The organism is Streptomyces sp. NPDC111520 (assembly GCF_055635295.1).
In genome coordinates this window covers 331,718-387,918 of sequence record NZ_JBVKBW010000009.1, presented here as the reverse complement: position 1 = coordinate 387,918, position 56,201 = coordinate 331,718, and the positions used below count along the sequence as shown (strand labels likewise).

Below are 56,201 nucleotides of genomic sequence, written 5' to 3'. Positions count from 1 at the left end.
GGCAGTGCGTCGGCGAACTCCGTGACGTGGGCCGCCCGGGCCGCCCGGCGGATCTCGCCCTCGGTGGCGTCCGGCCGGGCGAAGGCGATGTTGTCCCGCAGCGAGCGGTGGAACATCGCGGGGTCCTGCGGCACGTAGGAGATCAGGCTGCGCAGGTCGGCCTGGCGCAGCCGGCTGATGTCCTGCCCGCCGACGAGGATCCGGCCGCCGTCGATGTCGTTCATCCGCAGCAGCAGCCGGGTGAGCGTGGTCTTGCCGCCGCCGGACCGGCCGACCAGCCCGACCCGGGCACCGCTGGGCACGGCCAGGTCGAGCCCGTCGAAGAGCGGCTTCCCACCCCCGTGGGCGAACGTCACGCGCTCGAAGCTGACGCCGGCGCCCCGGGACCGCAGCGGCTCCGGCGCGGGTGGGTCCAGCACGGTGGGCGGCTCCAGCAGCAGCTCGGTGAACTGCGCGGCCTCCGTCATCGAGCTCTCCAGGCGGCGGTAGATCTGGTTGAACTCGAACATGATCCGCGTCGCGTTGGAGTAGTAGGTGAAGGCCACGACCACCGCCTCCACGCCGTGCGTGCCCGCGCCGAGCGTGACCGCGAGCAGCAGGCCGAGCGCGTTGGTCAGCACGGACAGCGGTGCGACCAGGGTGTCGATGCGCAGGTTGCCGTAGTCCCACGACTTGAGCGTGAGCCTGCGCGACTCGGCGACGCGGGAGCGGTGCTCGGCGGCCTCGCGTTCCTCGGCGGCGAACGCCCGGACGGTGTCCATGTTCATGAGGCTGTCGGCGACGTGCCCGGACACCCGGGCGATGGCCTCCTCGCGCCGGCGGACCAGCGCCTGGCGCCGCCGGATGAGGGGCGCCACGCACAACCCGGTCACCGCGATCATCACCAACAGGCCCACCACCAGCAGCGGTTCGTAGGCCCAGAGCACCACCGACCCGAACAGCAGCGGCACGAAGCTGCCGAGGACGTTGAAGGTCAGCGTGTCGACGAACTCCTCGAAGCGCGAGGCGAAGCTCAGCACCCGCTTGGTGAGGGACCCGGCGAAGTTGTCGTGGAAGAACGACGCGTCCTTGGCGAACAGCTCGTCCATGCCCACCACGTACAGGTGCTCGATGCCGAGCGCGTCGAGGCGGTTGAGGCAGTGCAGGCCGATCCGCCAGAGCGTCTCCGCGAGCAGCAGCACGCCTGCGAAGACCAGGACGTAGGGCAGGGTGCTGCCGAGGCCGGGGGCGGTGCCGTCGACGAACCCGCCGACGAGCTTCGCGACGACCAGCGGCGCGACGTAGTTGATGCCGATGTTGCCGAGGGCCGGCGACAGCATCGCCGGCAGCGTCAGCCGCCGTAGCCGGGCCAGTTCCCTTCCGTAGTGACGAAGTGCCAGGAGCACCGGGCCCCTGGACTTCCGGAACCTGTGCGATTCAGGCGTTCCCATCTCCACCCTGCGGTGTCGTGCGGCGCGCTGCCGCGTCCTTGTCCGGGAGGTGCCGCTGCCACCGTCGCGGCGCGGCGCTCGACCGGGGCCGGCGGTCCGCGCGGCTCGCGACGAGGCCGGCGTGCGATCGGTGGGCGGTCCGGACGTGGCAGTGTCCCGCGAGGGCCGGGGCGGAGTCCAAGCGTTTTCCGGCCCCGCGGCACGGCGCACGGAGGCTTCCCGGCGCACGGGCGGGGCCCCGGGCGGCGCGGCCCCGACGGGGGGCGGCCGGGCGGCGTGCCCTCGCCCCTTCCGCGCCTGCTGTGCCGCAAACGCAACCAGCGGGTTTGTCATGAATGACAAACCCGCTGGTCAGCACCGTCGGGACGACAGGATTTGAACCTGCGACCCCTTGACCCCCAGTCAAGTGCGCTACCAAGCTGCGCCACGTCCCGGTGCCGGATCGCGCCGGGCTTCCACCCGGCCGACCGCGCACGAGAACAATACCGCACGTCGTCGGGTGCTCGCTCGCACCATTCCCGCCCCCCGCGCGGTCCCGCCGCGGCGGCGTACCCGGCCCGGGATGAGTAGCCGTACTCATGTGGCGCGGGCCACGACGGCCGATGCTTCGGGTATGGCGAATCCGATCCAGCAGCAGAACACGGCGGCCTACTCGGCCCAAGCCGCGATCTCGTTCGCCGTCGCCCTCGGGGCGATGGTCGTGGGCATCGCCTACCTGCCGGTCGGCCCGTGGGTGCGGGCCTTCCTGGCGGTGGGGCTGCTCTACGTGGTGACCTCGGCGTTCACCCTCGCCAAGGTCGTGCGCGACCGGCAGGAGGCCGGCCAGGTGACGAGCCGGGTGGACCAGGCCCGGCTGGACAAGCTGCTGTCCGAGCACGACCCGTTCAAGGTCGACGGGGTGTAGCCGGCACGTCGCCCAGCAGGTAGCGCGCGCCGGGGCCCTTGGCGGCCGCGGTGTCGTCCGGGTTGTACAGCGTGCACTTGCGCAGGGAGAGGCAGCCGCAGCCGATGCAGCCGGTCAGGTTGTCCTTGAGCCGGTGCAGCTCCGCGATCTGCTCGTCGATCCGGCGGGTCCAGGTACGGGCCACGGCGTTCCACTCGGCGGCGCTGGGGGCGCGGTCCTCGGGGAGCCGGGCCAGGGCCGCGCCCGCCTCCTCCAGCGACAGGCCGACGCGCTGGGCGGCCCGGATGAAGGCGACGCGGCGCAGCGTGGTGCGCGCGTAGCGCCGCTGCCCGCCGGCGGTGCGCTCGGAGCGGATCAGGCCCAGGTCCTCGTAGTAGCGCAGGGCCGAGGTGGCCAGGCCGCTGCGGGCGGCGAGCTCGCCGATGGCCAGGCGGTCGCGGCGGGGTGCGGGGTCGCTCATGCGGCCGAGGGTACCGCTTGACCTCAAGCCGACTTGAAGTTGCACCCTCGACTCATGACTCCGACCAGTGCGGACACCGCGTACGACTACGACGACCTCCAGCGGCTGATGTCGCTCATGACCGGCGACGAGAAGCACGGACCTGCCGCCACCTCCACCCTCGACGTGCTGTGGGTGCTCTACGACCGGGTGCTGCGGGTGACCCCGGGGACGGCGGAGGACGCCGGCCGGGACCGCTTCCTGCTCTCCAAGGGCCACGGGCCGATGGCGTACTACGCGGTGCTGGCCGCCAAGGGCTTCCTCCCGGTGGAGTGGCTGCCGGACTTCGGCTCCTTCGGCTCGCCGCTCGGCCACCACCCGGACCGTGTGCTCGTGCCGGGCGCCGAGATCGGCTCCGGCTCGCTCGGCCACGGGCTGCCGATCGCGGTGGGCAGCGCCCTGGGGCTGCGGGCGCAGGGCCTGACCGACGCCGCGGTGTGGGTGCTCGTCGGCGACGCCGAACTGGACGAGGGGAGCAACCACGAGGCCGTGGCCTACGCCGGCGCCGTCGGCCTGGAGGGCCTGCACGTCGTCGCCGTCGACAACACCTCCGCGACCTACCGGCGCCCGGGAGGACCCGCCTCGCTCTTCGCGGGCGAGGGCTGGTCCGTCACCGAGGCCGACGGCCGCGACCACGAGGCGCTGTACGACGCGTTCACCGCACCGCACCCCGGACGGCCGCACGCCGTCGTCGCCCGTGTCGAACCCAAGCGGTGACCACCGCACCGAACCGAGGAGACCTTCCCATGGACACCATGCGTGACCGCTTCGGCGCCGTCGCCACCCGCCTGCTGGACGAGGACCCCCGGCTGGCCGTCGTGCTGGCGGTCATCTCCGGGGAGCGCTTCACGGACGCCGCCCGCGACCACCCCGACCGGGTCATCGACGTCGGCATCCGCGAGCAGCTGCTGGTCAGTGTCGCCGGCGGGCTGGCGCTGACCGGGCTGCGGCCGATCGTCCACAGCTTCGGCAGCTTCCTCGTGGAACGGCCCTTCGAGCAGGTCAAGCTGGACCTGGGGCACCAGGACGCCGGCGCGGTGCTGGTCAGCTCGGGCGCCTCCTACGACATCGCCTCGGGCGGCCGCACCCACCAGGCCCCCGGTGACGTCGCGCTGCTGGACACCCTCGACGGCTGGACCGTGCACGTGCCCGGCCACCCCGACGAGGCCGAGGCCCTGGTCCGGCACGCGGCGGCCGACGGCGACAAGCGGGTCTACGTACGGCTCAGCGAGCAGTCCAACCGCACCGCGCGGCCGGTCGAGCCGGGCCGGTTCCGGGTGCTGCGCGAGGGCAGGGCGGGCGTGGTCGTCGCCGTCGGACCCCTCCTGGACGCAGCGCTGGCGGCGGTCGCGGACCTGGACGTCACGGTGCTGTACGCCGCCACGGTGCGCCCCTTCGACGCGGCCGGGCTGCGGGCGGCCGTGGCGGGCACGGACGCGGCGGACGTGGTGCTGGTCGAGCCGTACCTGGCGGGCACATCGGCGCCCCACGCCGCCGAGGCACTGCTCGACCTGCCGCACCGCGTGCTCGCGCTGGGCACCGCCCGCGAGGAACTGCGCCGCTACGGCACCTGGCAGGAGCACGTGGCCGCGCACGGCCTGGACGCCGCCGGGCTGCGCGCGCGGATCGGGGGCTTCCTGGCGCTCTCACCGCGCCCGGTGGGCGCGGTGGGGTCGGGCGCCCGCTAGCGGCGGATGCCCCCGCCGGGCGGGGCGCCGGCAAGGGCGGGGGTGCCGGCAAGGGCGGGGGCGCCGGCCCCGGGGAACCTGGTCCGGCGCGGGCCGGTGGCGGTCCCGCACCGCCTCAGTGGTCCGGCGCCCTCCCCGTGCCGGATGCGCGCTAGCTCCAGGGGAGCTCCGAGCGGTGCCGCCAGTACGCGGGGGCCGGTTCGGCCAGGGCCGTGAGGCGGGCCAGCTGTCCGGCGTCCAGTCCGACGGTGGCGGCCCGGGCGTTGGCGGCGACCTGACCGGGCGTCGCGGCGCCGGAGAGCACGATGCCGGCCCAGGGGCGGCGCAGGACCGCGGCGAGGGCCACCGCGTCGGGCGTGGCGCCGGTCAGGCCGGCCACCTCGGCGAGGGGGGAGTCCGGATCGGCCGTCGCCAGGCGGCCGTTGGCCATGGCCTCCTTGACGATCACGGTCACTCCTGCGTCGTGCGCCTCGGCCAGGGCGGGCCCCGCGGACGGCTCCAGCAGGTTGTAGGTGGCCTGCACGAAGGTGAACAGGTGCTGCCCGTCCACCGTCACCTTCAGCGCCGCGCGGATCGCCTCGGCCTGCAGCGGACCGCTGGTGGACAGGCCCACGGCCACCCCTTCGGACGCCAGCCGGGCGAGGCGCGCGTGGAGTTCGCGGTCGGCGAGGGCGGGGCTGTCCGGGGTGACGGAGTGGATCTGGTAGAGGTCGAGGCGGTCGCCGAGCAGCGCGCGGGTCTCGGCGATCTGCCGGTCGTACGTGGCGGTGCCGTGGTCCTTGACCTCGTGCACCTCGGCGTCGACCCGCCAGTCGGCCGTGTAGGTGTAGCCCCACTTGCTGCCGACCACCACGTCGGTGGCCTCGGGGTGGGCGTCCAGCCAGCCCGCGAGGAACTCCTCGGCGCGACCGTAGGAGCGGGCGGCGTCGAAGTACCTGATGCCGGTCGCGTAGGCGGCGTCGAGGACCGCGTGGGCACGGTCCCGCATCGCCTCGACGGTGCGGTCGGCGGGCAGGTCGGCGGCGCGGCCGAGGTCGATGTACGCCGGACGGCCGACGGCGGCGAGGCCGAGACCCAGCCGCGGCAGGGGGGCGGTGACGAGTCGTTCGAAGGGCACGTCCGCCACCGTACTCCCGGTGGAGTACGCCGATCCGGTGCCTGAGGCGGACGTCGCGGGTGATCACCGGAATGCATAGTGGGAACGTCACACTCGTCGTCCCCGTCCGAGGATCACGCATGCGATTCGCCCTGCCCAGGACCTGGCGCACGCGGCGGCGGCTGGCGGCCGGTGCCGCCGCCCTCGCCCTGCTCGCCGGAGGCGGCGTCGTCACCCTTGCGACAGCCGACTCCCCCGCACCCGTGCGCCGCCAGGACCGGGTCTTCTCGATGCCCGAGGCCCCGGGCGGCTCCGCCGAGGTGCGGATCGACACCTCCTACTTCACCTCCGGCGGGTCGGCGCCGCGCCCGGCGGTGCTGCTCGCGCACGGGTTCGGCGGCAGCAAGGACGACATGCGGGCCCAGGCCGAGTCCCTCGCCCGCAGCGGCTACGCGGTGCTGACCTGGTCCGCGCGAGGCTTCGGCGCCTCCGGCGGGCGGATCGGGCTCAACTCCCCGGACGCGGAGGTCGCCGACGTCTCACGGCTCGTCGACTGGCTGGGCCGGCGGCCCGAGGTGCTGCGCGACGGCCGGGACGACCCGCGGGTCGGTGTCGCGGGGGCTTCATACGGCGGGGCCATCTCGCTGCTGGCCGCCGGGTACGACCGGCGGGTGGACGCCATCGTGCCCGTGATCACCTGGTGGGACCTGGGTGAGGCGCTCTTCCCGCAGGGCGTGTTCAAGAAGCTGTGGGCGGGGGTCTTCTTCTCCACCGGCGCGCGCGGCGCCGCGTGCGGCTTCACCGCCGAACTGTGCGCGATGTACGACCGTTCGGCGGTCGCGGGCCGTCCGGACGCCGCGACGCTGCGGCTGCTGACGCGCTCCAGCCCCTCCTCGGTGGCCGGGCGCATCAAGGTGCCGACCCTGGTGGTGCAGGGCCAGAACGACTCGCTCTTCCCGCTCGACCAGGGCGACGCCATCGCGCGTGCCGTCGCCGCCAACGGCGCCCCCGTGGCCGTCGACTGGTTCTCCGGCGGGCACGACGGCGGCGACCAGGAGACCGCCCGGATCGAGGCGCGCACCACCGCCTGGTTCGACCGCTGGCTGAAGAAGGACGAGGGCGCCGACACCGGGCCCGCGTTCCGCGTCACCCGCACCGGAGGCGTCGACACCACCGACGGCAGGGCGGTGCGGCGCGGCGCGGACGCCGACGCGTACCCGGGGCTCGAGGGCACGCGGACCCGTACGGTCCCGCTCGAGGGACGTACCCGGACGGTGGCCAACCCCGCGGGCGGCAGCCCGCCGGCGATCTCGGCGGTGCCCGGGGTGGGCGCGCTCTCCCAGCTCTCCGACCTCGGCCAGGGGCTCTCGCTGTCCCTGGACTTCCCCGGTCAGCGCGCCGCCTTCGACTCCGCGCCGCTGACCTCCGCGCTGCGTCTGACGGGCGCGGCGACCACACGGGTCACCGTCGACACGGACGCACCCGCCGGCGCGGTGCTCTTCGCGAAGCTGTACGACGTGGCCCCGGGCGGCAACGAGACGCTGCCGCACCAACTGGTCGCACCGCTGCGCGTGGCGGGCGGCGGCACGGTGCGGGTGCGGCTGCCCGCCGTGGACCACGAGTTCGCCGCCGGCCACCGGCTGCGGCTGGTGCTGTCCACCACCGACCTCGGCTACTCCTCCCCCCTCGCGGCCGCCACCTACCGGGTGTCGCTGCCCGAGGGAGCCGCGCTGGCCCTGCCGACGGACCCGGAACTGACCACCGCCCAGGGCACGCTGCCCGCGTGGGTGTGGCTGCTGCCGGTCGCCGCGCTCGCGCTGGCCGCGGCGCTGCTGCTGACCGGCCGCCGCCGGGCGGGCGCCGTACGGCAGGCACCCGACCCGGACCTGGCGGACGTCCCGCTGGAGATCTCCGGGCTGTCCAAGCGCTATCGCGGGGCCGCGGACCGCTACGCGGTGCGGGAGGTGTCGTTCCGGGTGGAGCGGGGCCAGGTGCTGGGGCTGCTCGGCCCCAACGGCGCCGGCAAGACGACGACGATGCGCATGATGATGGGCCTCATCCGCCCCGACGCGGGCACCATCAGGGTGTTCGGGCACGCGATCCGGCCGGGTGCGCCCGTGCTGTCCCGGGTGGGGGCCTTCGTGGAGGGCGCGGGCTTCCTGCCGCACCTGACGGGGCGTGCCAACCTGGAGCTGTACTGGCGGGCCACGGGCCGGCCGGCGGCCGACGCCCACGTCGAGGAGGCCCTGGAGATCGCGGGCCTGGGCGAGGCGCTGGAGCGCGCGGTGCGCACGTACTCGCAGGGCATGCGCCAGCGGCTCGCCATCGCGCAGGCCATGCTGGGCCTGCCCGACCTGCTCATCCTCGACGAGCCGACCAACGGGCTCGACCCGCCGCAGATCCGCGAGATGCGCGACGTGGTGCGCCGCTACGCGGCCGCCGGCCGTACCGTCCTCGTCTCCAGCCACCTGCTGTCGGAGGTCGAGCAGAGCTGCACGCACCTGGTCGTCATGGACAAGGGGCGGCTCATCGTGGCCGGTCCGGTCGGCGACATCGCCGGCAGCGGGCAGACGCTGTTCGTCGGCGCGCCGGGCATGGCGGACGAGGCGCGGGAGGCGGTCGCGGCGAAGCTGTCGGCACTGCCCGGCGTCGAGGCGGCGGAGTCCGCGGACGGCGGGCTGCTCGTCCGGCCGGGCACGATGGCCGTGCCGGAGCTGCTGTCCGAACTGCTGCGGCTCGACGTGCCGGTGGAGCGCGTCGGCCCGCACCGCCGCCTGGAGGACGCGTTCCTGACCCTGATCGGAGCTCCCGCGTGACCGAGACCCTGGAACTGGCCGAGGGGTACCGTCCGGGCCGCACCCTCCCGCTGCGGGTCGAGGCGGTACGGCAGTTGCTGCGGCGCCGTACGCTCGTCGCGTTCGGCGTCGTGCTCGGCCTGCCGGTGATCGTGTGGGCGGCCTTCGCCATCGGCGGCACCCCGCGGGGCCGGAACTCCGGCCCGACGATGATGGACGTGGCCACCGCCTCCGGCGTCAACTTCTCGCTGGCGGTGCTCTTCGTCTCCTCCGGCTTCCTGCTGACGATCCCGGTCGCCCTCTTCTTCGGCGACACGATCGCCTCGGAGGCCAACTGGTCCTCCCTGCGCTACCTGCTGGCCGCCCCGGTGCCCCGGGCCCGGCTGCTGGCGTCCAAGGCGCTGGTGTCGCTGGTCTTCAGCGCCGCCGCCGTGCTGGCGCTGCCCGCGGTGGCGCTCGGCGTCGGCGCGCTCGCCTACGGCTGGGGCGACTTGGAGCTCACCACGGCCGGCTCGCTGCCCCCGGGCACCGCGACGGGCCGGCTCGCGATCGCCGCGCTCTACGTCTTCGTGGGCCAGTTGGCCGTCGCGGGCTTCGCCTTCTGGCTCTCCACGCTCACCGACGCGCCGCTGGGCGCGGTCGGCGGGGCCGTGGGCGTCGCGATCCTCTCCAACATCCTGGACGCGATCACGGCGCTGGGCTCGCTGCGGGACGTCCTGCCGACGCACTGGCAGTACGCCTGGATCGACGCGCTCCAGCCTCGCCTGGAATGGACGGGCATGCTCAAGGGCACCTCGGTGTCGCTCTCCTTCGCGGTGGTTTTCTTCGCGCTGGCCTTCCGCGGCTTCCGCGGGAAGGACATCGTCTCCTGAGGGGAGGTGGCGGGTGGAGGAGCCGGCGTACGGCGTGCTGCTGACGGGGGCCGGGGACGCCGACCGGAAGCTGGAGGTCGTCCGGGCGCTGCGGTCCGTGACGGGCCTGAGCGCGTGGCGGAGCAGGCAACTGCTCGACGCCGTGCCGCTCGTGGTCGTGGAGGGCACCTCGCTGGAGGCCGCCGAGGACGCCGCGCGGCGGCTCGAGGCAGCCGGTGCCGTGGCCCGGGTGCGCTGCACATGGAGCGGGTGCGTCTTCGCCGCGGGATCCGGTCCGGGTGACGGGCAGCCGTGCACGCCCCCCGCCTGGTCGGCGGAGGGCTGCCCGCCGGCACGCCGCGCCCACCGGTGGTCGGTCCCCTACGGCTGACCGCCCGACGCCCCGACGGGCGAGGCCGGCGCGCGGGAGGAAGGGTCGGCGGCGGAGGGGTCGTCGGACGGGTCGGCGCCCCACGCCGCCGCGCACAGGGCGCGGGACAGCGCGTCGGAGTAGACGGCGGCCGCGAGCCAGGCCAGGGCGAAGCGTTCGGTGTCGGCGGGCAGGAGGCGGCCGAAGGGGTCGCGGCCGCGGTCGGCCGCGGTGCGGTGGAGGTCGTCGACCAGGTCCGCGGCGGTCGGGAGGGCGGCACGGCGCAGGCGCCGGGTGTCGGGGGCGGGGTTCGCGGGGAGGGCGAGGACCCGGCGGCCGCCGGAGGCGGCCTGGTGCACGCGCCGGAGCAGCAGGTGGACCGGGGCCTCGTCGGGCGCGGGAAGCGGCGGCAGGGAGGCCGCGGGCGCGGCGACGGGGAGGTCGGCGCGCTGGAGGCGGTCGAGGCCGGTGTCGACACGGGCCCCGGGGTCGGCCGGATGACTGCTGGCCAGCAGCAGTGCGCGGGGGTGCGGCGCCGGATCGAGCCGGGCGACCACGCGCAACCGGGTGCCCGGCGCCTCGGCGAGCAGCCGCAGGTTGTCGCGGTCGGGAAGCGCGGGGTGGTCGTGCGCGGCGGTGAGCCGCAGCGTCAGGTCGTCGCACTGGGCGAGCAGGCAGTCGCCGCCGGCCTCACGGACGGTGCCGATGAGAGTGACGTCGAGGAAGAGCAGGCCGTCGCCGGTGCCGAGGGCGCGTACGGCCTGTTCGGCGACGGGCACCCGCCAGAGGCGGTCCAGGGGTTCGGCCGTCCAGTCGGCGCCGGTGGCCCGTACGGCGCGGACAGCGGCGCCCGCGCCGAGCCGCCCGGTGGGCGAGACCGTGGCGCCGGACACGGCCAGGCCCGCGCGGGAGAGTTCGCGGTGGGTGAGGGCGGTGTCGCCGATGCGCACCGCCCGGTCGGCGGCGCCCGTCGCGCGGCCGGGGCCGCCGGGGGCGACGTCGGAGACGGTGTAGAGACGGCCTTCGGCGTCAACGGTCCAGGTGACGGCGCCCGCGTAGCCGCTCGCGGTGAGGACGGGCTCGGAGAACAGCCCGTACAGCCGCAGCGAACCGTCCGGGGTGTACGGCTGGCGGGCGGTGCCGCGAACGGCGGCGAGTTCGGGGCCGGTCGCGTACGGGACGCGGTGCGCGGTGCCGAGGAGTTCGCGGAGCGCCGCGACCAGGTCGGCGAGGCGGTGCCCGGGGTCGGCGGCGCGGGCGGCGCGCAGCCGGGTGACGACGGAGACCGCCGCGGCGGCGGCCCGGGGCAGTCCGGCGAGCCGGGCGGAGTGCGCGGCCCTGAGCAGTTCGGCCTGGACGACGGCGCCGGAGCCGTCGATGCCCGCGTCGAGGGCGGCGGCCCCCGCGGCGCGCAGGGCCTCGGCGGCGGCCCGCTGCTGGGGGGTGGCGGCCTCGGGCCCGGCCGCGGTGGCCGCTTCCCCCGCGGGCCCCGGCCGGCCTTCCTCGGCGGCCGGCGCTTCGGCTTCGGCGACGGGCGCGGCAGACGCGGCGGCGGCGCGGTGCAGGCAGTCCGGGGCGAGCAGGCAGCCGCAGCGGACGTCCTCGGCCCGGGTCACCGTGCCGCCGGGGGCGAGCAGTTCGAGGTCGGTGTCGTCGTCGACGGCGATCCGCACGGTGTCGCCGTCCACCACGACCGGGCGGGCGGAGAGCTTGGCCACCCCCGCGTCCAGGCGCTTGCGCAGCCGCGGCGAAAGGGCCCCGACCAGTTCCGCGGTCACAGCCGGGACGACCGGGGGGAGTTGCTGGTTCATGTGGTCTTCTCCCCTGTCCGGCGGGCGAGTTCGAGAGGGCGGAGTGTGCCGGCTGTGGTGACGCCTGCGGCGGGAACGTCCTCGGCGACGTCGTTCACGACGGCCGGAGACGCGGCCGGGGCCACCGGGGGAAGCCGCCCGCTCACGCGACCGCCTCGCCTGCCCAATGGACGGATCCGACCGGCCGGGACGCGGCGACCGCAGCGGACGCCCTCGGCAACGGCATCCACGACGACCCGCAGGCGGCGGGCCGTCCACGACGGCCTGGCCACCGGGAGGAGTTGCCCACTCATGCGACCTCCCTTTCCGCCCAATGGCGGATCCGACAGACCGGAAGGCCGCGACCGCAGCGGACGCCCTCGGCAGCGTCGTCCACGACGGCCGGGGCCGACGCCAGAGGTTGGTGCCTCATGCGATCTTCTCCCCCACCCAGCGGGCGAGTTCCAGGGGGCTGAGGGCGGCGACGGGCATGCCCGCGGCGACGAGCTGCCCGGCGACGCCGGTGGAGTAGCGGGGGCGGCCCGCGTCGTCGAGGCTGGCGCAGCCCAGGACGTGGCAGCCGGAGCCGACCAGGGCGCGGACCTCGGCCAGGAGGCCGCCCAGCGGATATCCCTCCTCGAAGTCGCTGACGACCACCACGAGGGTGCGCGAGGGCACCGTCACCAGTTCGCGGGCGTGCCGCAGCCCGGCGGCGATGTGGGTGCCGCCGCCGACGCTCACCTCCAGGAGCAGCGAGAGCGGGTCCCCCACGTGGTCGGTGAGGTCGATGACCTCGGTGGAGAACGCCAGGAAGTGCGTGGACAGGGTGGGCACCCCGGCCAGGACGGAGGCGGTGAGCGCGGCCCAGATCGTGGAGGCCTCCATGGATCCCGACACGTCGGTGACCAGGATCAGCCGCCAGTCGGCGGCCCGCTGGGCCCGGGCGCGGAACACCGGCCGCTCCGGGATCACCCGGACGGTGCCGTCGGGACCGCGGCGGGCGGTGGCCAGGTTGGCGCGCAGCGTACGCGCCAGGTCGAGGCCGCCCCCGGGGCGCCGGCTGGGCCGCGGCAGGGCGGTGCCGTGCAGTGCGGGGCGCAGTCGTGTGGCGAGTCGGCGGGTGAGTTCCTCGACCAGGCGCCGTACGAGCGGGCGGAGCGCGGCGAGCCGGGCCTCCGGCAGCCCGCCCGCGTGCCGCAGCACGGTACGCAGCAGGTCGACGGAAGGGCGCACGCTGTCGGGGTCGAGTTCGGCGATCACGTCCTTGCGGCCGGACGCGGCGGCCGCCGCCAGCACCTCCTCGCGGACGCCGGGCCCGAACAGCGCCGCCAGTTCCTCGGACCACTCCCGTACGCCGGGGTAGGGCGCCTGGCGGCCGCCGCCGGCCGTGCCGCGGCCGCCGAGGTCGCCGCGGCTGCCCTCGCCGTGGCCGTTGCCGTACAGCTCGTCAAGGGCTGTGGCCAGGGCGGCGGCGGAGGGCGGCAGCCGGTCGCCGCGGCGGCCCAGCACGAGGCGCCACCGGTCGGCAGGCGGGAGGGTGCGGGCTTCCGCGGCGTGGGCGGGGCCCGCATCGTCGTCGGCCGCCCCGCCCGCCAATCCACCCTCGCGGGCTGCCGCATGGACAGGCGGTACGGACGGGGCACCTGACGCGCCGTCGGCGGAGGCGGCCGGCGCCGCGGTCGGGCCATCGCCGCGGACCGCTGCGTCGGGAGTGGTGGCACCTTGCGGTTCACCCGGCGACGCCGTGGCGGCGGGCTCGCCCGGGTACGCCGTCGCCGCCGGGCCGGTGGGGCCGACCTCCCGGCCGGCCGCATCGGCGGCCTGGTCATGCGAGGGTGGCGTCTCGCGGGGCGGGAGCAGGCCCCAGCGGGTCAGCGCCGCGCGGGCGGCGAGGTCGGCGCGGGTCCAGGTGGCGAGCGCGACGGGGTCGACGCCCGCGGTGTCGGCGACGCCTTCGGTGTCCAGGCGTTCCTCGACGGCGGCCAGGAGCCGGTCCCGGGCGGCCGGGCTGAGGGTGTCGAAGCCGCCGCGCAGGGCCGGGAGCCGCGACAGGAAGGCCTGGTCGGGCAGGTCGCGGACGCGGTCGAGCAGGGGTTCCAGCGCGGGGGCGGCCGTCTCCAGCAGCGGGCCGGCCGCGGTCAGCAGCCCGGTCAGCCGGGCGGTGAGGGCGGCGCGGGAGTCGGGGTCGCCGGCCGCGTCGACCCAGGAGGCGACCCGGGCGCCGAGGGTCTGGGGCGCCTCGTGGCCGAGGAGGACCCGGACGGCGCCCGCCGCGCCGCGCATCAGCGGGGAGCCGTCCGCGGTGAGTCGCGCGAGGGCGTCGGTGAGCCGGACGCCGCCCAGGAGGTCGGCGCGGTGGGCGAGTTCGAGCAGCGCGTGCGCGTCGGCGGGGTCCTCGGAGCCCGTGAGGCCGTCGACCTGGCGGACCGCGGCCGCGGTCAGCAGCTCGGCGACGGCGGCGGCGCGGGCGGTGCGGGGTTCGTCGGCGTCCAGCCCGGCGATGTGCCCGGCCCGGACGCGGTCCAGCAGGGCGAGTCCCGCGAGGAGTTCGGGAAGGGTGCCGGACGCGGGGAGCACGTCAGCGGTTTCGGCGAGGCGTTCCGCGGCGAGCGCGGGCAGCCCGCACTCCGCGGCCCGGGCCAGTCCGGCGAGCGTCTGCGCGGCCGTCGGACCGCCCTCGTCCGTCTCTTGGCGGCGGTGTTCGCGCAGCACGCCCTCGGCGGCCTGGGCGGCGGTGACACCGCGGATGCCGGCGGCGGTGAGCATGGCCGCGGTGGCGGGTGTCCAGCGGACCTCCCAGCGGGTGGTGAGGCCCTCGGTGCGGGCTGCCCCCGTGACGTCCTTCGGCTCGGCGTAGGGCACGCCGCACACGGTCAGTCTTCGCAGCAGGAGTTCGCGGCGGCGGTCGAGGTCGGAGCGGAGCGGATCCAGGCGCAGGTCCCGGACGTCGGCCGGGGCGGCGCCGTCCGGGCCGGGGCCGGGCAGGCCCAGTGCGGTCAGTTCCCGCTCGACGGCGGGGGCGAGGCCGCTGCGCGGCGCCCCGGGCGCGGGGCGGCCGCCGCGGGTGCCGACCAGCACGCTTTCCATGGCGCGCGCCACGGCCCGTCCGCGTCCGTACGGCTCCCCCTGGGCCAGCACGGTCTGCACGGCCTCGACGAGTTCGCCGCGGCCGGCCGCGGGCAGGCCGCGGAGCCGGGCGAGGTCGCCGGCGAGCCGGCTGATCTCGCGGGCGTCGGCGGGGCCCGACGGGTGGCCCTGGGCGCGCAGTTCGGCGCAGACACGGACGGCGGCCCGGGTGAGCGCCTCGTCGAGGGCGCCGGGGTCGCCGGCCGCCTCCAGCACCATGTGCTGCCATTCGGGGTCGCGGATGCCCGCCGGATAGCCGGAGCGTTCGTCCAGCAGCGGGTAGGCGTAGGGGATCAGGGAGGTCGTCCAGGCCGCGCCGTCCTCGGGTGCGGGTGCCGCGTCCGGGCCTTCCGCGGGGGCGGTGCCCCGCGGCCACAGGGCGGCCGGGACCAGGGCCGGCGCGTGGAAGGCGCCGACGACGACGGCGGTGCGGCGGCCGTCCGCGGCGGCCTCGGCGATCCGGGCCCGCATCCACTGCTCGCGGCGCAGGTCGAGAGCGGGGACCCCGGCGCCCTCGGCGGCGTCCCTGCGCAGCGCCCAGCCCGTCAGGAGGGCGGCGCGGCGCAGGGCTTCGGGCGGTGAACCGGGGGCGGTGGCCTCGACGAGGCGGTCCCAGAGGTCGTCGCCGGGGCGGCCGCTGAGCCGGGCGCGCAGGGCGGCGTGCAGCCCAGGGCCGGGGTCGCCCGGCGCGGCCGTGGTGCGGCCGGCCTGCCACGCGCGGTCGGCGAGCGGCAGGTCGCAGGCGACGACGGGGACGCCGGTGCGTGCGGCCCAGCGGACGGCGGCGAGTTCGGGCGAGAAATCGGCGAAGGGGTAGAAGGCGGGGCCGCCGCCCCCGTCGCCGGGGGTGGCGGCGAGGGCGACGGGGGCCCGGGTGTCCTCGTGGGCGAGCCAGGGCAGCCACTGCTGCATCTCGGCGGGGAGTTCGACGAGCAGCACGTCGGGCTTCGCCGCGTCGAGCAGGGCGGGCAGCGCGGCCGCCAGCGACGGGGCGTGGTGCCGTACGCCGACGAGGTAGGGCGCCGCCGGGTCGGTGAGGACGGCGGCGGCCTCGTCCGGGGTGAGGGACACGGGCTCAGCCCTCCAGGACGGCGCGCAGCTCCCACAGGGTGCGCCAGGTCGGTGAGCCCTGCTCGGCGCGGCGCCGTACGGGGCCGTCCCAGTAGCCGAGGAGGCGGGCGGCGTCGGCCGGGTCGTCCTTGCGCACGACGCCGAGGAGGTGGCCGGGCAGCAGCCCCAGCACGTCCCGGTCGCCGGGGAAGTAGGCGGCGGCCAGGGCGAGCGCGCCGGCGACCGCGACGGCCTCCGCGGTGCTCATCACCGTGGAGGGCCGTTCGACCTCCCAGCCCTCGGCGGAGCGGCCCTCGCGCAGGTCACGGAAGGCGGTGACGAGGGCCTCCAGGACGGCGTCGTCGACCTGGTAGGGGGCGCCGGCCCGTTCGACGGCGGCGCGGGACTGGCTGCGCACGAGTGCCGTCTCGGCGTCGAGGTCGCCGATGGGGCCGACAGTCTCGAAGTTGAAGCGCCGCTTGAGGGCGGCGGACATCTCGGAGACGCCCTTGTCGCGGAGGTTGGCGGTGGCGATCAGGGTGAAGCCGGGCGCCGCGTGCGCCAGGGCGTCGTCGCCGCCGGCGAGTTCGGGGACGGCGATGCGCCGTTCGGAGAGCAGGGAGACCAGGGAGTCCTGCACCTCGGGCAGGCAGCGGGTCACCTCCTCGACGCGGGCGACGGCGCCGCGGGTCATCGCGGTGAGCACGGGCGAGGGGACGAGCGCCTGCCGGCTGGGGCCCTGGGCGAGCAGCAGGGCGTAGTTCCAGCCGTACTTGAGCTGGTCCTCGGTGGTGCCCGCGGTGCCCTGGACGACGAGCCCGCTGGTGCCGCAGACCGCGGCCGACAGCAGTTCGGAGAGCATCGACTTGGCGGTGCCGGGCTCGCCGACGAGGAGCAGGCCGCGTTCCCCGGCGAGGGTGACGACGCACCGCTCCACCAGGGCGCGGTCGCCGACGAACTTGGCCTCGACGACGAGGCGCCGCGGCACGCCCTCGGGGACCTCGGCGTCGTCGGGCAGGCGCAGCGCCTGCCCACCGCTGCCCATCACGAAGGTGACGACGGCGCGCGGGGTGAGCCGCCAGGCGGGCGGGCGGGGTCCGCCGTCGTGGGCGGCGAGGAAGGCGAGTTCGGTGGCGTACCGGTCCTCGGGCGGGGTGATCTGCCGCGCGGCGGGTGCGGGGGCGGTGGTGGTCATCGGCGGCGGCCCTTCCGGGTGGCACGGGTGGTGAGTTCTTCGAAGCCGGGGGCGTCGCCGGAGCGGACGCGTTCCCATGCGCGGGCGAACAGCTCGGGCACGGGCAGCAGGGGCACGACGCGGGCGTGGTCGCGGACGGGGTAGAGGCCTTCCTTCCAGGTCTCCACGGGGACGGCGGGGGCCTTGAGGTCGCGCCAGCCGCAGGGCAGGAAGAGGGTGCGGCCGGCGCGGGGGCGCTTGGCCTCGACGACGAGGCCGGTCGCGGCCAGTTCGGCGCGGGCCTTCTTCATGCGGGTGGGCTTCCAGCCCGTCCAGCGGGCGCAGTTGCGGTCCGTGGGGTCGGGCAGGGCGAGCAGCTGGAGGTAGAGCGCCGCGGCGTCCTCGCCCAGGCCGTCGGCGCCGGCGACCTCGGTGACGAGGGCGGGGACGGAGACCGTGGGGTCCTGGGCGTGTCCCGCCGGTTCCCCGGCTCCGCCGCCCGCCGCGACGGCGCGGGCGAGTTCGCCGTCGAGCACCGCGCGCAGCGCCTGCACGCCGCTGTCGCTCTGGACGCCGACGAGTCCCTCGACGAGGCCGAGGACGGGGTCGTCGGCCCCGGTGAGCCCGGCCGGGCGGAGGAGGACCGTCTCGGTGTCGCTGTACCAGGGGCGGAGCACGAGCGCCTCGCCCACGTCGGTCATGCCGTGGGTGCCGGCGCCGCCGGCGGCGGGCAGGCCGTACGCCTTGCGGATCTGGGCCGCGGTGGGGCCGCCCTTCTCCGTCCAGGCGATGTCGATGTCGAGCAGCAGGCCGGGGTCGGCGATCCGCCGGCGCAGAGCGGCCAGGCCCTCGGGGAGGGCGGCGCGCAGCGGATGGCCGTACGGCAGCCCGTAGGCGAGCCCGGCGAGGGCGGCGACGGAGCGGGTGATGTCGTACCTGCCGGGCAGCGCCGCGGGGTCGGCGGGGACGAGCTCGCCGTCCCTGTCGGGGCGCTGCACGGTGGTGCGGCTCAGCCACGGCGTCAGCGCCGGGTTGAGCACGGCCTCGGCGGACGCGGCGGTGACTCCGGCGAGGTCGGCCGCGATGTCCTCGGGCAGGCGGACGACGTCGCCGAGGCGTTCGCGCCAGACGCGGCCCGCGGCGTCCGCGTCGGGACCGTGGGTCCACAGGTCGGCGGGGTCGTCGGGGAGGAGGGCGCCCATGAGGGCGGCGCAGTCGTGCCGCGGCACCGAGCTCAGCAGGCCTTCACCGAAGTCCTTCTGACGTGCCCTCAGCTCCACGAGGGTCAGCGCCTCGGCGCCCGGCTCCTCCGGTCGCCCGGCGAGGAGCAGGGTCGCCTGGACGGGGCCGAGGCCGCCGCGGGTGGCCGCCACGAGCGCATCGGGGGCGCAGCGGTGCCAGGGTGCGGGGCCCTTGTCGCGGATGAGGCGGGTGACGGCGGCGAGCCGCTCGGCGGGGAAGGCCGGCGCGCGGTCCGTCTCGTGCTCCAGGGTGAAGTGCGCGACGGCGCCGAACGCCCCGGTGGGGTCGTGGTCGAGGGCGAGCCAGTGGACGCGGTCGCGGTCGCCGTCGATCCGCCGGCAGCCGAGGATCACGACGGTGCGTCCGTCCTTGCGCAGGACCTGTCCCGCGCGCTGCTGCTTCCCGTGCCTCTCGCTGAGGACGACCTCGCGCAGGCCGCTGCCGGGCACCGCGAGCGGCCCCTCGGTGATCGCGTCGAAGAGGAGGAGCAGTCCCTCGCGGATCGCCTGGCTCGTGACCGGCGACGCGGCACGGTAGGCCAGGGGGCGCAGCACGGCCAGCGCGGGCGGCCACTCGGTGCCCATGGCGGGGACGGTGTGCTCCTCGCTGCGCCAGCCGTCGCCGACGGCACCGAGCTCGGCCCGGTTCGGCAGCGGTTTGCCGTCGGCCTCCTTGCCGGACAGGACGTGGTTGACCGCCCGGATCTGGCGGAGCACGCTCCACTCCGTGCCGCCGCCCCACCAGGAGTGGCCCGGCTGGTCGGCGATGCCGAGCGTGGCGGCGCGCAGCGTGGTGTCGTCGCCGTGCAGCGGCTTGTGGTCGGCGAACATCTCCTCCGTGCGCCGCGTCTGCCGCGGCTTGTCGGCGGGCGGGGCGACGAAGGAGGCGACGGACTCGGCGTGCCGGAGTGTGCCCCTGACGAGGGCGGTGACTCCGATGAGGAGCCGTTCGTCGGTGAGGGCCGGGAGGGCGGCGGCGACCGCGGCGCGCACGACGGCCTCCGCGGACGGGCCGGTGTACTTCTTGGTGCGGTCCACCTCGGCCTGACGCTCCGCCAGGGCGTGGGCGCCGGCGCGCAGCAGCTCGGCCGCCTGCTCGTCGGTGAGGGCGCGCAGCACCGCGGAGGCGCCTTCGTCGCGGGGGCGCAGGGCGTGCCAGTAGGCGAGCGGCGGTACGTAGCGGGTGCCGGCGGCGAAGTCGCCGCCCTGCTGCGTGAGCGTCACACTGCCGAGTTCGTCGTCGCAGGTGACGTCGCCCGCGGCGTACAGCGACACGTTCTGGCCGACGAGGGCGGCCACGGGCCCGGCCCCGCCGGGGAGCCGCAGCGCGCCCAGCGGGACGCACGGGGACCACCGCCGCTGCCGGGTGGGCAGGGCGACCGTGCGGCCGTCGGGTGTGCCGGCGACGGTACGGGAGCCGCCGCCCTCGCCCTCGACGCGCACCCATCGGCCGAGGACGGTGCCGTCGGTGCCGAAGGGGCTGTGTTCGAGGCCGGGTTGCAGCGGCAGGAGCTCGCAGTCCTCCTGGCGGAGCCGCGCTCCGTCGCGGATGCCGGAGCCGAGGAAGGCGGGCAGTGAGGCGCGGCCGTGGGTGCCGGTGACCGGGTCGTACTCCAACCACACATCGTGGCCGCCCTGCTTGCCCTGGCGCCAGAGCGTGGTGCCGTCGCCGAGGACGGGGCGGCTGGGCGGCAGCACGGTGTCACCGGCGTGCAGGGTGCGGCCGCCGGTGGCGCGGCCGCCGCCGGGCAGCGGGATCGACGGGGCGGCGACGTGGCCGTGCCACCAGTGCGGGAGTTCCTCACCGCCGACGGTGAACACGTCGGCGGGCCGGGCGGACCAGTAGCCGAGCTGCTTGCCGTCCTGCCACCACATGACGAGGAGTTCGCCGTCGGCCCAGCGGAAGTGGGGACGGCTCCAGCGGTCGAGTTCGACGGGGATGCGCAGGTCGTGCTCGAGCAGCACCTTGTCGGGCCCGACGACGACGGCCTTGTCCCCGCGGCTGAGGATCAGCGCGGGCCAGGCCTCGGCGACGGCGAGTTCGTGGTTCTTCTTCTTGCCGACCGCGGCGTCGAGCAGCCGCAGGCCCTCTTCGAGGGCGGGCCAGCCCAGTTCGTCGAGGATGCCCTCGCGGAGGGTGCGGCCGAGCGTCGGCGCGATGTCGTGCGCGGCGACGCGCGCCACGGCCTGCGGGTTGACCCGGGCCGCGACGGTGCGGAAGGGGCGCAGCCGGCTGACGGCGGCGCGGGCGGCGGGCAGGCCCGCGGCGCGGGTGAACTGCCCGGCGGCCTCGTCCAGCCAGGTGTGCAGGACGTCGCCGAGCACCGGGTGACCGGCCAGGGCCTGCAGCACGCCGGGCAGCCCCCGGTCCTCGCCGAGGCTGCCGACGGCCTCGTGCAGCAGGCGGCGCAGGCGCGGGTCGGCGCCGGTGGCGACGAGGTCGCGGCGGGCCGGGTCGGCGGTCTCCAGCCAGCGGCGCAGCGGCAGGTGCACGGTGACGTCCGCACCGGGGACGGTCAGCGGCACGCGCTCGGCGGCGCACAGGTCGAGCAGGTCGATCTCGGCGCCCTGGTGCCAGCGGCCGGTGAAGAGGTCGACGGGCCGGCCGTCGGCCCGCAGCCGGGGCGCCATGCGGGTGACGAGGTCGAGGGTGGCCGCGGAGCGTTCGGAGGCGCCGGAGCCGTGCTTGCGGTGGCTCGCCCAGCGGGTCAGCCAGTCGGCGGCGTCGACGGCCCGCGCGGCCTCCCCCGCCTCGCCGGTGAGCAGGGTGTCGGCGCCGGTCTCGACGAGCAGGGCGAGCCAGGACTCGTCGCCCTCGGCGTCACGGCCGAGCCCGGCCGGCATGATCTCCAGCAGCCGTGCCCGCACGGCCGGTTCGCTCCCGGCGAGGACGACGAGGGTGGCACGGTAGGCGGTCCAGAAGGAGCCCGGCGCGCGGACGACCGCGGGCGAGGCGACGAGGTCGGCGACGAGGGCGCACTCCTCGGTGACCCGGTCGAGCCCGGCGGCCTTGATCAGGCTCCTGGCGTCCTGCGGGAGGGAGGCGTACGGGGGCATCCCGGCGGCGCAGCGTTCCACGATCAGCTGCCGGAACTGCCGCCAGGCCTCCGCCGGGTCCAGCCGCCGCGCCAGGTCCTTGACGTGCTCCTTGAGGGCCTTGACGGTGAGGGCGCCCGCGAAGGCGAACTCCAGGAACACCGCGCGCTGCCGGTCCTCGTCGACGGCGAGGCCGTGGACGCGTTCGGCGGCGCGGGCCTTGCCGAAGAAGGCGGCGGCATACGTGGTGTTCTCGTGCTGGAGGAAGACGCGGGCGGCCTGCTCGTGGAAGGTGGGCAGGAAGTGCGGCACGGCCCGGCCCAGGCGCTCGGCGAGCGCGTCGAAGCCGTCCTTGGCGGCGCCGGCGCGGGACTTGGCCATCCGGGCGAGCCGTTCGACGTCCTTGACCAGGGCGAGCGCGTGGTGGCCGTTGGCCGGGTCGTTGACCAGCGCCCAGGCCGGGAAACCGAGGGTCTCCCGGCGGACCTGGCCGACCTCGGGGGCCTCGTCATCGCGGGTGAGGCCGAGGAAGTCCAGGGCGAGGTCCTCGGCCTCGCCGAGGGTGCCGGGCACGAGCCGGACGACCCGCCGGTCGTCGAGCACGGGGTGGGTGTAGGTGCGGACGGTGAGCGTGTCGGCGTCCTCACGCGTGGTGGTGCCGGGGGGCAGCACCGCGCCGGCGTCGAGCAGCGCGGCCGTGGTGGTGGGGTCGTACGTGGTCATGCCGCCTGCTCCTCGTCCTCGATGTCGCGTCCCGCGTAGAGCGCGGCCGCCATGCGCATGCCCTCCGACCAGGCGACGGGACCGACCTGGCCGAGCGTCAGGGTCTTGCCTGCGGTGTCGGTCCAGGTCAGAGGCCCGGTCTCGGTCTCGCTCCAGCCGTCGTAGTCGCCGATCCAGATGCGGGCCTCGACGGCACGCCTCTCCTCCAGCACGGGGCAGACGGAGTGCCCGCCGCGCACCCGGTAGCCGAGGGAGGTGGCGCGGCCGTGCAGGAAGCGCAGCTCCTTGAAGCTGCCGCCCGCGTACTCCTCGACGAGGGTGCCCTCGGGGTCGAGCCCCTCGGGCCGCCGCCACACCTCGCGGAAGAGCTGCCCGGCCTTCTGGTCCACGCCCAGCTCGACGGCGAACTCCCGCAGCTCCTCCAGGTCGTCGAGGAGGACGGGGTGCGGGATCCGGACCAGCTCCGGGGCGATCCGCACGGTGTCGCCGTCGAGGTCGACCAGGCCGAGGCCGCGATCGGCGTCGGCGTCGCGCAGGAAGCCGGCGACCTCTCCGTCCTCCCCGGTGACGACGAGGTCGCGCAGGGCCGCCCGCCAGGCCGGGTCGGGCCACACGCCGCCGATCACGGCGAGCGGCACGGGCAGCGACCGCACCATCCAGCGCTCGACGTCGGCGAGGCACTGGCGTTCGTGCCGTTCCAGCCACTCGGTGAGCTGCCGCAACCCCGTGACCACCGGGTCGTCCGCCAGCTTGGACGGCACCGACTTCAGCCGCCGGCCGGCCGCGTTGCGGCACACGACCTTCCCCTCGTCGAGGGCGACTTCGTAGTCGCCCACCGTGACCCACCCCATGCGTGCCTCCCTGCAACGCCGTGATCAAGTGACCGGAACACTAGGCGAGGCCACTGACAACGCCCCCGCCACCCTGTTGACGACGCGTCCGGCCACAACCGGAAGGGCGCGGGACCGGCGCCGGGAGGCTCCGCGCGGGGCCCGGCCGGGCCGACGGACCCGCTGGGCGTCCTGCCCGCCTGACGGGCCGGTCCGCTCCGCGGCGCCGACCCCTTCGGCACCGTCCGTCCTCCGCGCCCCATAACCCCCTCCTTGACCGGGAGTCGACGATTCGCCACCCCAGTACGGGCTTGGCGATCTCCCCGGATGGGGATCGTCATAAGAGCACATAAAGGGGATGTGACGGGGGGATGTGCCATGGGGACGGTCTTCGCCGCGCCCGCGGCCGCCGGGGACGGCGGCCCGTGGCCGGAGGGGTTCTGGGAGCAGTCCGGGGGCACCGCCGTGTGGGTGCTCGGCATCTTCGCGGTGGCCGTGTTCATCGGCCTGCTGCGGCTGGGCTCCGGGCTGCTGCGGCGGCATCGCAGCAGCCGGCTGCTGCCCGTGGTGGTGTGCGAGGACCGCGGTCTGCTCGGCGGCCACGGCAACGGGCACCGCGGCAACGGCGGCACCCCCGGCACCCCCGATCACGGCCACGGCCACGAGTCCGCGGTCACCGCCGAACTCGCCGCGTACATCACGGAGCACATGGCCGCCGACGCGCTCGGCCCGAACGTCCTCACCCCGGGCAGCGGCACGACCATCGGGCCCGACCCGGCACCGGAGACCGCCTCCTCCCCGCACGGCTGGGTGGACGTGATGAAGCGGCTCGCGTTCTTCCGCCCCCGGGCGTACCACGTGATGCTGCACTGCCTGTCGACGGGCGACCAGCCCACCCGCTTCTCGGTGCGGATCCTGTACATGCCGAAGAACACGGTGGTGGCCGCGACCATCCTGGAGGGCCGCACCCCCGCGCCGGGCGCCACCGACCGGGACAGGCGCGACGGCGACCGGGAGCTGTACGAACGCGTGGCCTGCTACTGCACCGTCAAGATCCTCGCCGATCCCCGCTCGCAGGACCGCATCCCCCGCTGGGAGAGCTGGGGCGACGACCCCGACGCCTACCGCCACTACCGCATGGGCACCAGGGCGCAGGAGGACGCGCTCGCCGCGAACAAGCGCCGGGACGTGGGCGGCGAGCGCGCCGCCCACGAGCGGGCACTGGAGCACTTCGAGGAGGCCGCCGCCCTGGTGCCGGGGAACCTCACCGTCCGCCAGCACCAGGCGGGCGTCCTGGAGCTGATGGGCCAGTTCCCCGGAGTCGCCGACCCCGGCGACCACATCCGGCAGGCCGTCGAGATCTACACGTACTGCGTCCAGCTGTGGCCCGAGCACATCGAGACGGCCTACCGGCTCTCCATCGCCCGCGCCGAGGAGAGCCGCCACCCGGCGCGGCACGCGGAGCGCAGCAGGCGCCGCGAACCCGGTTCGCGGGAGCACCTGGAACGGCTGCTCAAGCGCCTGTCGCGGCGGGCCATCCTGCGTCGGTACGCCCGCACCCTGCTGCCCGGCCGCCGCAACCTGGGCGAACGCCGCTACTGGCGGCAGTGGTGGGCCATGGAGCGGCCCCGCCCCTCCCTGCGCACCCGGCGCCGCTCCTTCCGCGGCGCGGTGCGCATCGCCGGAGCGGCCGAGGTGCTGCGCCAGAACGGCTCGCCCGAACCCGACGACGTCCGCACGGCGTTCCGCGACGTGGCGCGGGAGGTCACCGGGGGCTGGGCGCGCTGGGGCCGGCTGTGGGGCGGCCGCGACTGGGGGCTGCGCCGGCTGCTGTACGCCGACCACCACACCGGTGCCGACCACGTGGGCGGGGACGCCCACAGCCGGGCGGGCATCGCCGGTTCCGCGCCACGGCACCGCGGCTCCAACAGGGCCGCCGCCGGATACCTCGTCAACTACAACGCGGCGTGCTTCCTCAGCCTGGCGCTGGCCGCGCGGCCCCCGGTCGGCTCCGCCGCCTGGACGGACGACGAATGGCGCGAGGACTGCGCCCGGGCGGCCGTCGTCCAGCTCAACACCAGCCTGCGGGTGACCCGCAGCCAGTTCTCCGCGGCCTGGGCGGAACGCGACACCGACCTGCGGCCGCTGTTCACCGGCCGCCTGGACGGCGGGCCGGTGGCGGCCTGGGGCGAGATCGGGCGCAACTGGGCCCGGTTCACGGGCATCGACGTCACCGAGGAGGCGACCGCGACGCACCCGTGAGGCACCGGATGCCGCGCGCAGCGCCGGGGCGGCGCCCTCCTGCGCGGGCCGTGCCGTGGTTAAGGTCGCGGCATGTTAGCTGTGTTGGTCAACGGTCTCCCCGGCGCCGGGAAGACGACCCTCGCCCGGATGCTCGCCCGCGAACTGGAGCTCCCGCTGTTCAGCAAGGACTCGGTGAAGGAGACCCTGGCCGACGCGCTGGCCGCGCTGCGCCCGGCGGGCAGCGGGGCGCGGGAGTGGAGCCGCTGCCTGGGTGCCGCGGCGGGCGAGACGTTGTGGACGCTGCTCGCGGACGTACCCGTCGGCGCGGTGCTGGAGAGCCCGTGGCTGGCGCACATGCGGCCCGTGGTGGCGGCGGGCCTGGCACGGGCGGGCGCGTCCGAGGTGCACGAGGTGTGGTGCGCGGTGCCGCCGGACACCGCGCGCCGCAGGTTCCGGGAGCGGGCGGCGGCGCGGCACCCGGTGCACACGGAGGGCGCGCGCTTCCCCGAGGAGGAGTGGCGGTTCTGGACGGAGATGGCAGAACCGCTCGGCCTGGGCAGCGTGCACCGGGTGGACACCACCCGCCCCGTGGACGTCGTACAGCTGGCGCTGCGGATCGCGGGCGGCCCTTTCCCGGCGCTGTGACGCACGGCGGGCTGTGCGCGAAGTGCTGGTCCGGCTCCCGCCCGCCGCCTGGCGTGCGTCGGCGCCGGCGGCGGCACGGGAGGGGGACCCGGGCGCTCGCGCCGGGGCGCACCGGCCCGGGTACGCCCGGGCGAGGGCGGCGGGCCGCCCGCCGCGGCGCACCGCGGCACCTCCACGACCGCCCACGTCCGCCGAAAGCGGTGGCCGCCACGGCCCCGCGCGTACGGGCGGCACCCGGCGGGAAACGGCGGACGGGGTGGTCGCGGCCCAGGGCGACCTCGAGGTGCCGCCGCTCGCCGCGGGCGGCACGACGGAACGGAAGCTGCCGGAGCCGGCCGCGGCGGACGGGCAGGCGGCGTTCTGGCAGGTGCGGGCGGTCCTGGCGCGGGACACCGCATGGGCGGCGGCAGGGCACGAGGTGGCCTGGGGCCAGTGGCCCGCCCCGCCCTCAGCGCAGGCGCCGCCGGGCGCCGCCACGGCGCCGCACCGTCCCCGGCTCGCGGAGGGCGGCGTGGTGCTGCTGGGCCCGGGCACCGCGGCCACCGGGGAACCGCGGCTGCTCGACGGCGTCGCGCTCGCCGGCCCCCGGCTGGACGTGTGGCGGGCGCCGGCGGACGGCTTCACCTCCACCACCCTCGGGGAGGCCCGCTGACCGGCCGCCCCGCGCCAGGGGCGGGCGCGGCTGCGCCCGCCCCCGGAGGCTCAGGCCGGGGCGCTGTCCGGCTGGGGGGCGGCCGGCCGCGCGTCGTCGGTGAGGGCGGTCCAGGTACGGGTGGCGGCCCCGTGCGCGATCGCCCGCCACCAGGGGTCGAGCGGCAGCCCGGCCACCGGCTCGAAGGGCTCTCCCGGGCGCGGCACGGCGACCCGGGCCCCCACGGCGAGCGCCGCGGTGACGGTGCCCTCGGCGGGCTCCTCCCACGGGTGCGGGGCCAGGTTGAACGTGCCCCAGTGGATGGGGAGCATGACCTCGCCGCGCAGGTCCTGGTGGGCGCGGACGCCCTCCTCGGGGGTCATGTGGATGTCGGGCCAGAAGTCGCTGTACGCACCGATCTGCACCATGGTGGCGTCGAACGGCCCGTACGCCTCGCCGATCTCCGCGAAACCGGGGAAGTAGCCGGTGTCGCCGCTGTGGTAGACGCGGTGCTCGGGCCCCGCGACGACCCAGGACGCCCACAGCGTGTGCTGGGTGTTGCGGATCGCGCGGCCGCAGAAGTGCCGCGCCGGGGTCGCGGTGAGGGTGAGACCGGCGACCTGCGTCGACTCGTGCCAGTCCAGCTCGGTCATGCGGTCCGCGGGGACGCCCCAGCGCTCCAGGTGGGCGCCGACGCCCAGCGGCACCACGAAACGGGTGCCGGACCCGGCCAGCGCCTTGATCGTCGGCATGTCGAGGTGGTCGTAGTGGTCGTGGGAGATGACGATCGCGTCGGCCTCCCCCAGCTCCTTCAGCGCCACCGGCGGCTCGTGGAGCCGCTTGGGGCCGACGAAGGAGAACGGGGAGCACCGCTCGCCCCAGACCGGGTCGAACAGGACGCGGCGCCCGTCGATCTCGGCCAGGACGGTGGAGTGGCCCATCCAGGTGAGCCGCAGGCCCGAGGCGGGCGGGGCGGCCAGGTCGGCGAGGGTCGTGGTGTGCAGCGGGATGTCACCCGCCGGGGCCCTGCGGATCCGCTCCCCCTTGCGGAAGTACGTCCGGGCGAACCGCAGCATCGATCCGGAGGGCGCCGTACGAGCGCCGACGGGGTTGGTGAACACCCCGTCGGCGAAGTTCGGCGACCGCCGGATGCGCTCCATCCGCTCCCCGTACGGGTTGTCGCCGAAGGCGGGGATGAGGCTGGAGAGCAGGGAACGCTTCGGACTGGGGCCGGACACGGCACCTCCCGTTGGTCGGCGGTCACGAACGTGCCGTGAGCCGTCAGGCCCCGGCAGAACCAGTATGTACAGCGACAACTCCTACACCGGTCATTCCGGTTCCGCGCCCCTTCACGGGATCGTCCTGGGGGCGGCCCGCCGGCCCCGCCCAGGGCCGGCCGCACGTCTGTGACCAGGCTTTTCGCCGGTACGGAAGTTCGTGCCCGTACCTTCGATGGTGCCACCGTCGCGGCCGGGGTGCCGCCCGCCCCACCGGGTACGGGCGGCGGCCGGGCCGCGCCGGACGGGCCGCTACCCGCGGCCGGGCTGGCCGTAGGCGCGCTCGACGTGGAGCTTCAGCACCAGGCGCTTGTCCTCGACCATGGCCCGGCGGTAGTCGTCCCAGTCGGGGTGCTCGCCCCGCACGGCCCGGTAGAGGTCGATGAGCTCCTCGACGGTCGCGTCGTCGCGCTCCGCGGCGACGGGGGTGAGTTCGGCCGTGCCCTCCGCGACGGTCCAGGCCCAGCGGTCGGCGCTGGTGACGTGGTAGCTCGCCCGGGGGTCGCGGCGCAGGTTGCGGGTCTTGGCCCGGTCGTCGGTGAGGGAGACCCGCAGCACCTTCGTGTCCGGGTCGTAGTGGTGGTTGACGTTGGACAGCTGGGGGCGGCCGTCGCGCTTGAGGGTGACGAGCACGCCGCCGTCGGTGTCGGCGAGCAGGCGGAGGAGGTCTGTGTCGCTCATGGCTGCCTCAACGACCGTCCGGGGGCGAGGATTCCACGACGGCGTCCGCCGGGGTCAGCCGCGCCCGGTGGGTGGCTCCGTCGGCCCAGGTGACGGTCACCTCGTGGACCCCCGACGGCGACACGCCCACCCGGACCCCGGCGACGGCGGAGAGCGGGCCGGCGTCGCCGGCGCCGGTGAGCCGGGCCGCGCAGAGGAAGAGGTCGCCGCGGCTGCCGCCGGCCTCGGTGGTCTGTCCGGTGAGGACGGGGGTGACCGCGCGAGCGGCACACGCGGTGGCGGTGGGCGGCAGGTCGGGGGCGGCCCGCAGACCGTGCAGCGGCAGCAGCTCGGAGGTCAGCCCCTCGCCCGCGGGCCAGCCCGTCTGCCGTACGGCCGTGCCGGCCGCGGCCCCGCTGACCAGGTGGGCCCGGACCTCGGCGGCGCCCCTGGCCATCACGAGGCTGACGACGCGGACCCGGTCGCCCGCGCGGGAGCGGGAGGCGGCCCATCCCTCGCCGGCGCCGAGCGGGGTGAGCCCGGTGCGCGCGGTGACGGCGCCGTCGGTGTCGAGCGGCCCGAAGTGGTTGTCGGGGGGCGTGTCGCCGGTCAGGGGCGCGGTGGCGGTGGAGTAGGCGTACCGCGCGTAGTGGGCCGCGTAGCGGTCGTCCTCGCTGCCGTGGTTGTGCAGGCGTACGAGGCCGTCGGCGGCGGTCGACTGGATCAGCCAGTTCGGCGCGGGCAGCGCGGTCAGGGCGTCGCCGCGCTCGACGGGGGCGGGCTCCTCGGGCGCCGTCCACACCTCGTGACCGGGCGGCAGCAGCAGGCCGAGGAAGCCCTTGCTCGCCCAGTACGGGGAGCCCGGCCCGGAGTAGTCCTGCAGGACACCGGGGAAGGGCCCGTGCCAGCCGAGCGACAGCAGGCCGTCGGGGCCCGCGGCGCCGCGGTCCAGGAAGTGGCGCAGGGCGCCGGAGGCCAGGCGCCGCGTGGTGCCGGGCGCGAGCGGGGTGCGGCCGGTGAGGGCGCCGAGCCACAGCGGCGCGACGGCGGCGACGCGGTAGGTCAGCGAGCGGCCCTGGTGGAGGGGCGCGCCGTCGGCGCCGAACAGGCGGGCGTGGTCGGCGAGATGGACGCGCAGCCGCTCGCCGTAGCGGTCCAGGAGGTCGGTGTCGCCGGAGAACCAGGCCTCCAGCACGGGGTAGAGGTGCAGTGCCCACCCGTTGTAGTGGTCAAAGGCGCGCAGGTCGCCGTCGGAGTACCAGCCGTCGCCGACGTACCAGCGGTCGATGCGCCGCAGCCCGCGCGCGACGGCGTCCCGGTCGCCGAGGAAGCCGCCCACGGTGGCGGGGAACATCTCCCAGTTGTTGGGCCACGCCTGTGCGGTGGCCGCCCGGGAGAGCCAGGCCCTGGCGCGTTCGCGTACGGGCCCGTCCAGCCGGTCCCAGAGCAGGCGGCGGGTCAGCCGGAGCCCGATCGCGATGGACGCGGCCTCGACCAGCGGTTGTGTGCGGTCGGCCACGACGGGCCAGTCCTCCGGCCCGTCCCCGCCGGGGCGCGCGGTGCCGGCGGCCAGGCCGTCGGCGTAGCGCTGCAGCAGCCCTGACGGATCGCCACCGTCGGCTCCCGCCACACGGATCGCGGCGAGCAGGAACGTCCGGGCGTACCCCTCCAGGCCGTCCGAGCGGGCGCCCGAGCGGCTGTTGCGGCCCCCGGGGAGGTGGTAGAGCGCCCCACCGGGCGTGGCGTACGGGGCGACGGCGGCGAGCAGGCCGTCGGCGACCGCCTCCCAGTGGGCCCGGGTCCAGCCCGTGTACGGGCTCAGCTCCCGGTCCTCCGGCGGCAGTTCGAAGGGGTGCGGCGGCGTTCTCCGGGTCATGGTGCGCATACGGCCCTTCCGGGGTCGGGAACGGCTTCGGCGGCGCGCCGGCCTCCTGCGGCGACCGGCCGGCGGGTGACTCTACCGCCGCGCCGCAAGCGCTTTCCAGGGCGCGTGACAGGACGCCGCCCCGTGCCGGTTCGTGGTCGTCCACGCAAGGGTGGACCGGGTCCCACGGCGCGGCCTGCGGGGCGGGGTCGCGCTTCCCGCCCCGGTACCGCGGCGCGGGCTCCCCTCAGCCCCTGACCGGCGGCGGCGAGGTCGGGCGTCCCAGGTACGTCAGGGGGCCGGGGTCGGGCACGGGGAGCTCCCGGAAACCCATCCGGTCGTAGAAGGCGCGCGCCGCCGTGTTCGCGGTGACCATGCCGAGGTGGACGGCGCCGACGCCCTGGCCGGCCAGGGCGGAGAACAGACGCCCCATCAGCTCCCGTCCGTAGCCCCGCCGCTGGTAGGCGGGCAGCAGGTCGATGTGCAGGTGTGCGGGGTACCCGGCGAGTTCGGGCACGATCATGCGCTCGGGGCGGTGCAGGAGGTCCGTCATCAGTTCGTCCGGGGTGACCGGGGGCGCGGACGGCTTGGGGTGGCGGTGTTCGAGGCGGGGCAGCCACTCGACGCGGAAGCGCCGCACGAAGGCGGCGGTGTCCGCGGTGCCGACGATGTAGCCGACGGCGCGCGTGCCGTCGTCGACCACGAAGGCCAGTTCGGGCTCGAGGTGGGCGTAGGGCCCCGCGAAGTTGTCCGGCAGCAGGTCGTGGTCGGCGTAGAGGTGCCGGGCGTCGCCGCCCTCGTGGCCGGTGCGCACACAGATGTCGTAGACGGCGGCCCGGTCCTCCGGGCGGTACGGGCGGATCACGGCGCGTGGGGTCATGCGGGCATGATGCGCGCATGGGAGCGCTCCCACAAGCCCTGCGGCACACCGCGTTAGGCTGAAGCACACGGGGGCCCACAGGCCGAGGGAGGTCGCCATGGCCCCGGCCGCCGAGACGCTGGCCGTGTCGCACGGCCCCTACCGCCTGCACGCCGAGATCACCCCCGGCCCGGGCGCGCCCGCGGTCCTGATGCACGGCCTCCCCGACAGCAGCCGCCTCTACGACCGCCTCCTCCCGCACCTCGCGGGCAGGCTGCCGGTGGTGCGCTTCGACTTCCTCGGGTGGGGGCGCTCCGACAAGCCGTCCGGCCGGCGCTACACCGTCGCCCAGCAGGTGGACGACCTCGCCGCCGTCGCCGACGCCCTCGCGGCGGGCCGCACGAGCCGCCGCCTGGTGCTGGTGGCGCACGACTCCTCGGGACCGCCCGCGATCGACTGGGCGCTGGACCACCCGGACCGCGTGGCCCGGCTCGTACTGCTCAACACCTACTACCACTGGACCCCCGCGCTGCGCCGCCCTCCGGCCATCGCCCTGTACTCCACCCCGCTGCTGCGCTCGGCGGCCCGCGCGGTCGCCCGGCGCCGCCCCGACCTGGACCGCAGGCTCTACGCCTGGCAGGTGGGCGGCTTCATCCGCGACCCGGAGGTGCGCGAGGCGTACGTGGAGCGGCTCTACGCCCAATTCCCCGCGGCGCGCCCGGCGTTCTGGGGGCTCAACGACGAACTGCTGCACGCGGTGCTGAGCCGGCGGCGGCGCATACCGGAGATGCGGGAGTTCCAGCCGCCGGTGCGGGTGGTCTTCGGCACCCGCGACCGCTGGCTCAACACCCGTGTCGCCCGGCAGTTCTCCGTGATCTTCCCGCACAGCGAACTGCGCCTGCTGATGCGCGCCGGGCACTACGTGCAGCTGGACGAGCCCGAACGGGTCGCCGACGCCATCACCGCCCCCTGACCCGGGACCCGGCTTCCGGTCACGCGGGAGGGGGAAGCTGCTCGCGCACCCACCGGGGATCGGGGTTGGTGTGCGGCCGGCCCGCCACGACGACGGTCGGCACGGTCTCGTTGCCGTCGTTGGCCGCCCTCACCACCGCGGCTCCCGCCGGGTCGCGCCAGATGTCGACCCAGTGCAGCCGGCGGGCGCCGCGGCCCAGCCGGATGCGCAGCCGTATGCAGTAGGTGCAGCCCGGCCGCCAGAAGACGACCGGCCGGCCGTCGGCCGCACTGCGGCGCTGCGCCTCCAGCGCGCCGACCGGCCTCGGGAAGAACAGGGGCGAGAGCACGCCCGCGAGCACCAGGAAGACCAGCAGCAGCACCACGGCCCTGCCGGGGTGTCCCGCGAGGGCCGGCCCCGCCGCGGCGACCGCGCCGCAGAGCACCATCAGCGTCGGCATGGTCCATGAGCGCGTCATGGTGACGCAGGCTATCGGCACGCCGGAACAGCCCTCGTCCCCGGCCCCCGACCCGGCCTTCGACCAGAGCTCGACGGGCCGGGGTCCCGGACCGGGCGTCGCACGCCGCCCGGTCCGGGACCCGCGGGACGCGGCGGGCTACCCGCCGGGGCACTCCTTCCACGCCAGGTGGTACGTGGTCCTGATGCTCCCGTCCGTGGAGTCCATCGTCATGAAGCTCGTGGTCCGCGACGGGTCCGAACTCCCGGCGCTCACCCGCAGTTCGGTGTTGATGTTGAAGTTGCGCAGCTCGCCGCAGGGTGCCCAGACCAGCGCGGCGACGTCGACGCTGTCGGTGGACTGCCAGTTGTCGTCGAGCGCGCCGCGGAAGGTGTGGCTGATGGCGCTGGTCTCGGGCGAGCCTTGGAAGTAGTAACTCGCCTTCTGCACGCCGGAGGCACCGCGCTCCAGGTGCGCGAAGCCGCGGTAGTCGGCGGCGGCGATCGCGTAGGTGAAGCCCTGCGGCACGTGCACGTTCAGGTTGAGCTGGCAGTTCTTGCGGAAGTCGGTGGGCTTGGAGCCCACGCCCACCTGGGCCACGTAGGCGCTGTACGTGACGGTGAACGCCTCGTTGTCCGGGGAGACGGCGACGGCCGCGGTACCGGCCGGACAGCCCGAACCGTTCACGGTCGCCACGTCGATGACGATCCGGTCGGGCGGGGGCGGGGTGGCGCCGTCCGGCTCCCAGCCCTGCGGGCCGAGCAGCGAGGCGGCGGCCACGCCGCTCATCGCTATCGCACGTAACGTCATGAGGGGATTCCCTTCAGGTCGTCGAGGGGTCTGCGACGCCGGGCCGTGCACCCCGTTCGGCGTCGCGTACACGACACCATGCGTCACCGTTCGCGTACAGAACCACCACAGGTTCTCCACAGGAATGGCCGACGCCCGGCACCCCTGGCGCGGAAGTGACGCGTGAGATCCGGACAGTCAGCCGACACCGACGACGCCCCGCGGTCCCGGTCGTGGCGGCTGAGACGCATCCTGGCCGATCGGTCCGCCCTCATACGCGGGCGTCTAGGCTGGAGGACATGGACGCACTCTCGGGCCTGCTCGACGGCCCCCGTGCGCGGGGCGCCTTCCTGCTGCGCATGGTCATGGAGCCGCCGTGGTCGGTGCGCATCGAGGACCGGGCGCCGCTGTGCGTGATGACGGCGGCGCGCGGCGGGGCGTGGATCGTGCCCCAAGTCGGCGCGCCGGTACGGCTGCTGCCCGGGGACGTGGCCGTCGCGCGGGGCCCGGCGCCGTACGCGGTCGCCGACCTCCCCTCCACCCCGCCGCAGGCGTGGATCCTGCCCGGTGAGGTGTGCCGTACGGCGGAGGGCCACGACCTGGCCGACGCGATGGCGCTGGGCGTGCGGACCTGGGGCAACCGGAGCGACGGCTGCGACGTGCTGCTGGTCGGCACCTACCGGCTCGACGGCGCGGTCGGCCGGCGGCTGCTCGACGCGCTGCCGCCGCTGCTGGTGCTCCCGGCGCGCGAGTGGGAGAGCCCGCTGCTGCCGCTGCTGGCCGAGGAGGTCGTCAAGGACGAACCCGGGCAGGAGGCGGTGCTGGACCGGTTGCTGGACCTGCTGCTGATCTCCGTGCTGCGCACGTGGTTCGCCCGGCGCGGCGAGGCGGCGCCCGCCTGGTACCGGGCCTTCGCCGACCCGGTGGTGGGCCGGGCGCTGCGGTTGCTGCAGAACAACCCGGCCCATCCGTGGACGGTGGCGGGGCTCGCCGCCGAGGCGGGTGTGTCCCGGGCGGCGCTGGCCCGGCGCTTCGGGGAGCTGGTCGGTGAACCGCCGATGGCGTACCTGACCGGCTGGCGGCTCGCGCTCGCCGCGGACCTGCTGCTGGAGCCGGACGCCACCCTCGGGGCGGTGGCCCGCCGGGTCGGCTATGGCAGCCCCTTCGCGCTCAGCGCCGCCTTCAAGCGGGTGCGGGGGGTGAGCCCCCAGGAGCACCGTGCCGGCACGGTCCGGGCGGAGTGACACTGGAGGGAGGAGTCATGAACGGTTCGGTCCAGGTCGGGCGCGTGTTCGGGGTCCCGCTCCGGATGCACTGGAGCGTCCCCGTCCTCGTCGTGCTGCTCGGTTACGGACTCGGCCGCGAGACGCTGCCCGCCCGGGTCCCGGGCCTGTCGTCGGGGCTCTACACCCTCGCCGCGGCAGCGGGCGCGGTCCTGCTGATGGCGAGCCTGCTCGCGCACGAGGTGGCCCACGCGGCCACGGCTCGGCGCGAGCACCTGTCCGTCGAGGACGTCACCTTGTGGGCCATGGGCGGGATGACGCGCATGGGACGGCCCGGCTCGGCGGGCGCTGCGTTCATGGTGGCCGTCAGCGGTCCGCTGACCAGCCTGGTCATCGGCGGCGCCGCCCTGGGCGCGGGTATCGGTGTGGACGCGGCGGCCCCCTGCTCGCTGCCGGGGGCGCTGCTGGTGTGGCTGGGCTGGGCGAACCTGCTGCTCGGCGTCTTCAATCTGCTGCCCGCCGCGCCCCTGGACGGCGGCCGGGTGCTGCAGGCGCTGCTGTGGTGGCGGACCGGGGACCGCGACCGCGCCGACCGGGTCGCCGGGCGCGGTGGGCAGGTGCTGGGCTTCCTCTTCGTCATGGCCGGCTGGCTGGTCTTCGCCCGGGGTGCGCCCAGCGGCCTGTGGCTCGCCCTGGTGGGGCTCTTCATGGCGCTCACGGCGGGTGCGGAGCGGCGGCGCGCGGTCATCAACGCGGCCCTGTGCGGCGTGCGCCTCTCGGACGCCATGTCGGCGCCCGTCGTGACGGGTCCCGACTGGCTGCCGGTGGACCGCTTCGTCGACGAGGTCGCGGTCGCCGCCCGCCATTCCACCCTGCCCCTGGTCGACTTCGACGGCCGCCTCAGCGGGGTGGTGCAGCTGCGCCGGCTCGCCTCCGTCCCGGCGGATCGGCGCGCCGAGGTGCGGGTCCGCGACGTCGCCGTCCCGCTGTCGCAGACCACCACCGGCACGCCGGAGGAGTACGTCAACGACGCCCTGGACCGCCTGCGCCCCGGGGCCGGCGGGGTCCGCGTCATCGTCGTCGACGGCGGCCGCCCGGTCGGCATCGTCACCGGCAGCGACGTCTCCCGGATCGTCCAGCACCGCGGCATGACGGCCCGGCGGCCCTCCGCCTGACCTCCGCGGCGGCTGCGCGCACGGCACGGGCGGTCCAGGATGGAGCCATGTTGCTCGCGGAGCTCGCCCGGACGTCCCGGGAGGTGGCGGCCACGCCCGCCCGGTCGGAGAAGGTGGCGGCGCTGGCCCGGCTGCTGCGTACCGCGGAGCCCGACGAGGCGCCCGTGGTGATCACGTACCTGGCGGGGCGGCTGCCCCAGCGGCGTACCGGGGTCGGCTGGAGCACGCTGCGGGAGCGCGCGGAACCCGCGCCGGCGGCCCGGCTGACGGTGGGCGAGGTCCACGCGGCGCTGGACCGGATCGCGGCGGTCACCGGCAAGGGGGCGGCGGCCGAACGCAAGCGGCTGGTGGCGCGGCTGATGGGGGCGGCCACCGAGGAGGAGCAGGCGTTCCTGCTGGGGCTGATCGGCGGCGAGCTGCGGCAGGGGGCGCTCGACGCGCTCGCGGTCGAGGGCCTCGCCGCGGCGGCCGGGGCGCCCCCGGAGGAGGTGCGGCGCGCGGTGATGCTGGGCGGTTCGCTCGGCGCGGTGGCGCGGGCGCTGCTGGCCGGTGGTCCTCAGGCGCTGGCGGCGTTCCGTCTGGAGGTGGGCCGGCCGGTGCAGCCGATGCTCGCGCAGACCGCGAAGGACGTGGACGAGGCCCTGGACCGGCTGGGCCCGTGCGCGCTGGAGGAGAAGCTGGACGGCATCCGGGTCCAGGTGCACCGGACGGGTGAGGACGTCCGCGTGTACACCCGCACGCTGGACGAGATCACCGGTCGGCTGCCGGAAGTCGTCGCCGCGGCGCGGGAGTTGGACGTGGCCGAGGCCGTGCTCGACGGCGAGGTCATCTCCTTCGGCGCGGACGGCCGGCCCCGCGCCTTCCAGGAGACCTCCTCGCGGGTGGGCTCGCGCCTGGACGTCGCGGCCGCCCGGGAGTCGCTGCCCGTGGCGCCGGTCTTCTTCGACCTGCTGTCGGTGGACGGCCGCGACCTGCTGGACCTGTCCACCGCCGAGCGCCACGAGGAGCTGGCCCGGGTCGCCCCCGAGCCGCGCCGGGTACGCAGGCTGGTGGCGCACGACCCGGGCGACCCGGCCACCCGTCAGGCGGCCCGCGACTTCGCGGAGGAGGTGCTGGAGCGGGGCCACGAGGGGATCGTCGCCAAGGCGCTCGACGCCCCGTACAGCGCCGGGCGGCGCGGTGCGGCCTGGCTCAAGGTGAAGCCGGTGCACACTCTGGACCTGGTGGTCCTCGCCGCCGAGTGGGGGCACGGCCGGCGGACCGGCAAGCTGTCCAACCTCCACCTCGGCGCCCGCCGCCCCGACGGCACCTTCGCGATGCTCGGCAAGACCTTCAAGGGCCTGACGGACGCCATGCTCGACTGGCAGACCGGACGACTGGGCGAACTGGCCGTCAGCGACGACGGATGGGTGGTCCGGGTCCGCCCCGAACTCGTCGTCGAGATCGCCTTCGACGGCCTGCAGCGCTCCACCCGCTACCCGGCGGGCGTCACGCTCCGCTTCGCCCGCGTCCTGCGCTACCGCGAGGACAAGACGGCCGCCGAGGCGGACACCGTCGACACGGTGCTGGCGCTGCGGCGCTGAGGGGCGGGCCCGGCACGGGGCGACCGTGCCGGGCCCGCCGGGGCACCGGGGTCAGGCGGTGCCGCGGCGCCTGCGGCGCCGGGTGAGGTACCCGCCGGTGGCGGCGGCCAGCGCCGCCGCCCCGACGCCGACCGGGAGCGCGGGGAAGGCCGGGGCGTCGGTCGTGGCGGCGGTGGCCTGCATCGCCGGTCCCGCGGTGATGTGCGTGGCGACCGCCTTCACCGGGCGGATGGGGCCGACCGACCTGACCGAGCCGTCGGCGTTCAGCAGCACCTGCTTGCCGTTGGGGTGGCGGAAGTCGAACATCCCGGTGAGCGGGCCCGCCGTGGCGTCGAAGGAGTGGTCGCCGATCCGGCCGGTGCGCCAGTTGTCCTCGATGAAGCGGAGGACGGAGGCCTGGTCGGTCAGGGTGTGGTCGACCTTGTTGACCTTGCTGTACGGGGAGACCACCAGGAGCGGCTGGCGGGTGCCGGGGCCGCAGCGGTCCGTGTAGCCGCCGGACGCCTTCGGTCCGGCCTGGCAGGCCGGGCCGTCGGTGGCCTTGCCGTTGGAGCCGGCGGAGGTGTCGGTGGAGCCGTTGCGCGGCTTCGCGAAGGTGTGGTCGTACCAGCCGTCGGAGTCGTCGTAGGCGACGACGACCGCGGTGGAGCCCCACTGGGGCGACTGCTGGATCGCGTTGATCTGCTGGACGAGGAAGTGCTGCTCGTCGATCGGGTCGGAGTAGGCGGCGTGTCCGTCCTGGTACTCGGGCGCCTTCACGAAGCTGACGGCGGGCAGCTTGCCGGCCTTGAGGGCGGCGTCGAAGTCGGTCAGGTCGTAGTTGTGGTTGGCCTGGCCGTCGTGCCCGATCTCGTCGACGCCGCGGGGCGGCAGGTGGTGCGGGTTGGACGTCGACCTGTAGTACTCGAACGGGGAGTGGTGCGGGCTGTAGTCGACGACCGGGGCGCCGCCGATGTTGGCGTGCGTGGTGTCGCACTTGGCGTAGTCGCCCTGCTGGCCGTCCCACGGGGTGGAGGGCCGGAAGCCGCCCTGGAACCAGCCCCAGCTGACGCGCTTGTCGTTCAGCAGGTCGCCGATGTTGCGGCCCTGCATCACCGCGAGCGGGTTGGTGCTGGTGTGGTCCTTGTCGGCGCAGTCGTCGAAGGCCGGGTCCGGGTCGTTGATCACCGTGCCGACGCCCTTGGCGTCGGGCGACTTGACGGTGTAGGCGTCCGGCGTGGACGTCTGCTTCGGGTGCTCGGTCCCGGTGGCCGGGTCGACGGAGACGACGCCGTGGGTCTGGCCGGAGACCAGGTCGAGCGCGCCGGGCGTGGACGGGCCGTAGACCGAGCTGAAGGAGCGGTCGCCCAGGGAGTAGTGCTGGGCGTAGTTCCACAGCGCGGTGACGGTGTTGCCGTCGTAGTAGTCCATCACGAGGCCGGGCTCGCCGAACAGCCCGCCGCTGCAGGTGTCGACGTCGGTGTTCTGCACGAACTGGTCGGCCCTGCCGCCGTCGTAGGCGTACTGCTCCGGACCGTAGGAGTGGTTCTGGTCGCAGGTCAGGGCCTGCTCCGGGGTGAGCCGCTGCGGCGCGTACTGGTTGGGGTTCTTCTTCAGCAGCCCGGCGGTGGTGAGGTTGTCGATGTCCTTCGGGGTCTTCTTGGACGCCGTGAACTTGGTGCCGTCGGTGTTGGCGGCCTTCGGGTACGTCCCGAAGTAGTGGTCGAACGAGACGTTCTCGTCGAAGAGGACGACCACGTGCTTGATGGGCGTGGCCGTCGATGAGGGGGCGGTGTGGTGTGCGGGCGCCGCCCAGGCGGCGGCGTTGCCGCCGAGGACGGTGAGTGCCGCGGCGCCAAGGAGCGCTCCCAGGCCGCGGGCCGTTGCTCGTCTTCTCCTGCTGATCATGCTGGTTCACCCTCTGGGGAGGATCGTCGGTGCGTCGTACGCCCACGGATGCTCCGCCCGGTGCGCTGCGCGTCGGCGGAGCGATGGTGGCCCGGGGATGAACAGGGGGTCAGGGAAGGTGGGCCGAAAATTGACCGTGCGTTGACCGAGCGGCCCTTCGGGGGCACGGCGGCGGCATCAGCCCAGCAAGGAGCGTCCGTACCAGTCCTTTACGTCCCGCACTCCGGGGAGGGCGAAGAAGTAGCCCCCGCCGAAGGGCTTGATGTAGTCGGTGAGCGGCTCGCCCGCCAGGCGGTGCTGGACGGTCTCGAACTGCCGTGCCGGGTCCTGCTGGTAGCAGCAGAAGAGCAGTCCCATGTCGAGGTTGCCGTTGGCGTCCACGCCGCGGTCGTAGTTGTAGGGGCGGCGCAGGATGCGCTGGTCCGCGCTGCCCGGCGTGCGCGGGTTCGCCAGCCGTATGTGGCTGTCCAGGGGTATGACGTCGCCCTTGGGGTCGTCGGCGTACTTCGGGACGTCGTGCTCGAGGTCGCCGTCCAGGGGCGCCCCGGACTCGCGGGCCCGGCCGAACATCCGCTCCTGCTCGCCGAGGGAGACCCGGTCCCAGAACTCCACGAGCATGCGGATCAGGCGCACGACCTGGTAGCTGCCGCCGACGGCCCAGTCCGGTTCGCCGCCGCCTCGGCCCACCCACACCAGGCGGTCCATCGCGCGTGTGTCGGCGGGGTCCGGGTTGGCGGTGCCGTCCTTGAAACCCATGAGGTTGCGCGGGGTCCCGGAGGGGCGCGGCGGGTTGCCGAAGCCGTCCAGGCGCCAGCGGACCTGCAGCCCGCCGCGGGTGTGCCGGGCGATGTCGCGCAGCGCGTGCAGCACGGTGTCGGTGTCGTCGGCGTGCAGTTGCAGGCTCAGGTCCCCGTGGCACCACTCGGGGCGCAGGTCGTCGTCGGGGAAGGCGGGCATCTCCGTCAGGTGCCGGGGCTTGCGCTCGCCGAGCCCGAAGCGCCCGTCGAACAGGGCCGCGCCGACGCCCACGGTCACCGCCAGCGCGGCCGACGGCGGTCGCCCGCCGAGCAGCCCGGAGTCGGCCGGCGGCCCCGTGATGCCCACCGGCCGCGGTGTGCCGCCGGTGGTCAGGGCCCGCGCGCGGTCGGTCAGCGTGCGCAGCAGGTCGGCCAGTTCGGCACGGCTCTGCGCGGTCACGTCGAAGGAGGCGAACGCGGTGACCCGGCGGCCGGGTGCGGTCACCGAGGCCTGCCGGCCGCCGTGGAAGGGGGCGATCGGCGGGACGGCCGCGCCCTCTCCCGCCCCTGTGCCGTCCGCGGGGCCCGGTGCGGCCGCGCCGCCCACGGCGAGCCCGGCCCCCGCCACCGCCGCGCCCCGCAGGAAGCCGCGCCGTCCGACGCGGCCGGTGCCGCGGCCGGTGCCGTGATCGGCGGGGCTCACACCGTCCTCCGCGGTTCGCACAGGGTGGCCACCGAGGCCAGCCGCTCCACGAGTTCGTCGAGGGCGGCGTCCACCTTCTCCCGCTGGGCGCGGCTCAACCGGGGCAGCGGGGTCCACTCGCCGTCCGCGGCGAACGCGTCCAAGGTGTCCTGCGCCCGGTCCATCTCCCGGTCGAGCGCCGGCAGGTCGGCGTCACGCGTGGCGAGCAGTGGGCGCAGCCGCGACAGGACCTCCCGGGTGCCGTCGAGGTTCGCGCGGGCGGTGCCCAGGTTGCTGCCGCTGCCGAAGTCGGTCCGTCCGGTCAGCTCGAACTGCACGGTGTTCTCCAGGATCTCGTGTGCCCGCAAGCCCAGTTGGGCCGGGTCCATGCGGGCCTGCGACCAGTCGTCGCGCAGTCCCGTCACCGCGGTGACCAGGGCGGTCGCCGGGGCGCGCAGGCGCGCGGCGGACTCGCCGTGCCACAGCCCGTACTCGATGCGGTGGAAGCCGGTGAAGGAACGGTCGTGGACGCCGCCGGGCAGGCCCGCGTCCGTTCCGTTGATCAGCGCGTCGGCGTCGCCGAAGGCGTCGTAGGCCGCGCCGAGCCGCTCGTACTCCAGGTGCGCCGGCAGCCAGGCGCGGCGCGCCGCGGCGAGGTCGCCGCGGTCGACGGCGTCGCGCAGCCGCCCGGTGAGCAGCACCACCCGGTCGAGTCCGCCGGCGACCCACTTCTGGTAGTCCAGCGACGGCGGGATCAGGTCGTGCTGCGTGACGGGGGCGGCCCCCGGCCCGCCCCGCCCCGACGTGACGCGGACGGTGGGCCCGGTGACGGCGTCGGCGTCGTCGGGCACGCACCTGAAGGCGTACGCGCCCTTGCCGAGGTCCACGGTCAGCGGCCGGGTCGTGCCGGGGCCGATGTCCTCCACCTCGCCGTAGACGGCCTTGCTGCGCGGGTCCTCAAGGTAGACCTCGGCGGCCTCGGAGGAGGTGTTGTGCAGGTCGAAGACCTGCAGCCCGGCCCGCGGCGCGCGCCAGCCGGCGCCGCAGGCACCGCGCGACACCTCGACGGCGGTGTGCGGCGGCCCGGCCGCCCGCACGGGGGCCGGTGACGATCCGTGCGCGAGGAGCAGCGCCCCCACCAGGGCCAGGACGAGCAGCGCGCCCAGGCTCCCGGCGAGCGCGCCCGGACGCGAGAGCCGCGCCCCGAGGCCGGACAACGGCATTCCGGGCCTCCCCCGGGGTCGTACGGTGCGTGATCACCTCATGCTAGGCAGGGCATGCGGGCCCGTACCTTTCCCAGACGAATCGATGACCAAGAGTTCCGCCCCGGTTAACCCGCGACCCGGCCCGGGCTCCGCCCGGACCGACACACCACAGCACGGAAGGAGATCCGAGATGGAGCACGCCGGAACCGGTGGCGGACAGGCATGGGTCACCGCCGCCCGGGAACGGCTGCGGGCAGGAGCGGCCCCGGCCGCGGTCTGCGGTGAGCTCGCCGCGCGAACACCGCGGTGGTCGGACTCCGCCCTGGCCGTCGGCCTGGCGCTGGGCATCGCGGAGCCGGAGCTGCTCCGGCGGCTCCACGGCGAACCCGGCCGGCTCCAGGAAGAGTTCCGCGCAGGCGAGGAGCGGTGGTACGGCGAGCTGATGGCGGCGATCGGCGTCTTCGACGTCCCCAGGCCGCTCGACGAGCGGGAGTCGGCCGTCGCCGGACACCTGCGGGACGCGATCCGCGCCATGGGCGGCGTGGCGAGCGGTGCGGCTCTCGGCCTCTCGCGCGGGTTCGTCAGGGGCGAGCTCACCGGTGTGTTCCGCTCGCTCGCGCGCCTCGGCCCCCGCGCCACCGGCGGCGGCCGGCCGAAAGCCTTCTGGGCGGCCCTGGTGGCCGCCGGAGAACTCCTCGGCCAAGGGCCGGACGACAAGGACGGCCGCGCGCGCACGCTCGAGCAGTGCCGGCGCCGCCTGGCCGACCACACCGGTGACGCGTTCTGACGAAGTGGCGGGGGCCGGTAGGGCGTCCTGCCGGCCACGGCGTCGAACCCCGTCAGGCCGTTCCTGCCCGCCGTCGCGGGTTCCGCCCCGATGTCCGGCCGCCGCGCCATCGGCTCATCGCGCCGTCGCAGCTCGTCGGCGCCGCGGGACGGCGCCCTCCGCCAGGTCGTCGAAGACCTCCTCCGGATCACCGGCCCCCTGCCTGGCGGAGCCGGGCGTCACTGCTCGCCGGGCCCCCCGCCGGGCAGTCGCGCCGCGAACGCGGCGTAGGCCGGCTCGTCGAAGAGGACGAAGCGGACCTCCTCCACCGCGGTGTCGGTGTCCTGGACGGTGGCCACGGCGATGCGCGCGGCGTCCTCGAGGGGCCAGCGGTAGACGCCGGTGGAGACGGCGGGGAAGGCGACCGTCCTCGCGCCGAGCTCGTCGGCGACGCGCAGCGCCTCGCGGTGGCAGGAGGCGAGCAGTGCGGAGCGGTCCTCGGTGGCGCTGTGCACCGGGCCGACGGTGTGGATCACCCAGCGGGCGGGGAGGCGGCCGGCCATGGTGGCGACGGCCTGCCCGGTGGGCAGGCCGCGCCCGTAGCGCGAGGCGCGCAGCGCACGGCACTCCTCGAGGATCTCCGGGCCGCCGCGGCGGTGGATGGCCCCGTCGACCCCGCCTCCGCCGAGCAGGGAGGAGTTGGCGGCGTTGACGACGGCGTCGACGGACTGCTGCGTGATGTCGCCCCGTACGAGGGTGATGCGTGCCATGCGGGCGATCATGCCACCGCCGGTGGCCGGTCGCCCGGGACGTGCTGCGCCCGCGGTCACCAGTCGCAGGGCACCCGCAGGTCGATCAGCGAGTCGCTGAACTCGGCGGGGACCCGCGGCCAGCCCTCTCGGTGCCAGTGCGCGATGCGCCAGCCCAGCCGCTTGGGCCACAGCGGCAGGTGCCGCAGGTCCTCGACGGGGACCCAGACCGGGGCCGCCGCCTTCTCGAGGTCGAGGGTGGAGCGGGGCCCGATCCGGCCGTGCGCCTCGACGAGGAAGTAGTGCCCGGGGTGCGAACCGCGGTGGACCCGGTCCACGCGGGCGATCTCCGGGCCGACGGTGCCGCTCAGCCCGGTCTCCTCGGCGAGCTCGCGCAGCACGGCCGTCTCGGGGGTCTCCCCCGGCTCGACCCCGCCGCCGGGTATCTCGTAGAAGTCCCCGCGCCGGTGGGCGTAGCGGATCAGCAGCATGTGCCCGTCGCGGATGATCACCGCCCCGGCCCGGGTCCGTTTGGGCGGCCGGCCCAGCGGGTCCTCCAGCACGAGGCGCCCTCGCCACCAGGGCGGTCCGTCCCAGGAGCGCAGTATGGCCTCCCAGGCCGTCCAGGGCGCGAGCGGCAGGTGCAGGGCCTCGTCCCGGCTGAGCAGCCGCGCGGCGGGGTGGGGCGGCGGCGGTACGGCGGCCCGGTAGTACAGGTGGGTGCCGCCGGTCGCGCGTACCTCCAGGCAGGGCCGGGGGTCGGTGCGGACGTCGGCGCCGAGGATCTCGCGGGCGGCCTCGCGGGCGGTCCCGGCGGGGTCGCCGTGTGGTGGGACGGGGGCCCGCGGCAGGCTCAAGTCGCTGTGCACGGCAAGTCGTCGGTCGTGGAAGAGGAGCACTCCCGCATGAGTTGAGGACATCCCGCCGACGCTAGCAGCGCTCGCCGTGCGAGCCCCGCGATTGTCGCGGGTCGGTGCACGGACGTCCGCGGTGCGCGTCGGCCCGGCCGTCTGGTGGTCGGCCCGCGGGCGTCGCACCCTGGAGGGGAGGAGGCGAGCTGACATGACACGTCCGGTCGGTATAGACCTCGGCACCACCAACTCGGTGGTCTGCGCCCTGGAGGGCGGCGAGCCCACCGTCATCACCAACACGGAGGGTGCGCGGACCACGCCCTCGGTGGTGGCCTTCAGCAAGGGCGGCGAGGTCCTCGTCGGGGAGATCGCCAAGCGCCAGGCCGTGACCAACGTGGAGCGGACCGCCCGCTCGGTCAAGCGGCACATGGGCGATCCCGACTGGCGGTTCCCCGAGTCCGGCACCATCGACGGCAAGCGTTACACGGCCCAGGAGATCTCCGCCCGGGTACTGCAGAAGCTGAAGCGGGACGCGGAGGCGTACCTGGGCGAGGACGTGACGGACGCGGTGATCACGGTGCCCGCGTACTTCGACGACGTCCAGCGCACCGCGACCAAGGAGGCCGGGGAGATCGCCGGCCTGAACGTGCTGCGGATCATCAACGAGCCCACGGCCGCGGCCCTCGCCTACGGCCTGGACAAGGAGAACGACCAGACGATCCTCGTCTTCGACCTGGGCGGCGGCACCTTCGACGTGTCCCTGCTGGACATCGGCGAGGGCGTGGTCGAGGTCAAGGCCACCAACGGCGACACGGAGCTGGGCGGCGACGACTGGGACCAGCGGATCGTCGACCACCTCGTGGAGCGCTTCAAGAACTCCTACGGCCTCGACCTGGCCAAGGACAAGATGGCGCTGCAGCGGCTGCGCGAGGCGGCCGAGCGGGCGAAGATCGAGCTGTCCTCGTCCACCGAGACGACGATCAACCTGCCCTACGTCACGGCCTCCGCCGAGGGCCCGCTGCACCTGGACGAGAAGCTCACCCGCGCCCAGTTCGAACAGCTGACCGCGGACCTGCTGGAGCGCTGCAAGGGCCCGTTCCACCAGGCGGTGAAGGACGCGCGGATCAACGTCGCCGACGTCGACCACGTCATCCTGGTCGGCGGTTCGACGCGGATGCCGGCGGTCACGGACCTGGTGAAGTCGCTGACCGGCAAGGAGCCGCACAAGGGCGTCAACCCGGACGAGGTCGTGGCGATCGGCGCGAGCCTCCAGGCGGGGGTGCTCAAGGGCGAGGTCAAGGACGTCCTGCTGCTGGACGTCACCCCGCTGTCCCTGGGGATCGAGACCAAGGGCGGCATCATGACCAAGCTGATCGAGCGCAACACCACGATCCCCACGAGGCGTTCGGAGATCTTCACCACGGCCGAGGACAACCAGCCGTCGGTGCAGATCCAGGTCTTCCAGGGCGAGCGCGAGATCGCGGCGTACAACAAGAAGCTCGGGGTCTTCGAGCTGACCGGGCTGCCGCCGGCGCCGCGCGGCATCCCGCAGATCGAGGTCTCCTTCGACATCGACGCCAACGGCATCATGCACGTCACGGCGAAGGACCTCGGCACCGGCAAGGAGCAGAAGATGACCGTGACCGGCGGCTCCGGGCTGCCGAAGAGCGACATCGACCGCATGATGCGCGAGGCCGAGCAGTACGCGGAGGAGGACCACAAGCGCCGCGAGGAGGCCGAGACCCGCAACAACGCGGAGAGCCTGGTCTACTCCACCGAGAAGCTGCTGCGGGACAACCCCGACAAGGTCCCCGGTGACCTCAAGTCGGAGGTCGAGTCGGCGGTGGCGGAGCTGAAGGAGCAGCTGAAGGGCGAGGACCCGGCGGGCATCCGCCGGGCGACCGAGCGGCTGACCGCCTCGGCGCAGAAGGTCGGCACCGCGATGTACGCCCAGGCCCAGGCGGAGCGGTCCGCGGCGGGCGAGGGCGAGGCCCCGCACACGGCTCCGCCGGAGGGCGACGAGGACGTGGTGGACGCCGAGATCGTCGACGACGACAAGCGGGAGGGAGGCACGGCGTGAACCGCGCCGGCCCGCCTCCGGGCGGCGAGCTGCGGGCGCGGCTCGTCGAACGCACGGCGGACCTGCGGCGGCTCAAGGCCGAGTACGACAACTACCGCAAGCGGGTGCAGCGGGACCGGCTGGCGGTGCGGGAGGCCGCCGTCGCGAACGTGCTGCAGGGTCTGCTGCCGGTGCTGGACGCCGTCGACCGGGCGCGGGAGCTGGGCGAGGTGACCGGTGGCTTCCGTGCCGTGGTCGAGGTGCTGGAGCGGCGGCTGGCGGAGCTGGGCCTGCGGTCCTTCGGCGAGCCGGGCGAGCCCTTCGACCCGGTGTGCCACGAGGCGGTGGACTCGTCGTGCGCCTCCGGTGCGGAGCGCCTGGTGTGCGGCGAGGTCGTACGCTCCGGCTACCGGGTCGGGGCGCACCTGCTGCGCCCCGCGGAGGTGGTGGTCGGCGGACCTGCGGGGGCACCGGCCGCGGTGCACCCTGGAGGCATGGAGACAACCCACAAGGTCGACGTGGCGCCGCTGGGGTCCGACCACCGTTACCGCCGGGTGCACATCCGGGGCGTGGGGTGGCGGGAGCTGGAGCGGGAGGAGTTCGAGCCGCGGGTGCGCCGTGCCTTCCCGGACATCGAGATGTCGGACCCGGACCAGGTGCACTGGGCGGACCACCCCGGCGAGTGGCCGCGGTGGCAGCCGGGCGAGGCCTGAGCGCGACGGCCCGGCAGGGTGCCGCCGGGGGTCAGCGGGCGCCGGCGTCCAGCAGCGCGGCGATCCGCTCGACGGCGAAGGCGTAGCCCTGGACGCCGCAGCCCGCGATCACGGCGTCGGCCCGCGCGGAGACGTAGCTGTGGTGCCGGAAGGCCTCGCGCCGGTGGATGTTGGAGATGTGCACCTCGACGACGGGCAGGCCGTCGCAGGTGTTGAGGGCGTCCAGGATCGCCACCGAGGTGTGGGAGTAGGCGCCCGGGTTGATCACGACGCCCGCGTGGTGTTCGCGGGCCTCGTGGATCCAGTCGATCAGCTGTCCCTCGTGGTTGCTCTGCCGGCAGTCGGCGGTCCCACCGTGGCGCGCCGCCGTGGCGGCGCACAGCGCCTCGACGTCGGCGAGGGTCTCGGAGCCGTAGATCTCGGGCTGCCGCTGACCGAGCAGGTTGAGGTTGGGACCGTTGAGGACCATGATCGGCGCGCTCGCGAGGGTGCGGGTCATGGCCCCAAGGTCTACCACGCGATCACCCGAAGGCGACGGCGGCGTCCATCTCCCAGACCAGCACCTCGGCGCCCTCGGCGCCGGCCGTGAGCCGCTGGCCCTCGGCCCCGGTGACGCGTACGGCGTCGCCCTTGGCGAGGATACCGGTGCCCTCGAAGGCGACCTCGCCCTTGGCGACGTACAGGTGCACGAAGGGGGCGGTGGGCAGGGCGAGGGTCTGCTGCGGGGCCATGCGGGCGGCCTGCAGCGCGGCGTGCTTCTGGGCGATGGAGATGGCGCGCTCGTCGCGGTCGCGGTCCATCCCGGAGGCGACGGTGACCCACCCGCCGCGGGCGAGTTCGTCGTTGATGTCGAGCTGCTCGTAGCCCGGCTTGATGCCCTGCTCGTCGGGGAAGACCCACATCTGCACGAAGTGCACGGGGTCCTTGTGCTCGGGCGCGCCGGTCAGCTTCCAGCTGTCGTTCTTCTCGCTGTGCAGGATGCCGGTGCCCGCGCTCATCCGCTGGGCGAGGCCCGGGTAGATGACGCCGTTGTGGCCCTCGGAGTCCTGGTGGACCAGGCCGCCGTCGAGCACCCAGGTGACGATCTCCATGTCCCGGTGCGGGTGGGTGTCGAAGCCGGTGCCGGGGGCGACGACGTCGTCGTTGGAGACCAGCAGCAGGCCGAAGTGGGTGTTCTTCGGGTCGTAGTGGTGGCTGAAGGAGAAGCAGTGGTGCGAGTCGAGCCAGCCGGCGCGGGTGTGGAACCGCTGGCCGGCGCGGCGGACATCCAGCTGGGGGGCCATCGGGGATCTCCTTCTGCGGGGTGGGGTGCCTTTCGGTGCCTTTCGGCCAACCTAACATGTTGAATCTCGAACTATATTCCCTGGATACCGTAGCTCCGCAGCTTGCGGTAGACCGTGGCCCGCGCGATGCCCAGCGCCTTCGCCGCCCGCGCCTTGTTGCCCCCGTGGGTGCGCAGCGCCTCGAGGATCGCGTCCCGCTCGGCCCGCTCCAGGCTGCCGAGACGGCGCCCGCCGGCCCCGCCGCGCACGGCGTCCGGCAGTTCCTCCGGGCGTACCGGGCCGCCGAGCCGGCGCTCCTCCGCGAGTGTCCTGACGACCGTCGCCAGCTCGGCGACGTTGCCCGGCCAGGTGTGCCGCTCCAGGGTGCGCCGGGCCTCCACGGTCCAGGTCAGCGGCGGGTGGCCGGGCGCGGGCCGCGGGCTGAGGGCGGCGAGCAGCACCGGCAGGTCCTCGGGGCGCTCACGCAGCGGCGGCACGGACAGCGAGCGCGCCGCCAGCCGGCCCAGCAGGCGGTCCAGGCACGCGCCCGTCCGGTCCCCGGGGGTGTGGGTGACGGTCAGCCGCAGGTGGGGGCGCTGTTCCAGGAGCGCCACCAGCGCCGCCGCGGCACCGGCGTCCAGCGCCTCGACGTGGCGCACCAGGACCCGTCCCGGCGCGGGGCGCACGGCCAGCCGCCGCACCCAGTCACCGGCGGCGGCGCCCGTCGTCTGGGCCGCGTCCAGCTCCAGCTCGCCGGGGCGGACGGCGCGGGCCAGCGTCGTCTTGCCGGTGCCGGCCTCCCCGGACACCAGCAGGGACCCCTGTTCACCCCCGAGCCGTACCGCGCGGGCCACCGCGGCGCGCCAGGACAGTGACGAGCCCACGAGCCCCGGCAGCCTCGGCTCCGGCACGGCGGGCGGTCCTGCGGCCCCCTCGGCCGGGGCGGACAGCACGGCGACGGCGCCGATGACCTCGCCGGAGTCCATGACGGGCTGGAGCCGGGCGCGCCAGCCGCCGTCCGGCAGGGGCAGCTCGTACGCCTCGGTCCGGCCGTCGCGCACCATGCCGCCGGCCCGGCGCTCGAGCAGCGCCAGCGCCTCCTCGGACAGCCGCCGCGCGGCCTCGACGCTCACGATCCGCGTCCTGCCGTCAGCGGCGACGACCGCCCGGCCGCCCGGCCGCTCGCGCAGGTAGGCGCCGAGCAGCAGCTCTTCAGGGGATGTATCGGATTGAGACACGCCGGCGGTCTCCCTCTGATCCACGATTCGTTCGTTGCCATTTCAATTATCCGTCAAGGAGCCGCATTGATGGAGACCGTCGAGACCGATGTGCTCATCGTGGGCAGTGGGCCGGCCGGGGCGAGCGCCGCACTCGCGCTGAGCACGTACGGGGTACCGAACATCGTGGTCACGCGCTACGGCCGGCTGGCCGACACCCCGCGTGCCCACATCACCAACCAGCGCACCATGGAGGTGCTGCGGGACCTCGGCGTCGAGCAGGAGGTCGTCGCCAGGGCGACTCCCCAGCACCTGATGGGGAACACCGTCTTCTGCACCAGCCTCGCGGGCGAGGAGCTGGGGCGGCTGCGTTCGTGGGGCAACGACCCGCTGGTGCAGGCCGCGCACGACCTCGCCAGCCCGAGCCGCATGTGCGACATGCCGCAGCACCGGATGGAGCCGGTGCTGATCGAGGCCGCCGTCGCACGCGGCACCCGGTTGCGCCACAGCACCGTCTACAGGTCCTTCGAGCAGGACGACGACGGCGTGACCGTCCTCGTCGAGGACCGGCTGCGCGGCGACACGTACACGATCCGCGCCAAGTACCTGATCGGCGCCGACGGCGGGCGCAGCCAGGTCGCCGAGGACGCCGGACTGCCGATGGCCGGGACGATGGGCGTGGCGGGGAGCGTCAACATCGTCTTCGACGCCGACCTCAGCCGCTACGTCGCCCACCGCCCCAGCACCCTGTACTGGGTGCTCACCCCCGGCGCGACGGTCGGCGGGATCGGCGCGGGTCTGGTCCGCAACGTCCGGCCGTGGAACGAGTGGCTCATCGTGTGGGGGTACGACGTCAACGCGGCGCCCCCGGACCTCACCGAGGAGTACGCGCTGTCGGTGGTCCGCAAGCTCGTCGGCGACGACGAGGTGCCGGTCACGATCCGCTCCACCTCGGCGTGGACGGTCAACGAGATGTACGCGCGGACCTACTCCAGCGGCCGGGTCTTCTGCGCGGGCGACGCCACCCACCGGCACCCGCCGTCCAACGGCCTGGGCTCCAACACCTCCATCCAGGACTCCTACAACCTGGCCTGGAAGCTGAGGCTGGTGCTGGACGGCGCGGCCGCGCCCTCCCTGCTGGACACCTACACCGCCGAACGGGCGCCCGTCGGCGAGCAGATCGTCACCCGCGCCAACAAGTCGATCGGCGAGACCGCCCCGGTCTTCGAGGCTCTGGACCTGCTCGCCCCGCAGAGCCCCGAGCAGTTGCTCGCCAACATGGAGTCCCGCAAGGAGGCCTCGCCGGCCGGCGAGAAGCGGCGCGCCCGGCTGCGCGAGGCGATCGACTTCAAGCGGTACGAGTTCAACGCGCACGGCGTGGAGCTCAACCAGCGCTACACCTCGGCCGCGGTCGTCCCGGACGGCACCCCCGACCCGGGCTTCGACCGCGACCCCGAGCTGTACCACCAGCCGAGCAGCCGCCCCGGCGCCAAGCTGCCGCACGCCTGGCTGACGGCGGGCCCCCGCACGCTGTCCACCCTCGACCTGGGCGGCGGCGGCCGGTTCGCACTGCTCACCGGCATCGGCGGCGAGGCCTGGACGGCGGCAGCCCGCGCGGTCGGCGCCGAGCTCGGGCTGGACATCGCGACCGCGGTGATCGGCCCCGGGCACGAGTACGAGGACCCCTACGGGGACTGGGCGCGGCTGCGCGGCATCGGCGACACGGGCGCGCTGCTCGTGCGGCCGGACCTGTACGTCGCCTTCCGGCGCGCCGAAGGGGCCACCGACGACGCCGAGGCACGGTCCGTGCTCGGCACCGCGCTGCGGCGCATCCTGGGACGGGACTGACGAGGAGAGACCATGGACTTCACCGAACAGAGCGCGACCCCCGCCGTCGTGGAGAGCTTCGCGCGGACGCCCGACCCGCGGCTGCGGGACGTCCTCGGCAGCCTGACCCGGCACCTGCACGACTTCGTCCGGGACGTCGAACCCACGATGGAGGAGTGGGAGGCGGCGATCGGCTTCCTCACCCGCACCGGGCAGGCCTGCACCGACACCCGGCAGGAGTTCATCCTGCTCTCGGACGTGCTCGGCGTCTCGATGCTGGTCGAGACCATCAACCAGCGGAAGTCGGCCGGCGAGGGGGCCACCGACTCCACCGTGCTGGGCCCGTTCCACATGGTCGGCTCCCCCGTGCGGGCGTTCGGCGACGCGATCGACATGATCGGTTCGGGCGAGCCGTGCGTCGTCACCGGGCGCGTGGTCTCCGTGGACGGCACGCCGCTGCCGGGTGCGACGGTGGACGTGTGGCAGGCCGACGAGCACGGCTTCTACGACGTCCAGCAGCCGGGCGAGCAGCCCCAGGGCAACGGGCGCGGGCTCTTCACGGCCGACGGGGAGGGCCGCTTCCGGTTCCGCACCGTCGTGCCCGCGCACTACCCGATCCCGACGGACGGCCCGGTCGGCGGACTGCTGAACGCCACCGGGCGGCACCCCTACCGGCCCGCGCACATCCACTTCATCGCGGCCGCCGAAGGGCACCATCCGGTCACCACGCACGTGTTCGTGCAGGACAGCCCCTACCTGGAGTCGGACGCGGTCTTCGCGGTGAAGAAGAGCCTGGTCCAGGAGTTCACCGTGGTGGACGACCCGGAGCGGGCGGCCGAGTACGGGGTTACCGGCCCCTTCCGGCTGGCGAACTTCGACATCGTGCTGCAGCGCTCATGAGCCTGGAGTTCGTCCACGAGGCGCTGCCGATGCGGGTCGTCTTCCGTGCCGGCGCCGCCGGCACGGCCGTGGCCGAGGAGACCGGACGCCTCGGGCTGCGCCGCGTGCTGGTGCTGTGCGGCCGGCACGGCGAGGACACCGCGCGCTCCGTCGCCGCCTCCCTCGGCGCGGCCTGCGCGGGCGTCCACCCGGGCGCGGTGATGCACGTGCCGGTGAAGGTGGCCGACGAGGCCGTGGCGGTGGCCGCGGAACTGGCGGCCGACGGGCTGGTCGCGGTCGGCGGCGGCTCGGCCGTCGGCCTCGGCAAGGCGGTCGCGCTGCGCACCGGGCTGCCGCTGCTGGCCGTGCCGACGACCTACTCGGGCTCCGAGATGACCCCGGTGTGGGGCCTGACGGAGGACGGCGTCAAGCGCACCGGCCGCGACCGCCGCGTCCTGCCGCGCAGCGTCGTCTACGACCCGCGGCTCACGCTGTCGATGCCGCCGGCGCTGTCCGGCACCAGCGGCGTCAACGCCCTGGCCCACGCGGTCGAGGCGCTGTACGCCCCCGACGCCACGCCCGTCGTGTCGCTGATGGCCGAGGAGGGGGTGCGCGCCCTGGCCGAGGCGCTGCCCCGGGTCGTCGCCGACCCGGACGGCCTCGACGCGCGCGCCCGGGCCCTGTACGGGGCCTGGCTGTGCGGGGCGTGCCTCGGCGCCACCACGATGGGCTTGCACCACAAGCTGGCCCATGTGCTCGGCGGCGCCTTCGACCTGCCGCACTCCGCGACCCACACCGTGCTCCTGCCGTACGTCCTCGCCTTCAACGCCCCGGCCGCGCCGGCGGCGACGGCCGCCCTGCGCCGGGCGCTGGGCACCGAGGACCCGGCGCGCGGACTGTGGGAGCTGGGCGGACGGCTCGGCGCGCCGCGCTCGCTGGCCGAGGTCGGTCTGCCGGCCGACGGCATCGGCCGCGTCGTGGAGCTGGTGGGCGCGGCCTCGTACGCCAACCCGCGCGCCGCGGACGCGGGGCAGTTGCGTGCGCTGCTGACGGCGGCGTACGAGGGCGCCCCGCCGGCGGCCTGAACGACCGGTCCGCGGGCGCGAGTCGGGCGCGGACGGGCGCGGGGCGGCGTTCCTCACGGGCGGCCGCCGCGACCGGTCCGCGCCCGGCCCGCTCCCGCCCGCGCCCGCAGTCCGGGGGAAAGGACGCGAAGCGCCGTCCGGATTCCGGTCCGGATGCGTTTTCCCCGTACAGGCGAACACCTTTTCGCTGTACGGTCACGCGCCCGAACGCATTCCGCCGATCCGGTCCCTCGATTCCCCGCGGAATCCGGCCTTCCGCCGCCGCACGGGAATCCCTCAGCCCCCGCGCCGCGGCTCCCGGTCCGCCGCCGCGGGCGGGCCGGCGCCGTAGTCCAGCCTTTCCGCCGTCCTGACCAGGCGTTCCAGCGCGGCACCGTCCCGCGGTCCGCCGCGCAGGGCACGCCGGGCCCGCGCCGCAACACCGCACAGGCGTACGGAAAACAGGCGTTTCGCGTTCCCAAACGCCATCCCCCGCCACCCCTTCCGCAGTTTAGAAATATCTACCAAGGTTGAGCGTATGAGAAATGCGGCACCGAAACAGGCAATGGAGTGGCTGGCCGCCGCCGCGGCGGATCCGCGGGCGTGCAAGCGGGAATGGGAACACGGCGAGAGCGGGACGGTCCTGCTGCCCGCCGGGCGTTTCTGGGACGTACTCAGCGTGCCCGAGGACCTCGGCGTGCTGGCCCTCGACGCGCTGCTGCGCCTCCCCCGCGCGGAACCCGGCCCCACGCTGGCCGACACGGCCTCCCGCCGGGTCGGCTTCTTCCTCCCACCGGATCCCGTCAGCAGATGGGTGGGCACCGGGATCCGCTACGCCGGCCGGGGCGCCTGGATCGCGGTCCCGCCCCCGTACCGGGCCGCGGGGGCCCTGCGGTGGCTGGTACCGCCCGACGGGACGGGCACCCTGCACACCCCTACATCGGTCGAACTGGCCCTGTTCCAGGCAGCAGTGGCGGCGGAGTGCCGCCGCTGAGCCCCGTCGTGCGCGGTGGCACGTCGGCCCCCGCGAATCCGGGGACGGCGCGCCCGCGGGCCCGCCAGTCAGCGAGGAGTTCCGTGTAGATCGGCGGGTCCATCCAGTAGGCGCCGGTGAGTTCGGCGAAGGTCCGGTGGTGCTCCGGATGTCCCTGGAGAAGGCATCCACGGGTCGAGGATGTGCTGCTGTCCATGTCCCCTTGCAACGCGGCTCGTGCGCCGGTGGTACGTCCGGGGCTGGCGGCGCCACTGGAACGAGTGAGTGCGCCCCCCTCGTTAGGGGCCTTCCTTTCACCGTCTCATCGTCTCGTCGTCTCATCCGCCCGCAGGGGAGACGGCTCCGGCAGTCCGAGGGCACGGCAGAGCAGCGGCCATGCCGCGGCGAACTCCCGTCGCCAGTAGGCCCATTCGTGCCGACCGCCCTCGTAGTAGTGCGTCGTCGCCGTGATGCCCCGCAGCTCCAGCGCGGTGGCGAAGACGTGCGTGGCCGGCCACAGGGTGCTCTCCAGCACCTCCGGCAGCAGCTCGGTGCCGCCCGCGGCCGGGGCGGCACCGCTTCCGCAGGAGACGTAGAGCGCCGTGCCGCGCAACCCGCCGGCACGGGCGGCGGGGTTGAAGGACCGCCAGGTCTCCCACCGGTCGACGGGGTCGCCCCACAGCGTCCCGGGGCACAGGTTCTCGCGGAGCAGGAGGGCGTCGAGCGCGGCGGGCACCCCGGCGAACGTGGTGTCCAGGACGCCGCTGAAGGAGGCGGCGGCGCGGAAGGTCCCCGGGTGGCGGGCGGCGTGGGCCATGGCACCGTGGCCGCCGGTCGAGACGCCCGCCACCGCCCGTGCGCCGGAGGCCCGGTAGTCGCGGCGCAGCAGCCCGTCGAGCTCGCACAGCTGGAAGGTCTCGTAGTCGGAGCCGTCGAGCCAGCGGCTCGACAGCCCCGCGGGGCCGCAGTCCGGCATGGCGAGGATGAGCCCGGCGTCAGCGGTGAGCTCCTCCACGTCCGTCTGCCGGCTCCAGGCGGTGTGGTCCTCGTGCGGCCCGTGGAGCAGGTAGAGCACCGGCCAGGTGCGCCCGGGCGCTCGCGCGAAGTCCGCGGGCAGGACGATCCGGGCCGCCGCCGGACGCCCGAGCGCGGCCGAAGCCACCGTCAGGTCCAAGGTGCGTGCGTCGACTCGGGTCGCGGCGGCCACCTCGGCGGCGGCCCGGTCGCCCGGACGCGCGGTGGTGGGGGTCATGGGGGCGGCTCCTCGAGGGACAGGGGGGAACAGGGGCGGAACAGGGGCGCGCGCGGACCGGCCGCACCACCTTTACCCGGGGTAACGGACGCGGGCCGTCAGCGGTTCAACGGCGGCCGCGATCCCTTCGCCGCGCCGGAGGTACGCCTCGCGCAGCGGCGTGGCCCCGTGACCGACCGGTAGGTTCGGTGCCGGGTCCCACCCCGGGGCCCGGAACGGGCCGAGGGAGCACACGCGCATGACCTGGTTGCTGTACGGAGCCACGGGCTACACCGGTCGCCTCGTCGCACGGGAGGCCGTGGCCCGCGGCGAACGCCCGGTGCTCGCGGGCCGGTCGGCCGCCGCGCTGGCCCCGGTCGCGGACGGACTGGGCCTGGAGCACCGGGTGTTCGCCCTGGACGACCCCGCGGCCCTGCGCACGGCGCTCGCGGACGTGGACGCCGTGGCGCACTGCGCCGGGCCCTTCTCCGCGACGGCGCTGCCGATGGCCGAGGCGTGCCTGGACACCGGCACGCACTACCTCGACATCACCGGCGAGATCGACGTGCTGGAGGCGCTGCACGCGATGAGCGCCCGGGCCCGCGCGGCGGGTGTGGTCCTGCTGCCCGGCGCGGGATTCGACGTCGTCCCCACGGACTGCCTCGCCGCCACCGTCGCCGCCGCGCTGCCCACCGCCACCCACCTCGACATCGCCTTCCTGGCCGGCGGCGGGGCGAGTCCGGGCACGGCGCGCTCCGCGCTGGAGGCGCTCGACCGGGGCGCCGGAGGCCGCGCCCGCGTCGACGGGGTGATCCGCGACGTCCCGCTCGGGCACCCCCGGGTGACGGCGTCCTTCCGCACCGGGCCGCGCCGTGTCGCAGGCGTCGCCTGGGGCGACGTCAGCACGGCCCACCACTCCACGGGCGTCCCGAACGTCTCGACGTACACCTGGCTGCCGGGTGCCCCGCTCGCGGCGCGCGTGCTGGGCCTCGGCCCGGTACGGCGGCTGGCCCGCGCGGGCGTCGACCGCTTCCTGACCGGCCCCGGGGAGCGGGCACTGGGGCGTACCCGTTCCCAGGTCTGGGCGCGTGCCCGCGACGCTCACGGCCGCGTAGCCGAGGCGGCGCTCTCGGCACC

General features: G+C 75.4%; 44 protein-coding genes and 1 tRNA gene (2 of these 45 running past the window's edge). 21 read left to right on the top strand and 24 right to left on the bottom strand.

Annotated features, from left to right (window positions below):
- A protein-coding gene (locus tag ACZ7MY_RS23620) for an ABC transporter ATP-binding protein (protein WP_499604420.1) crosses the window boundary here: on the bottom strand, positions 1-1,430 show its 5' portion. 391 nt of this gene lie to the left of the window's left edge; the window shows 1,430 of its 1,821 coding nt (coding positions 1-1,430); its start codon is at positions 1,428-1,430; the stop codon falls past the left edge of the window.
- 360 nt (positions 1,431-1,790) lie between these two features.
- Positions 1,791-1,864: transfer RNA gene (locus tag ACZ7MY_RS23615), tRNA-Pro, on the bottom strand.
- A gap of 179 nt (positions 1,865-2,043) precedes the next feature.
- On the opposite strand from ACZ7MY_RS23615, the gene ACZ7MY_RS23610 reads away from it, so the two are divergent.
- Positions 2,044-2,334, top strand: a complete 291-nt coding sequence (locus ACZ7MY_RS23610; RefSeq protein ID WP_026251357.1) for a YiaA/YiaB family inner membrane protein — start codon at positions 2,044-2,046, stop codon at positions 2,332-2,334.
- Here ACZ7MY_RS23610 and soxR read toward each other — a convergent pair.
- Positions 2,315-2,794, bottom strand: coding sequence for a redox-sensitive transcriptional activator SoxR (gene soxR / locus ACZ7MY_RS23605; RefSeq protein WP_499604418.1), 480 nt, complete (start codon positions 2,792-2,794; stop codon positions 2,315-2,317). The two genes, ACZ7MY_RS23610 and soxR, sit on opposite strands and share 20 nt — an antisense overlap.
- A 54-nt stretch (positions 2,795-2,848) precedes the next feature.
- On the opposite strand from soxR, the gene ACZ7MY_RS23600 reads away from it, so the two are divergent.
- Both ACZ7MY_RS23600 and ACZ7MY_RS23595 read left to right on the top strand, forming a co-directional pair.
- Positions 2,849-3,550, top strand: coding sequence for a thiamine pyrophosphate-binding protein (locus ACZ7MY_RS23600; protein ID WP_499604416.1), 702 nt, complete (start codon positions 2,849-2,851; stop codon positions 3,548-3,550).
- 29 nt (positions 3,551-3,579) lie between these two features.
- The gene (locus tag ACZ7MY_RS23595; RefSeq protein ID WP_499604414.1) at positions 3,580-4,521 is read left to right on the top strand and encodes a transketolase family protein; all 942 of its coding nucleotides are present in this window, start codon (positions 3,580-3,582) and stop codon (positions 4,519-4,521) included.
- A 151-nt stretch (positions 4,522-4,672) separates the two neighbouring features.
- Here the strand turns inward: ACZ7MY_RS23595 and ACZ7MY_RS23590 are convergent, their stop codons facing one another.
- Positions 4,673-5,638 (bottom strand): aldo/keto reductase, encoded by a 966-nt coding sequence (locus tag ACZ7MY_RS23590; protein WP_499604412.1) that lies wholly within the window; start codon positions 5,636-5,638, stop codon positions 4,673-4,675.
- A 119-nt stretch (positions 5,639-5,757) separates the two neighbouring features.
- Here ACZ7MY_RS23590 and ACZ7MY_RS23585 point away from each other — a divergent pair, with 119 nt between their 5' ends.
- The 3 genes from ACZ7MY_RS23585 to ACZ7MY_RS23575 are packed head-to-tail and all read left to right on the top strand — an operon-like array spanning position 5,758 to position 9,654.
- Positions 5,758-8,433, top strand: a complete 2,676-nt coding sequence (locus tag ACZ7MY_RS23585) for an alpha/beta fold hydrolase (RefSeq protein WP_499604410.1) — start codon at positions 5,758-5,760, stop codon at positions 8,431-8,433.
- Entirely contained in the window at positions 8,430-9,284 is an 855-nt protein-coding gene (locus tag ACZ7MY_RS23580; protein WP_499604408.1) for an ABC transporter permease, read from the top strand. Before ACZ7MY_RS23585 ends, ACZ7MY_RS23580 begins: the two co-directional genes overlap by 4 nt.
- Positions 9,285-9,297: 13 nt before the next feature.
- Entirely contained in the window at positions 9,298-9,654 is a 357-nt protein-coding gene (locus ACZ7MY_RS23575; RefSeq protein ID WP_499604407.1) for a ribosomal protein L7/L12, read from the top strand.
- Here ACZ7MY_RS23575 and ACZ7MY_RS23570 read toward each other — a convergent pair.
- From ACZ7MY_RS23570 to ACZ7MY_RS23550, 5 genes are all read right to left on the bottom strand, one after another.
- Positions 9,645-11,444: a hypothetical protein gene (locus tag ACZ7MY_RS23570; RefSeq protein ID WP_499604406.1), complete on the bottom strand. Its 1,800-nt coding sequence runs from the start codon at positions 11,442-11,444 to the stop codon at positions 9,645-9,647. The two genes, ACZ7MY_RS23575 and ACZ7MY_RS23570, sit on opposite strands and share 10 nt — an antisense overlap.
- 408 nt (positions 11,445-11,852) lie before the next feature.
- Positions 11,853-15,620 (bottom strand): DUF5682 family protein, encoded by a 3,768-nt coding sequence (locus ACZ7MY_RS23565; RefSeq protein WP_499604404.1) that lies wholly within the window; start codon positions 15,618-15,620, stop codon positions 11,853-11,855.
- Positions 15,621-15,624: 4 nt separating this feature from the next.
- A complete protein-coding gene (locus ACZ7MY_RS23560) occupies positions 15,625-16,794 on the bottom strand; it encodes an ATP-binding protein (protein WP_499604402.1) in 1,170 nt (389 codons plus the stop codon).
- A complete protein-coding gene (locus ACZ7MY_RS23555) occupies positions 16,791-21,773 on the bottom strand; it encodes a hypothetical protein (RefSeq protein WP_499604401.1) in 4,983 nt (1,660 codons plus the stop codon). Before ACZ7MY_RS23555 ends, ACZ7MY_RS23560 begins: the two co-directional genes overlap by 4 nt.
- Positions 21,770-22,624 (bottom strand): DUF4132 domain-containing protein, encoded by an 855-nt coding sequence (locus tag ACZ7MY_RS23550; protein ID WP_499604398.1) that lies wholly within the window; start codon positions 22,622-22,624, stop codon positions 21,770-21,772. Before ACZ7MY_RS23550 ends, ACZ7MY_RS23555 begins: the two co-directional genes overlap by 4 nt.
- A 357-nt stretch (positions 22,625-22,981) precedes the next feature.
- Between ACZ7MY_RS23550 and ACZ7MY_RS23545 the strand changes: the two genes are divergently transcribed.
- The 3 genes from ACZ7MY_RS23545 to ACZ7MY_RS23535 all read left to right on the top strand — a co-directional run bounded on the left by ACZ7MY_RS23545 (position 22,982) and on the right by ACZ7MY_RS23535 (position 26,144).
- On the top strand, positions 22,982-24,865 hold the full coding sequence (locus ACZ7MY_RS23545) for a tetratricopeptide repeat protein (protein ID WP_499604395.1): 1,884 nt from the start codon (positions 22,982-22,984) through the stop codon (positions 24,863-24,865).
- Positions 24,866-24,937: 72 nt separating this feature from the next.
- Positions 24,938-25,492 (top strand): P-loop nucleotide/nucleoside kinase family protein, encoded by a 555-nt coding sequence (locus ACZ7MY_RS23540; RefSeq protein WP_499604393.1) that lies wholly within the window; start codon positions 24,938-24,940, stop codon positions 25,490-25,492.
- Between the two features lie 256 nt (positions 25,493-25,748).
- The gene (locus tag ACZ7MY_RS23535; RefSeq protein ID WP_499604390.1) at positions 25,749-26,144 is read left to right on the top strand and encodes a DUF4981 domain-containing protein; all 396 of its coding nucleotides are present in this window, start codon (positions 25,749-25,751) and stop codon (positions 26,142-26,144) included.
- 50 nt (positions 26,145-26,194) lie between these two features.
- Here the strand turns inward: ACZ7MY_RS23535 and ACZ7MY_RS23530 are convergent, their stop codons facing one another.
- The 4 genes from ACZ7MY_RS23530 to ACZ7MY_RS23515 form a co-directional block, all read right to left on the bottom strand.
- Complete coding sequence (locus tag ACZ7MY_RS23530; protein WP_499604388.1) at positions 26,195-27,361, bottom strand: MBL fold metallo-hydrolase; 1,167 nt, start codon at positions 27,359-27,361, stop codon at positions 26,195-26,197.
- 291 nt (positions 27,362-27,652) lie between these two features.
- Positions 27,653-28,081 (bottom strand): PPOX class F420-dependent oxidoreductase, encoded by a 429-nt coding sequence (locus ACZ7MY_RS23525; protein ID WP_499604386.1) that lies wholly within the window; start codon positions 28,079-28,081, stop codon positions 27,653-27,655.
- Positions 28,082-28,088: 7 nt separating this feature from the next.
- Entirely contained in the window at positions 28,089-29,945 is a 1,857-nt protein-coding gene (locus tag ACZ7MY_RS23520; protein WP_499604383.1) for a DUF2264 domain-containing protein, read from the bottom strand.
- Between the two features lie 226 nt (positions 29,946-30,171).
- Positions 30,172-30,804 carry a GNAT family N-acetyltransferase gene (locus tag ACZ7MY_RS23515; protein ID WP_499604381.1) on the bottom strand — a complete coding sequence of 211 codons (633 nt, stop codon included), beginning with the start codon at positions 30,802-30,804 and terminating at the stop codon, positions 30,172-30,174.
- A gap of 97 nt (positions 30,805-30,901) precedes the next feature.
- Here ACZ7MY_RS23515 and ACZ7MY_RS23510 point away from each other — a divergent pair, with 97 nt between their 5' ends.
- Positions 30,902-31,756 (top strand): alpha/beta fold hydrolase, encoded by an 855-nt coding sequence (locus ACZ7MY_RS23510; protein WP_499604379.1) that lies wholly within the window; start codon positions 30,902-30,904, stop codon positions 31,754-31,756.
- A 19-nt stretch (positions 31,757-31,775) separates the two neighbouring features.
- On the opposite strand, the gene ACZ7MY_RS23505 is transcribed toward ACZ7MY_RS23510, so the two are convergent.
- Both ACZ7MY_RS23505 and ACZ7MY_RS23500 read right to left on the bottom strand, forming a co-directional pair.
- Positions 31,776-32,213: a glutaredoxin domain-containing protein gene (locus ACZ7MY_RS23505; protein WP_499604377.1), complete on the bottom strand. Its 438-nt coding sequence runs from the start codon at positions 32,211-32,213 to the stop codon at positions 31,776-31,778.
- Positions 32,214-32,351: 138 nt separating this feature from the next.
- On the bottom strand, positions 32,352-33,002 hold the full coding sequence (locus tag ACZ7MY_RS23500) for a DUF4360 domain-containing protein (protein WP_499604375.1): 651 nt from the start codon (positions 33,000-33,002) through the stop codon (positions 32,352-32,354).
- A gap of 278 nt (positions 33,003-33,280) precedes the next feature.
- Between ACZ7MY_RS23500 and ACZ7MY_RS23495 the strand changes: the two genes are divergently transcribed.
- From ACZ7MY_RS23495 to ACZ7MY_RS23485, 3 genes are read left to right on the top strand one after another with little or no spacing between them, the layout of a single operon-like run.
- Positions 33,281-34,225 carry an AraC family transcriptional regulator gene (locus tag ACZ7MY_RS23495; RefSeq protein WP_499604373.1) on the top strand — a complete coding sequence of 315 codons (945 nt, stop codon included), beginning with the start codon at positions 33,281-33,283 and terminating at the stop codon, positions 34,223-34,225.
- 17 nt (positions 34,226-34,242) lie between these two features.
- Positions 34,243-35,379 carry a site-2 protease family protein gene (locus ACZ7MY_RS23490; RefSeq protein ID WP_499604371.1) on the top strand — a complete coding sequence of 379 codons (1,137 nt, stop codon included), beginning with the start codon at positions 34,243-34,245 and terminating at the stop codon, positions 35,377-35,379.
- A gap of 47 nt (positions 35,380-35,426) precedes the next feature.
- Positions 35,427-36,962: an ATP-dependent DNA ligase gene (locus ACZ7MY_RS23485; RefSeq protein ID WP_499604369.1), complete on the top strand. Its 1,536-nt coding sequence runs from the start codon at positions 35,427-35,429 to the stop codon at positions 36,960-36,962.
- Positions 36,963-37,013: 51 nt separating this feature from the next.
- On the opposite strand, the gene ACZ7MY_RS23480 is transcribed toward ACZ7MY_RS23485, so the two are convergent.
- From ACZ7MY_RS23480 to ACZ7MY_RS23470, 3 genes are all read right to left on the bottom strand, one after another.
- Positions 37,014-38,849 (bottom strand): phospholipase C, encoded by a 1,836-nt coding sequence (locus ACZ7MY_RS23480; RefSeq protein ID WP_499604367.1) that lies wholly within the window; start codon positions 38,847-38,849, stop codon positions 37,014-37,016.
- A gap of 177 nt (positions 38,850-39,026) precedes the next feature.
- Positions 39,027-40,289: an iron uptake transporter deferrochelatase/peroxidase subunit gene (gene efeB / locus ACZ7MY_RS23475; RefSeq protein ID WP_499604365.1), complete on the bottom strand. Its 1,263-nt coding sequence runs from the start codon at positions 40,287-40,289 to the stop codon at positions 39,027-39,029.
- Complete coding sequence (locus ACZ7MY_RS23470) at positions 40,286-41,491, bottom strand: EfeM/EfeO family lipoprotein (RefSeq protein WP_499604363.1); 1,206 nt, start codon at positions 41,489-41,491, stop codon at positions 40,286-40,288. The genes efeB and ACZ7MY_RS23470 overlap by 4 nt, the downstream gene beginning before the upstream one ends.
- Before the next feature lie 172 nt (positions 41,492-41,663).
- On the opposite strand from ACZ7MY_RS23470, the gene ACZ7MY_RS23465 reads away from it, so the two are divergent.
- Complete coding sequence (locus tag ACZ7MY_RS23465) at positions 41,664-42,260, top strand: hypothetical protein (RefSeq protein WP_499604361.1); 597 nt, start codon at positions 41,664-41,666, stop codon at positions 42,258-42,260.
- A 218-nt stretch (positions 42,261-42,478) separates the two neighbouring features.
- Here ACZ7MY_RS23465 and ACZ7MY_RS23460 read toward each other — a convergent pair whose 3' ends face one another.
- Together ACZ7MY_RS23460 and ACZ7MY_RS23455 are read right to left on the bottom strand one after the other, a co-directional pair.
- A complete protein-coding gene (locus ACZ7MY_RS23460) occupies positions 42,479-43,009 on the bottom strand; it encodes an O-acetyl-ADP-ribose deacetylase (protein ID WP_499604358.1) in 531 nt (176 codons plus the stop codon).
- Between the two features lie 56 nt (positions 43,010-43,065).
- The gene (locus tag ACZ7MY_RS23455) at positions 43,066-43,908 is read right to left on the bottom strand and encodes an NUDIX domain-containing protein (protein ID WP_499604357.1); all 843 of its coding nucleotides are present in this window, start codon (positions 43,906-43,908) and stop codon (positions 43,066-43,068) included.
- 142 nt (positions 43,909-44,050) lie between these two features.
- Between ACZ7MY_RS23455 and dnaK the strand changes: the two genes are divergently transcribed.
- Together dnaK and grpE are read left to right on the top strand one after the other, a co-directional pair.
- Positions 44,051-45,919: a molecular chaperone DnaK gene (dnaK, locus tag ACZ7MY_RS23450; protein ID WP_499604355.1), complete on the top strand. Its 1,869-nt coding sequence runs from the start codon at positions 44,051-44,053 to the stop codon at positions 45,917-45,919.
- Entirely contained in the window at positions 45,916-46,611 is a 696-nt protein-coding gene (gene grpE / locus ACZ7MY_RS23445; protein ID WP_499604354.1) for a nucleotide exchange factor GrpE, read from the top strand. Before dnaK ends, grpE begins: the two co-directional genes overlap by 4 nt.
- A gap of 31 nt (positions 46,612-46,642) precedes the next feature.
- Here grpE and aroQ read toward each other — a convergent pair whose 3' ends face one another.
- The 3 genes from aroQ to ACZ7MY_RS23430 form a co-directional block, all read right to left on the bottom strand.
- On the bottom strand, positions 46,643-47,110 hold the full coding sequence (gene aroQ, locus ACZ7MY_RS23440; protein WP_499604352.1) for a type II 3-dehydroquinate dehydratase: 468 nt from the start codon (positions 47,108-47,110) through the stop codon (positions 46,643-46,645).
- A gap of 22 nt (positions 47,111-47,132) precedes the next feature.
- Entirely contained in the window at positions 47,133-47,894 is a 762-nt protein-coding gene (locus tag ACZ7MY_RS23435; RefSeq protein ID WP_499604351.1) for a pirin family protein, read from the bottom strand.
- A 71-nt stretch (positions 47,895-47,965) separates the two neighbouring features.
- Positions 47,966-49,111 carry a helix-turn-helix domain-containing protein gene (locus ACZ7MY_RS23430; RefSeq protein WP_499604350.1) on the bottom strand — a complete coding sequence of 382 codons (1,146 nt, stop codon included), beginning with the start codon at positions 49,109-49,111 and terminating at the stop codon, positions 47,966-47,968.
- 69 nt (positions 49,112-49,180) lie between these two features.
- Here ACZ7MY_RS23430 and ACZ7MY_RS23425 point away from each other — a divergent pair, with 69 nt between their 5' ends.
- The 4 genes from ACZ7MY_RS23425 (at position 49,181) to ACZ7MY_RS23410 (ending at position 53,854) form a co-directional block, all read left to right on the top strand.
- Positions 49,181-50,938 (top strand): FAD-dependent oxidoreductase, encoded by a 1,758-nt coding sequence (locus tag ACZ7MY_RS23425; protein WP_499604348.1) that lies wholly within the window; start codon positions 49,181-49,183, stop codon positions 50,936-50,938.
- Between the two features lie 12 nt (positions 50,939-50,950).
- A complete protein-coding gene (locus tag ACZ7MY_RS23420) occupies positions 50,951-51,817 on the top strand; it encodes a dioxygenase family protein (RefSeq protein WP_499604347.1) in 867 nt (288 codons plus the stop codon).
- Positions 51,814-52,881, top strand: coding sequence for a maleylacetate reductase (locus ACZ7MY_RS23415; RefSeq protein WP_499604345.1), 1,068 nt, complete (start codon positions 51,814-51,816; stop codon positions 52,879-52,881). The genes ACZ7MY_RS23420 and ACZ7MY_RS23415 overlap by 4 nt, the downstream gene beginning before the upstream one ends.
- A gap of 517 nt (positions 52,882-53,398) precedes the next feature.
- A complete protein-coding gene (locus tag ACZ7MY_RS23410) occupies positions 53,399-53,854 on the top strand; it encodes a hypothetical protein (RefSeq protein WP_499604342.1) in 456 nt (151 codons plus the stop codon).
- A gap of 301 nt (positions 53,855-54,155) precedes the next feature.
- Here ACZ7MY_RS23410 and ACZ7MY_RS23405 read toward each other — a convergent pair whose 3' ends face one another.
- On the bottom strand, positions 54,156-55,085 hold the full coding sequence (locus ACZ7MY_RS23405; RefSeq protein WP_499604340.1) for an alpha/beta hydrolase: 930 nt from the start codon (positions 55,083-55,085) through the stop codon (positions 54,156-54,158).
- 238 nt (positions 55,086-55,323) lie between these two features.
- On the opposite strand from ACZ7MY_RS23405, the gene ACZ7MY_RS23400 reads away from it, so the two are divergent.
- Positions 55,324-56,201: the 5' portion of a saccharopine dehydrogenase family protein gene (locus tag ACZ7MY_RS23400; RefSeq protein WP_499604338.1), read on the top strand. 154 nt of this gene lie beyond the right edge of the window; the window shows 878 of its 1,032 coding nt (coding positions 1-878); the start codon lies at positions 55,324-55,326; the stop codon falls past the right edge of the window.

Coding starts and splice junctions, on each gene's coding strand:
- ACZ7MY_RS23500 (WP_499604375.1), bottom strand. CDS start 33,002: ATGACGTTACGTGCGATAGCGATGAGCGGCGTGGCCGCCGCCTCGCTG.
- ACZ7MY_RS23495 (WP_499604373.1), top strand. CDS start 33,281: ATGGACGCACTCTCGGGCCTGCTCGACGGCCCCCGTGCGCGGGGCGCC.
- ACZ7MY_RS23505 (WP_499604377.1), bottom strand. CDS start 32,213: ATGACGCGCTCATGGACCATGCCGACGCTGATGGTGCTCTGCGGCGCG.
- ACZ7MY_RS23425 (WP_499604348.1), top strand. CDS start 49,181: ATGGAGACCGTCGAGACCGATGTGCTCATCGTGGGCAGTGGGCCGGCC.
- ACZ7MY_RS23540 (WP_499604393.1), top strand. CDS start 24,938: ATGTTAGCTGTGTTGGTCAACGGTCTCCCCGGCGCCGGGAAGACGACC.
- ACZ7MY_RS23460 (WP_499604358.1), bottom strand. CDS start 43,009: ATGGCACGCATCACCCTCGTACGGGGCGACATCACGCAGCAGTCCGTC.
- ACZ7MY_RS23520 (WP_499604383.1), bottom strand. CDS start 29,945: ATGCGCACCATGACCCGGAGAACGCCGCCGCACCCCTTCGAACTGCCG.
- ACZ7MY_RS23485 (WP_499604369.1), top strand. CDS start 35,427: ATGTTGCTCGCGGAGCTCGCCCGGACGTCCCGGGAGGTGGCGGCCACG.
- ACZ7MY_RS23415 (WP_499604345.1), top strand. CDS start 51,814: ATGAGCCTGGAGTTCGTCCACGAGGCGCTGCCGATGCGGGTCGTCTTC.
- ACZ7MY_RS23610 (WP_026251357.1), top strand. CDS start 2,044: ATGGCGAATCCGATCCAGCAGCAGAACACGGCGGCCTACTCGGCCCAA.
- ACZ7MY_RS23480 (WP_499604367.1), bottom strand. CDS start 38,849: ATGATCAGCAGGAGAAGACGAGCAACGGCCCGCGGCCTGGGAGCGCTC.
- ACZ7MY_RS23555 (WP_499604401.1), bottom strand. CDS start 21,773: ATGACCACGTACGACCCCACCACCACGGCCGCGCTGCTCGACGCCGGC.
- soxR (WP_499604418.1), bottom strand. CDS start 2,794: ATGAGCGACCCCGCACCCCGCCGCGACCGCCTGGCCATCGGCGAGCTC.
- ACZ7MY_RS23585 (WP_499604410.1), top strand. CDS start 5,758: ATGCGATTCGCCCTGCCCAGGACCTGGCGCACGCGGCGGCGGCTGGCG.
- ACZ7MY_RS23405 (WP_499604340.1), bottom strand. CDS start 55,085: ATGACCCCCACCACCGCGCGTCCGGGCGACCGGGCCGCCGCCGAGGTG.
- ACZ7MY_RS23510 (WP_499604379.1), top strand. CDS start 30,902: ATGGCCCCGGCCGCCGAGACGCTGGCCGTGTCGCACGGCCCCTACCGC.
- ACZ7MY_RS23470 (WP_499604363.1), bottom strand. CDS start 41,491: ATGCCGTTGTCCGGCCTCGGGGCGCGGCTCTCGCGTCCGGGCGCGCTC.
- ACZ7MY_RS23600 (WP_499604416.1), top strand. CDS start 2,849: ATGACTCCGACCAGTGCGGACACCGCGTACGACTACGACGACCTCCAG.
- ACZ7MY_RS23570 (WP_499604406.1), bottom strand. CDS start 11,444: ATGAACCAGCAACTCCCCCCGGTCGTCCCGGCTGTGACCGCGGAACTG.
- ACZ7MY_RS23595 (WP_499604414.1), top strand. CDS start 3,580: ATGGACACCATGCGTGACCGCTTCGGCGCCGTCGCCACCCGCCTGCTG.
- aroQ (WP_499604352.1), bottom strand. CDS start 47,110: ATGACCCGCACCCTCGCGAGCGCGCCGATCATGGTCCTCAACGGTCCC.
- ACZ7MY_RS23490 (WP_499604371.1), top strand. CDS start 34,243: ATGAACGGTTCGGTCCAGGTCGGGCGCGTGTTCGGGGTCCCGCTCCGG.
- ACZ7MY_RS23435 (WP_499604351.1), bottom strand. CDS start 47,894: ATGGCCCCCCAGCTGGATGTCCGCCGCGCCGGCCAGCGGTTCCACACC.
- ACZ7MY_RS23420 (WP_499604347.1), top strand. CDS start 50,951: ATGGACTTCACCGAACAGAGCGCGACCCCCGCCGTCGTGGAGAGCTTC.
- ACZ7MY_RS23550 (WP_499604398.1), bottom strand. CDS start 22,624: ATGGGGTGGGTCACGGTGGGCGACTACGAAGTCGCCCTCGACGAGGGG.
- ACZ7MY_RS23525 (WP_499604386.1), bottom strand. CDS start 28,081: ATGAGCGACACAGACCTCCTCCGCCTGCTCGCCGACACCGACGGCGGC.
- ACZ7MY_RS23410 (WP_499604342.1), top strand. CDS start 53,399: ATGAGAAATGCGGCACCGAAACAGGCAATGGAGTGGCTGGCCGCCGCC.
- ACZ7MY_RS23560 (WP_499604402.1), bottom strand. CDS start 16,794: ATGACCACCACCGCCCCCGCACCCGCCGCGCGGCAGATCACCCCGCCC.
- ACZ7MY_RS23545 (WP_499604395.1), top strand. CDS start 22,982: ATGGGGACGGTCTTCGCCGCGCCCGCGGCCGCCGGGGACGGCGGCCCG.
- dnaK (WP_499604355.1), top strand. CDS start 44,051: ATGACACGTCCGGTCGGTATAGACCTCGGCACCACCAACTCGGTGGTC.
- ACZ7MY_RS23465 (WP_499604361.1), top strand. CDS start 41,664: ATGGAGCACGCCGGAACCGGTGGCGGACAGGCATGGGTCACCGCCGCC.
- ACZ7MY_RS23515 (WP_499604381.1), bottom strand. CDS start 30,804: ATGACCCCACGCGCCGTGATCCGCCCGTACCGCCCGGAGGACCGGGCC.
- ACZ7MY_RS23455 (WP_499604357.1), bottom strand. CDS start 43,908: ATGTCCTCAACTCATGCGGGAGTGCTCCTCTTCCACGACCGACGACTT.